The 57,671-nt window shown below is 39.2% G+C and carries 47 protein-coding genes (2 of these 47 running past the window's edge); 7 read left to right on the forward strand and 40 right to left on the reverse strand.

The features are described from left to right. From JOD18_RS03490 to JOD18_RS03560, 15 genes are all read right to left on the reverse strand, one after another. Positions 1-703: the 5' portion of a carbohydrate ABC transporter permease gene (locus tag JOD18_RS03490; RefSeq protein WP_204667553.1), read on the reverse strand. 185 nt of this gene lie to the left of the window's left edge; 703 of the gene's 888 nt are visible here — the first part of the coding sequence; the start codon lies at positions 701-703; the stop codon falls past the left edge of the window. A gap of 131 nt (positions 704-834) precedes the next feature. Continuing rightward, a complete protein-coding gene (locus JOD18_RS03495; protein ID WP_204667554.1) occupies positions 835-2,121 on the reverse strand; it encodes an ABC transporter substrate-binding protein in 1,287 nt (428 codons plus the stop codon). 128 nt (positions 2,122-2,249) lie between these two features. After that, positions 2,250-3,080 carry a carbohydrate ABC transporter permease gene (locus JOD18_RS03500; RefSeq protein WP_204667555.1) on the reverse strand — a complete coding sequence of 277 codons (831 nt, stop codon included), beginning with the start codon at positions 3,078-3,080 and terminating at the stop codon, positions 2,250-2,252. 26 nt (positions 3,081-3,106) lie between these two features. Beyond that, positions 3,107-4,012 carry a carbohydrate ABC transporter permease gene (locus tag JOD18_RS03505; RefSeq protein WP_204667556.1) on the reverse strand — a complete coding sequence of 302 codons (906 nt, stop codon included), beginning with the start codon at positions 4,010-4,012 and terminating at the stop codon, positions 3,107-3,109. A gap of 65 nt (positions 4,013-4,077) precedes the next feature. Then, positions 4,078-5,424 (reverse strand): extracellular solute-binding protein, encoded by a 1,347-nt coding sequence (locus tag JOD18_RS03510; protein ID WP_204667557.1) that lies wholly within the window; start codon positions 5,422-5,424, stop codon positions 4,078-4,080. 201 nt (positions 5,425-5,625) lie between these two features. Continuing rightward, positions 5,626-6,708, reverse strand: coding sequence for a glycoside hydrolase family 172 protein (locus JOD18_RS03515; protein WP_204667558.1), 1,083 nt, complete (start codon positions 6,706-6,708; stop codon positions 5,626-5,628). A 107-nt stretch (positions 6,709-6,815) separates the two neighbouring features. Then, positions 6,816-7,913, reverse strand: coding sequence for a glycoside hydrolase family 172 protein (locus JOD18_RS03520; RefSeq protein WP_204667559.1), 1,098 nt, complete (start codon positions 7,911-7,913; stop codon positions 6,816-6,818). A gap of 14 nt (positions 7,914-7,927) precedes the next feature. Next, complete coding sequence (locus JOD18_RS03525) at positions 7,928-8,518, reverse strand: KpsF/GutQ family sugar-phosphate isomerase (RefSeq protein ID WP_204667560.1); 591 nt, start codon at positions 8,516-8,518, stop codon at positions 7,928-7,930. 26 nt (positions 8,519-8,544) lie between these two features. Continuing rightward, on the reverse strand, positions 8,545-9,540 hold the full coding sequence (locus JOD18_RS03530; RefSeq protein ID WP_204667561.1) for a LacI family DNA-binding transcriptional regulator: 996 nt from the start codon (positions 9,538-9,540) through the stop codon (positions 8,545-8,547). Between the two features lie 135 nt (positions 9,541-9,675). Continuing rightward, positions 9,676-10,596: a ribokinase gene (gene rbsK, locus JOD18_RS03535; RefSeq protein ID WP_204667562.1), complete on the reverse strand. Its 921-nt coding sequence runs from the start codon at positions 10,594-10,596 to the stop codon at positions 9,676-9,678. 652 nt (positions 10,597-11,248) lie between these two features. Further along, the gene (locus tag JOD18_RS03540) at positions 11,249-12,628 is read right to left on the reverse strand and encodes a sodium/glutamate symporter (RefSeq protein WP_204667563.1); all 1,380 of its coding nucleotides are present in this window, start codon (positions 12,626-12,628) and stop codon (positions 11,249-11,251) included. Positions 12,629-12,764: 136 nt separating this feature from the next. Continuing rightward, positions 12,765-13,928, reverse strand: coding sequence for an alanine dehydrogenase (locus tag JOD18_RS03545; protein ID WP_204667564.1), 1,164 nt, complete (start codon positions 13,926-13,928; stop codon positions 12,765-12,767). A 342-nt stretch (positions 13,929-14,270) separates the two neighbouring features. Further along, the gene (locus JOD18_RS03550) at positions 14,271-14,843 is read right to left on the reverse strand and encodes an LOG family protein (RefSeq protein WP_239587897.1); all 573 of its coding nucleotides are present in this window, start codon (positions 14,841-14,843) and stop codon (positions 14,271-14,273) included. Continuing rightward, positions 14,840-15,169 carry a MazG nucleotide pyrophosphohydrolase domain-containing protein gene (locus tag JOD18_RS03555; protein WP_204667565.1) on the reverse strand — a complete coding sequence of 110 codons (330 nt, stop codon included), beginning with the start codon at positions 15,167-15,169 and terminating at the stop codon, positions 14,840-14,842. Before JOD18_RS03555 ends, JOD18_RS03550 begins: the two co-directional genes overlap by 4 nt. Positions 15,170-15,433: 264 nt before the next feature. After that, a complete protein-coding gene (locus tag JOD18_RS03560; RefSeq protein WP_204667566.1) occupies positions 15,434-16,798 on the reverse strand; it encodes an MFS transporter in 1,365 nt (454 codons plus the stop codon). A 594-nt stretch (positions 16,799-17,392) separates the two neighbouring features. On the opposite strand from JOD18_RS03560, the gene JOD18_RS03565 reads away from it, so the two are divergent. Both JOD18_RS03565 and JOD18_RS03570 read left to right on the forward strand, forming a co-directional pair. Then, positions 17,393-17,725 (forward strand): HIT domain-containing protein, encoded by a 333-nt coding sequence (locus JOD18_RS03565; RefSeq protein WP_204667567.1) that lies wholly within the window; start codon positions 17,393-17,395, stop codon positions 17,723-17,725. 479 nt (positions 17,726-18,204) lie between these two features. Next, entirely contained in the window at positions 18,205-18,402 is a 198-nt protein-coding gene (locus JOD18_RS03570) for a hypothetical protein (RefSeq protein ID WP_204667568.1), read from the forward strand. 50 nt (positions 18,403-18,452) lie between these two features. Here the strand turns inward: JOD18_RS03570 and JOD18_RS03575 are convergent, their stop codons facing one another. The 19 genes from JOD18_RS03575 to JOD18_RS03665 all read right to left on the reverse strand — a co-directional run bounded on the left by JOD18_RS03575 (position 18,453) and on the right by JOD18_RS03665 (position 49,965). Then, positions 18,453-18,755: a hypothetical protein gene (locus tag JOD18_RS03575; protein ID WP_204667569.1), complete on the reverse strand. Its 303-nt coding sequence runs from the start codon at positions 18,753-18,755 to the stop codon at positions 18,453-18,455. Positions 18,756-18,951: 196 nt separating this feature from the next. Next, positions 18,952-20,025, reverse strand: coding sequence for a glycoside hydrolase family 43 protein (locus tag JOD18_RS03580; RefSeq protein ID WP_204667570.1), 1,074 nt, complete (start codon positions 20,023-20,025; stop codon positions 18,952-18,954). 25 nt (positions 20,026-20,050) lie between these two features. Then, positions 20,051-21,826 (reverse strand): glycoside hydrolase family 43 protein, encoded by a 1,776-nt coding sequence (locus tag JOD18_RS03585; RefSeq protein WP_204667571.1) that lies wholly within the window; start codon positions 21,824-21,826, stop codon positions 20,051-20,053. A gap of 73 nt (positions 21,827-21,899) precedes the next feature. Then, positions 21,900-24,224, reverse strand: a complete 2,325-nt coding sequence (locus JOD18_RS03590) for an alpha-L-arabinofuranosidase C-terminal domain-containing protein (protein ID WP_204667572.1) — start codon at positions 24,222-24,224, stop codon at positions 21,900-21,902. 154 nt (positions 24,225-24,378) lie between these two features. Then, positions 24,379-26,286 carry a glycoside hydrolase family 127 protein gene (locus JOD18_RS03595; RefSeq protein ID WP_204667573.1) on the reverse strand — a complete coding sequence of 636 codons (1,908 nt, stop codon included), beginning with the start codon at positions 26,284-26,286 and terminating at the stop codon, positions 24,379-24,381. 129 nt (positions 26,287-26,415) lie between these two features. Further along, positions 26,416-27,243: a helix-turn-helix domain-containing protein gene (locus tag JOD18_RS03600; protein ID WP_204667574.1), complete on the reverse strand. Its 828-nt coding sequence runs from the start codon at positions 27,241-27,243 to the stop codon at positions 26,416-26,418. Positions 27,244-27,398: 155 nt separating this feature from the next. Next, on the reverse strand, positions 27,399-29,180 hold the full coding sequence (locus JOD18_RS03605; RefSeq protein ID WP_239587898.1) for a heparinase II/III family protein: 1,782 nt from the start codon (positions 29,178-29,180) through the stop codon (positions 27,399-27,401). A 325-nt stretch (positions 29,181-29,505) separates the two neighbouring features. After that, positions 29,506-31,863, reverse strand: coding sequence for a glycoside hydrolase family 2 protein (locus tag JOD18_RS03610; RefSeq protein WP_204667575.1), 2,358 nt, complete (start codon positions 31,861-31,863; stop codon positions 29,506-29,508). 187 nt (positions 31,864-32,050) lie between these two features. Then, the gene (locus tag JOD18_RS03615; RefSeq protein ID WP_204667576.1) at positions 32,051-34,447 is read right to left on the reverse strand and encodes a glycoside hydrolase family 2 TIM barrel-domain containing protein; all 2,397 of its coding nucleotides are present in this window, start codon (positions 34,445-34,447) and stop codon (positions 32,051-32,053) included. 405 nt (positions 34,448-34,852) lie between these two features. After that, positions 34,853-35,884 carry a LacI family DNA-binding transcriptional regulator gene (locus JOD18_RS03620; RefSeq protein ID WP_204667577.1) on the reverse strand — a complete coding sequence of 344 codons (1,032 nt, stop codon included), beginning with the start codon at positions 35,882-35,884 and terminating at the stop codon, positions 34,853-34,855. Positions 35,885-36,187: 303 nt separating this feature from the next. Next, on the reverse strand, positions 36,188-37,183 hold the full coding sequence (locus tag JOD18_RS03625) for a glycoside hydrolase family 43 protein (protein ID WP_204667578.1): 996 nt from the start codon (positions 37,181-37,183) through the stop codon (positions 36,188-36,190). A gap of 250 nt (positions 37,184-37,433) precedes the next feature. After that, a complete protein-coding gene (locus tag JOD18_RS03630) occupies positions 37,434-38,873 on the reverse strand; it encodes an ABC transporter substrate-binding protein (RefSeq protein WP_204667579.1) in 1,440 nt (479 codons plus the stop codon). Positions 38,874-38,920: 47 nt separating this feature from the next. After that, positions 38,921-39,922: a carbohydrate ABC transporter permease gene (locus JOD18_RS03635; protein WP_239587899.1), complete on the reverse strand. Its 1,002-nt coding sequence runs from the start codon at positions 39,920-39,922 to the stop codon at positions 38,921-38,923. 27 nt (positions 39,923-39,949) lie between these two features. Then, entirely contained in the window at positions 39,950-40,804 is an 855-nt protein-coding gene (locus JOD18_RS03640; RefSeq protein WP_204667580.1) for a carbohydrate ABC transporter permease, read from the reverse strand. Further along, complete coding sequence (locus JOD18_RS03645; RefSeq protein ID WP_204667581.1) at positions 40,801-43,176, reverse strand: DUF5696 domain-containing protein; 2,376 nt, start codon at positions 43,174-43,176, stop codon at positions 40,801-40,803. Before JOD18_RS03645 ends, JOD18_RS03640 begins: the two co-directional genes overlap by 4 nt. Then, complete coding sequence (locus tag JOD18_RS03650; protein ID WP_204667582.1) at positions 43,163-45,205, reverse strand: YIP1 family protein; 2,043 nt, start codon at positions 45,203-45,205, stop codon at positions 43,163-43,165. The genes JOD18_RS03645 and JOD18_RS03650 overlap by 14 nt, the downstream gene beginning before the upstream one ends. Before the next feature lie 8 nt (positions 45,206-45,213). Continuing rightward, positions 45,214-46,083: a carbohydrate ABC transporter permease gene (locus JOD18_RS03655; RefSeq protein WP_204667583.1), complete on the reverse strand. Its 870-nt coding sequence runs from the start codon at positions 46,081-46,083 to the stop codon at positions 45,214-45,216. Positions 46,084-46,251: 168 nt separating this feature from the next. Beyond that, a complete protein-coding gene (locus JOD18_RS03660; RefSeq protein ID WP_204667584.1) occupies positions 46,252-47,133 on the reverse strand; it encodes a carbohydrate ABC transporter permease in 882 nt (293 codons plus the stop codon). A gap of 15 nt (positions 47,134-47,148) precedes the next feature. Next, positions 47,149-49,965, reverse strand: a complete 2,817-nt coding sequence (locus tag JOD18_RS03665) for an extracellular solute-binding protein (protein WP_204667585.1) — start codon at positions 49,963-49,965, stop codon at positions 47,149-47,151. A 944-nt stretch (positions 49,966-50,909) separates the two neighbouring features. On the opposite strand from JOD18_RS03665, the gene JOD18_RS03670 reads away from it, so the two are divergent. Then, positions 50,910-51,671 (forward strand): polyphosphate polymerase domain-containing protein, encoded by a 762-nt coding sequence (locus JOD18_RS03670; protein WP_204667586.1) that lies wholly within the window; start codon positions 50,910-50,912, stop codon positions 51,669-51,671. 1 nt (position 51,672) lies between these two features. Then, the gene (locus JOD18_RS03675) at positions 51,673-52,356 is read left to right on the forward strand and encodes a DUF4956 domain-containing protein (RefSeq protein WP_204667587.1); all 684 of its coding nucleotides are present in this window, start codon (positions 51,673-51,675) and stop codon (positions 52,354-52,356) included. Positions 52,357-52,532: 176 nt separating this feature from the next. On the opposite strand, the gene JOD18_RS03680 is transcribed toward JOD18_RS03675, so the two are convergent. Beyond that, the gene (locus JOD18_RS03680) at positions 52,533-53,417 is read right to left on the reverse strand and encodes a LysR family transcriptional regulator (protein WP_204667588.1); all 885 of its coding nucleotides are present in this window, start codon (positions 53,415-53,417) and stop codon (positions 52,533-52,535) included. 141 nt (positions 53,418-53,558) lie between these two features. Here JOD18_RS03680 and JOD18_RS03685 point away from each other — a divergent pair, with 141 nt between their 5' ends. Next, positions 53,559-54,326 carry a class I SAM-dependent methyltransferase gene (locus tag JOD18_RS03685; RefSeq protein WP_204667589.1) on the forward strand — a complete coding sequence of 256 codons (768 nt, stop codon included), beginning with the start codon at positions 53,559-53,561 and terminating at the stop codon, positions 54,324-54,326. Between the two features lie 98 nt (positions 54,327-54,424). Here the strand turns inward: JOD18_RS03685 and JOD18_RS03690 are convergent, their stop codons facing one another. Further along, a complete protein-coding gene (locus tag JOD18_RS03690) occupies positions 54,425-54,814 on the reverse strand; it encodes a tautomerase family protein (protein WP_204667590.1) in 390 nt (129 codons plus the stop codon). Positions 54,815-54,983: 169 nt separating this feature from the next. On the opposite strand from JOD18_RS03690, the gene JOD18_RS03695 reads away from it, so the two are divergent. Together JOD18_RS03695 and JOD18_RS03700 are read left to right on the forward strand one after the other, a co-directional pair. After that, positions 54,984-55,226 (forward strand): DNA alkylation repair protein, encoded by a 243-nt coding sequence (locus JOD18_RS03695; RefSeq protein ID WP_204667591.1) that lies wholly within the window; start codon positions 54,984-54,986, stop codon positions 55,224-55,226. A 111-nt stretch (positions 55,227-55,337) separates the two neighbouring features. Next, positions 55,338-55,490, forward strand: coding sequence for a small acid-soluble spore protein P (locus JOD18_RS03700; protein WP_204667592.1), 153 nt, complete (start codon positions 55,338-55,340; stop codon positions 55,488-55,490). Between the two features lie 143 nt (positions 55,491-55,633). Here JOD18_RS03700 and JOD18_RS03705 read toward each other — a convergent pair whose 3' ends face one another. From JOD18_RS03705 to JOD18_RS03720, 4 genes are all read right to left on the reverse strand, one after another. Beyond that, a complete protein-coding gene (locus JOD18_RS03705) occupies positions 55,634-56,098 on the reverse strand; it encodes a DUF3995 domain-containing protein (protein ID WP_204667593.1) in 465 nt (154 codons plus the stop codon). Positions 56,099-56,151: 53 nt separating this feature from the next. Next, the gene (locus JOD18_RS03710) at positions 56,152-56,625 is read right to left on the reverse strand and encodes a GNAT family N-acetyltransferase (protein WP_204667594.1); all 474 of its coding nucleotides are present in this window, start codon (positions 56,623-56,625) and stop codon (positions 56,152-56,154) included. Positions 56,626-56,880: 255 nt separating this feature from the next. After that, positions 56,881-57,345, reverse strand: a complete 465-nt coding sequence (locus JOD18_RS03715; protein ID WP_204667595.1) for a VOC family protein — start codon at positions 57,343-57,345, stop codon at positions 56,881-56,883. 222 nt (positions 57,346-57,567) lie between these two features. Beyond that, a protein-coding gene (locus JOD18_RS03720; RefSeq protein ID WP_204667673.1) for an ABC transporter permease crosses the window boundary here: on the reverse strand, positions 57,568-57,671 show its 3' end. 616 nt of this gene lie beyond the right edge of the window; the window shows 104 of its 720 coding nt (coding positions 617-720); its start codon lies beyond the right edge, outside the window; it ends in the stop codon at positions 57,568-57,570.

A 57,671-nucleotide genomic window follows, 5' to 3' on the forward strand; every position in this document is an offset into this window, starting at 1 on the left:
AAATAGGAATAAAAATCTTTAAGGCATCCATCGTTGTAATAATAATGACAAAAGCCATTACCTTCTTTAACAAAGGGAGGGTAATGGAAAAAAAACGTTTAATCGGCCCGGCACCATCTATTTGAGCGGCTTCATATAAATCATTCGGGATATTGTTTAAACCTGCTAAGAATACAATCATAAAGAAGCCCATTGACTTCCATGTTCCAAGAATAACAATACCGATCATAGCTATGTCAGGGTTAGATAAAAAAGGAAGTACAGGTAAACCAATTCCGTCTAGAATGACATTAAATAACCCTGCTTCTTTGTTATACATCATGCGAAATATAGAAGAAGCTACACCCATAGATATAATAAACGGAATAAAATAAATCGTTCTAAACACACCCACACCAGGAAATGACCGCTTCACCAATAAAGCTAACGTTAAAGCAAGTGCCGTTTGTATAGGGATAACGAGGATAGCAAAATAAAAGGAATTACCTAAGCTTTGATAAAAACTGGCATCATTCAATAAATGCTGATAATTCTCCATTCCCAAAAAAGACCGCTGATCACTGATCAGATTGACATCATAAAAACTAGTGATTAATGATTGTGCCATTGGGTTTAATATAAACAGCAGCAATAAACCAAATGCCGGCAGTATAAATAAGTAGGCAGCTACTGCTTCCCTATTGCGTTGTGAGAATATTTTCATGTATATTCATCTCCAATCTATCAAATAAAACGGTTAACGTGGAGTTATTTCGGACAGTTGTGCTGGTATAAGCTAAATGAAGAAAGAAACTGCTTCTCTCTTCATTTAGCAAAGATAACCTGACGTGATGACTACTCTGCCAAGACATTATTTATATCCTCAACCGCTCCCTCTACAGCCGTACCCACATCTGAATTATTAATAACGACCGATTCAAACAAATCGCCAAATGTTTGACTGATCACAATATAGTCTGGAGTTACTGGTCTTGGCTTTGCATATTCACGTGCTTGATCTACAAAAATTTTCATAGGATGACTGTTCAAATCTTCAAATGCCTCCATTGTTGATTCTCTAGCAGGCAGGTTTCTTGTTTTTTCATACCATACTTTTGCCCCTTCTTCACCAGTGACCCAATCAATAAACAGCCAAGCTTCATCTGGAAAATCCGACTGTGACGTAATAGCCATATTCCAACTGCCATTCGGTGTTACTTGTTCACTGTCTCTCCACAATGGTGCAATATCCCAATCTTCTCCAAATACAAAGTCAGGAAACTCATTTTCGAGATAGGCAATCTCCCACGGCCCCACAACACTAATTCCTAACACACCATTTGGAAAAGGGTCTTCTTGTTGTTCAATTGGTGCCACCCCCTCCTCATGGTACAGCGACCGGATAAAATCCAGCGCTCTGATAGATTCATCTGAATCAAGGTAACCGCTTGCTGTTGTAATATCTTCGTCTACAATATCACCACCAGCTTGCCATAGATAAGGCAATAAGGAGAATACCTGTGCCTCTCCTGGCTGCACGCCGCCCATCGATGGCTGCCAGCCATATATTCCATTTTCTGCATCGGTAATTTGTTTAGCTGCTTCCAAGACTTCCTCCCATGTCCATGCCTCTTCTGCCTCTGTTGGTGGGAGTTCCACACCATTTTCTTCAAATAGTTTTTTATTATAGAACATGGCTACACTGGCATCATTTAGTGGCGCTGCATACATTTGATCTTCATAAGTTAAACTTTCCACAACAGAGTCTAACAGGTCGTCCTTTCCACCATCTCTCTCGTAGTACTCATCCAACGGAAGAATAGCTCCATTCTCTGCATAAGAGGCAAGTGTTGGACCATCTATTTGCATGATATCCGGCGCCGTTCCCCCTGAAAGTGCCGTTCTGATTGCTGTTTCATAATCGGTTTGGATTTCCATATTTACTTTGATATTCGGATGCTCTTCCTCAAAAGATTCAATTAAATTCCGTAAGGCAGCCTCTTCCTCTGGGTGTTCATGTCTCCAAAATGAAAGTTCCACTACACCATCTTCAGAACCTCCATCTGTCGCCGAGTCATTATTACAAGCAATAAATAACACACTCATTAATACAATGGAAATCACCACTAGTATTTTTTTCATTGATTTTCACTCCTTGCTTTGATTTGTATTCCGGTTGAAAAATCACTATAACAGCAAGCTGGTTCGCCCTTTTAAATTAAATTGCTTTCATAAAGATTCGCAGACACTACACCATTCACCTCTTCGCATTATTTGATACCGGTCAGAGCCATCCCTTCGATAAAGTAGCGCTGTGCTACAAAAAAAAGGATGATGATAGGTAAGGTGGCTATCGTTGCTGCTGCCATAACTAACGGCCAGCTCTGTACATATAAACCCGAAGACAATGATGAAATTAATAAAGGTAACGTCTTATAACTTTCATCGGTAATGATCACTAAAGGCAGGAAATAGTTATTCCATGAAAACATAAAGGTAAAGATACCTAAGGCAGCCAAAGGTGCCTTCATAATGGGGAGAACAATTTGAAAAAATATCCTCATCTCGCCAGAACCATCAATTCGTGCTGCTGCCATTAGCTCACTTGGGATACCTTTCATAAACTGCCTCATTAGAAAGATACCAAAGGCAGTTGCTATATTAGGCGCAATCAACCCTGTATAAGAGTTGAGCAGCTCAAACTCTCTAAATAACATATAAATAGGGATCATCGTAATTTGAAATGGAATCATCATCGTAGCAAGCAGCAAAATAAAAATAACATCTCTGCCCCAAAAATTAAATTTGGCAAAGGCATAGCCAGCCATACTGTTCAATAACAGACCCAATATCGTTGTTACGATCGCTACATAAAAACTGTTAAAGAATATACGGCCAAAATTGGCAACATTAAAGGCCTTTTCATAATTTGCCCATTGCAAGATTTCTGGTATCCATGTCGGTGGAAACGTAAATACTTCACTGTCCGCTTTCAAAGAAGTAGAAATCATCCAAATAAAAGGTACTAACATCGTAAATGCCCCGATGACCACGATGATTATCAAACATATCCGCCCAATCCATTCTGCGTTCTTCACCATTTTTGCAGTACACTCCCTCTCTAAAGTTAACGTTCAAGTCTTGCATTGATGCGATGGTAAGCAAGCGTTAGCACCAATATCACGATAAACAGCATCACCGCCAATACAGAGGCATAACCGAAGTTGGTTTCGCTAAATCCTTTCTGATAAATATAGAAAACAATGGCATAAGTGGAACGGGCCGGCCCGCCGCCAGTCATAATATTAATTTGGTCAAAGACTTGAAAGCCGTTGATAATTAACATGGCTACCACAAAAAAAGTCACTGGTGTAAGCATCGGCCATGTAATAAAACGAAAGGATTGCAGCGGGGAGGCACCATCAATTCGGGCCGCTTCATATAAACTATTGTCAATTCCCTGCAAACCGGCCAAATAAATGACTAGATTAAAACCAATACTCTTCCATATATTGATCAAAATTAGAATGGCTAATGCTTGACTGGAGTCACCTAAGAATTGCTGTGCCGAAATTCCGAATGCTGAGAGTAATGGGTTAATCGGACCAAGCTGTGGATTAAATAACCATAACCATACAAAAGAGACAGCAACCATGGACACTACAGTCGGTAAAAAGTAAACGGCTCTAAAGAGATTGACAAACGGAAACCATTTTTGATTCAACAGTACGGCTAGCACTAAGGAGATAAACACCGTAGGGAGTAATGAACCAAATGCAAACAAAAAGGTTATCCACATCGATTTATAAAATAATTGATCCTGGAACACTAACTTATAGTTTTGCAATCCAATAAATTCAACTGGACTGATCGCATCATATCTAAGAAAACTGATCACAACACCTGCTATCGTTGGCAAAATCACAAAAATCATAATGATTAACAAAGCAGGGGAAAGAAATATCCATGGGGTCAGTGTTGCTTTGGACCATCTTTTCCTTCTAGTAAAAGGTATTGCTTTTGCATCATGCATATCGCCAACTCCTCTATTTGAAATCCGGAGTACATATAAGACTGAACTCCGGATTTGCATTTTTTCTAGTTCTGGCCAATGGAGGCATTAATACTCTCTGCTGCCTCTACTAAGGCTTCTTCTGGGTCTGCACCTTCTGTTAAGACAGATTGAATCGCATTTTCAATGTGATCTGCATAAAAATTTTGATAAGGACTAATCCATGTTTGATCTAACCATTCATTATCAAATAGATCTTTTAGATAGCCTAGCTTTTCATCAAATTCTTCTTCTGAATCGATACCTGGAACATCTGCTTCAGGCACTCCGGTTACATTCCGGAACGATTCCTCATCTTCTAGTGAACTTAACGTGGCTGGAGCTGCAACCCATAGAGACTGCCAATACACATCGAGCTGTTCCTTTTCCGTTAAAAATTGAATTAACTTCCATGCCTCATCCGGATGATCGGAATCTTTAGAGATACCAAAGGAAGAAGACATAGAACGTGATACTTTCTCTTTCCCTTTTGGAAAACTAGTCGCCTTATAATGGAAATCTGGTGCTGCATTCTTTATCGATGGCGCCATCCAGGTTCCATCGATATACATCGCTGCCTGCCCTGCCTGAAAATAGGCATCAGGTCCCATCTGTGCCTGATCACTAGTAGATGTCGTCAATTGAAAATCAACTACTAGATCCCGCCAGTATTCCAAAGCTTCAATCGCCTCTGGACTATCTACTGTCGACACCGTGCCATCTTCATTCCATATGTTCCCTCCATTAGCCATTACGAAATTCGCAAAGTTATCTGCGTTCCATCCCATGACAAAACCGTAGCGTTCGATATTGCCATTACTGCCTTTTATCGTTAGTTTCTCTGCATCTTCTAACATTTGCTCCAGCGTATAATCATGATTTGGTTCATCTAATCCTGCTTCGGCAAAGGCTTCCGGGTCATAATACAACACGGTTGAATTGGCATCTTGCGGAATCGCAAAAGTTTGATCATCTTTCTGCATCGATACCCATGAGGCTTCTGGATAATTGTCCATATCTAAATTCTCACTTTCGATATAACCATCTAAAGGGATAAACATGCCTCTGCTGATAAATTCCTGTACGTTGACACCTGGCGATCTCATCACATCAGGCAAGTCATTAGCAGCACCCAATGTAAGGTATCTGTCCCTTAACTCGTCATAATGCAAAAATTCTACTTCTATATCTGGATTCTGCTCTTCAAATTCCGGTATATAAATATCTGTATATAGCGCATTCTCAAACGGCATTCCCCAGACAGACAAACTTATTTTTACCTTGTCTCCACTGCCGCCACTATCTTCTGAACTGCAGGCATAAAGAAAAGTCGTTAACAGCAATAATAAAGACAGAAAAATCATTGTGTTATGTTTTAAAAGCCCCTTGCACACCTTGAATCTCCTCTTTTCCTTTTTAAAATTTGTATACATGTTTACGAAACCTTTTTCGATTCTTCGTTTACCTTGTTTCTGCATTCATCCTAGCTAGCCACAAAACACCAACAAGTAATCGTTTACACATTTACTGACAGCGAATAATGCTCGTTATCATCATTGATAGAATAGACGAGCCATTCGCTATACCTGCTGTTTCTAGATAATCTCCAAGCCATCCTTATCTGGCAGGGAAGGAAATGGTTGGTGTGGGGCGGTTTGATACCAATAAGCCACAGACGAAATATCATCTTGCAGTGGCAAATATCTACCTCCTGAGCGCCAGCCAAGCGCCTGAATGGTAACCTTTAATTCTTCTTCAAAACGAATCGGGTCCATAATATGCCACCTGTACATACCAAAACGCTGATTCGCCTGATAAAGCCCGTCAGGTTTAATGACTTGCGGCATTCCTAAATAAGCGGTTGAAAATGTACCATATTCCCCCTTAGGCTGCTCAAAGTTCCAAGCACCACCAAAATAATCCTCTGTACCGGTACCACAGATAGTAGGGTAATCTACATCTCCATCCATATAGAATTTTATTTCACCTTCTCCCCACCAGCCGTTATTATTTACTTGCCATGCCATATATGTTCCAACATAGTGACCTTTTCCTTTGATCCCATCTACAATCGTATGCACTTCTTTATATGGCAATGGATTGCTTCTGCGCCACTGTGCATGAAAATAAGCCACATCATTCGGAATAGTCGTTAAGCTGTAATCTATTTGATAATACAACGGGAAAGTTTCCTTACTTATATTCTCCACCGCAATCTTGGCTGATTTCCTAAAAGGCATCTCCCAGTAAGAGTTCATGCCGCCCGCTGGATTCACAGCAATAGGCAGGGAATTCACATTACATCGTTCATTCCAGCCATTACAAAAGAAATCCCCGAATGGTACTTCTACCGATGGATGTTCTTCCCCATCCCAATACATCCTGATAATCAACGATCGCCAATGAGCAGGAAAACATGTCATCCACATATGCTGAATAACGCCTGGTCCTTTAATCTCTGCAATAACATAGGTTTTGTTAGCTTCGATATCAATTGACGGAGATACTTTCCATCCCTGCCCCAAATCACGGGCACAGTTAGCACCAGTTCCTTCTGTTGCCATACCGCCTTTTCCTTTGGCTCCATCAACATTTTCAGCACTAATAGACCTTGTTTGGGCATTTGATAATCGGGACAGATTCCCCAACCCCATCCCTAAACCATTAAACTCACTCATATTACCTGTCCTTTCTGTTTTAAGTTTTATTCATCATTATCAGTTAAGTAAACCCTTACATTTCCTTATAACAAAAACATGATCATATAAACTCATCTATATTGTTGTTAATAATCAAAACACTTCTTTAAGTCTTCTTGATTAAATGGCAGGATATCAGGCAGCGGCAGACGTTGTTTTACCGGCAAAATAGGTTCGACGCTGCGATGCGGTTCTGTTTGATACCAATAAGCCGTACTGGAATAGTCATCACTTCGGTTATTATTATGGCCATGTTCAATCGTTACTTTGATAGATTGATCAAACATAATCGGATCTTGTATATGATATCGATAGGCTGAGATTTTGCCAGACCAGTTAGGCCCACCGCCTAAAATAATCCCGTGATAAGGAGTATTTTGCTCTTGCTGCGGACACCAGGCCGTATTAAAATAGTCTTCCATCCCTGTTCCATGCAAAGACGGCGGCCATGGTTCTCCATCAATAAAAATCATATCATCTCCTTCCCCATACCAATTCCATTCTTGTGTAAAGCGGAGGTTATGGATATTTAAGTTACAACCGACATAATGGCCTTTTCCTACCGTATCCAATAAGATATAATTCTGATCACCCGTTGTATTTTTACCGCCAAAACTGTACAATGCATTCGATGTGTTCTCATCTATTCCCTGTGTTAGTTCACGGCGCCAAATAGCATGGAATCTTAACTCACTATCAATCTCCTCCTTATACTGCTCATAATCAATATAAAAATAAAATTTGATCGGTGCCTCTGCATTGCTTTCGATTTCGATCTTTGCACTATTTGCAAAAGGCATTGGGAAAAAGCAGTTTAACGAACGCCCATCTTCCGGACTCATCTGTAAGGGGGCCGACCAATAATTTTTTGTTATACCATGGCCCATCCCAAAGAAATCACCAATTGGCGCCTGTACACTCGGATTTGTTTCCCCATCCCAATACATTCTGATAACGATCTTGCGATGCAGATATGCTTCGATGTCATCATTCAAGGGGGCCATTGTCATCCAGATATGTGTAATACATCCTGAACCTGCTAATTCACAAATATCCACCTTTTCATCAGGGTAAATCTCAAAATAATCGCGGTTACCGCCAGTTATATCATAACTGGATGCCCTCTTTCGTTTCGCATTACGTTCACGGTACAAATCTCTCATCGATGTTCCAATGAATGTCATCTAATTGTCCTCTCCTATTGCTGTGATAATTGTCTGCCCAGACTTCCGCCAGGATGATATAAATGAAAATCTTCTTTTGTAAAGCGTCTCATTTCACAAAGCGCTACCGCAAGGGCGTCACCAATTACTAATACAATAGTGGAACTTGTGGTAGGTGCTACTCCAATATGATCAGCTTCTTGCTCATAATGATAAGTTAAAGAAAAATCACAGGCAGTGGCTAAGGTCGATTTTCCATTAGAAGTAATAGCTATTTTTTTGGCGCCTATTTTTTTTAAAGATGGCAATAAACTTAATACTTCTGCAGTCTCTCCACTATTGGAGATCATCAGTACCACATCATGCTCTTCAATCATGCCAAGATCACCATGCACCCCTTCTGTACTATGCATGAAAAATGCTGGTGTTCCTGTACTTGCAAATGAAGCGGCCATCTTTTTACCAATATGGCCAGACTTGCCTACCCCTGTGATGACAACCTTGCCCTTACAATTATTTAATACGTCAATAACCGGTTCATAATCCGGCCCTACTTGCTCCAGCAGGATACTGATAGCATGGGCTTCTATAGCGATGGCCTTTCTGATAAATTCTAAACTAGACATACAATCCTCCTTTCAAATATATATCTTTATTTCTCAAGCTGCGGATTAAATACTTCCTGTGTCGGACCAGTTACATGCAGCACTAGCCGATCCAAGATGATTTCCCCTACTTTTACCCCCATCTTATAAGGAGACTGTTTCACACTAATTTTCCCCTTTGGATTGATCAATTGTGCTACTTCTGTCTCACCATAGGACGCTAAAAACATATCATCAGGTATGGTCAAACCTAGTTTATCCAGCTGCAGAATAACTCCGGTAGACATGGTGTTATTGAAAGACAAGACAGCGGTTGGTCGTTGATCCAAGCCCATAAAGTAATCTATCGCCTTTCTGCCGTCTTCTACACTAAAGTCTCCGTTAAAAATCAATTCATCACGTTGTACAATAGCATAATCCTCCATTGCTTTCTTATATCCTGAAAAACGTTCCACACCTGTGCTTACATTCAATGAACCATTTACTACTCCGATCAGCTTATGTTTCTGCCGGATTAGATAACTCGTTAATTGATAAGCTCCCTCGAAGTTATTTTCTACGACAAAATCCATCTTTTCATTACCGGCTTCTAATTTTCTATCTATCAAAATAACGGGGGTATCATTTTCGTGTATACTGCTGATTAACTCGTCATTCTTACCAGAAGTGGCTATGATGATGGCGTCCACACGATGTTCTAATAACAGCTTGAGCTGTTTTTCTTCTTTGTGGGGATTCTCATCACCACTCATAAATAAAAGATTATAACCTTTTTCTTGTACGACATCTTCAATTCCTTTGGATATTTTCATAAAATAAGGGTTTGAGATATCTGGTATAATTACACCAATAAGATTTGTTTTGTGCATCTTAAGGCTTTTGGCAATACTGTTTTGTCGATAGTTCAATTGTTTGGCTACAGCTAGAACTTTTTTCCGGATATCATCACTGGCATATCCTTTGTTACTTAGTACTCTGGATACGGTTGCAGTGGAAACGCCTGCTTCTCTTGCAATATCTTTGATAGTTATGTTTTTTTTCATGATAGACCGCCTTTTCTGTAATCGATTACAGTAATGATAATATAAACAGCGGTTTTTTTCAATATTGTTTCTACGTTCTCATCTTTATTTTTATCAAAAGATCCCGTCTATTTTTGTGGATATCACCTCCTTCGATTAAACTTCTTTTTGAGTTATAAATGCTTCTACTACCTGTTTATATGGCAGGGAAGGTATGGCTCCAGGTCTTGTAACAGTTAATGCTCCTACCGCATTAGCATATCGAACAACTTTTTCCAATGGTTCTCGATTAGCCAGCCCCACTCCTAACGCTCCGTTAAAGGCATCACCGGCTGCTACTGAATCTAATGGCTCTACATAAAAGGCAGGCACATGGGCAGTTCCCTCGTCATTGACAATAATAGCTCCTTTATCCGCCAATGTGATAATTACATTAGCCACACCTTTATTCAACAGGATACGTCCTGCCTGCTCAGCCTCATTCAAACTGTTAACAGATATACCTGTTAAAATCTCTGCCTCAGACTCATTTGGTGTCAGATAGGTGATCTTGCTTAACAAATCATCACTCAGCTTGGCAGCGGGAGCAGGGTTTAAAATAACAGGTGTTTGATATAAACAAGCCAAATCCACCGCTTTTTCGACTAAGTCGAGATTTGTTTCTAATTGTAAAATAATAATTTCTGCTTCACGAATTAAGTCGGTTACCTGCTCCAATTCGTCGGGATGATAAGCGGCATTAGCACCGGGAACAACAATGATACGATTGTCTCCATTTTTATCCAACGTAACTGAGCCTACCCCTGTTGGATGAAGAGGATCTCGCAACATATAATCCGTGTTCACCCCTTCTTTGTTGAGAGTGTTAATTGCTTCATTGCCAAATTCATCTATACCTAATTTGCCAATCATTGTTACCTTTTTGCCTAAACGCGCGGCTGTTACCGCTTGATTCGCCCCTTTTCCACCTGGGTACCTGGCAAAGCTGTCACCGATAATGGTTTCCCCATTTTCCGGTACCCGAGGAGCCCTGACAACTAAGTCCATCATAAAACTGCCAATCACTAAAATACTCACTATATCTACTTCCTTTACATTGGAATTAAGCACTTATCACGATGTGTAATCGTTATCACATTTTCATTAAAAAATATCTATTTATACGTGGTATTAGCTTATTAATACATAATAAATAGAAAATCAGCTAGGAAATTAAGGTTTCGGTAAACGATTACAGATATCATACTATATATTTTTTATAATATCAATACCTTTTTTATCACTTTTTTCTTTATGGTCGATTGATTCCTGCTTCAACCATTGCAAACTCTCCATTTGCCACGACTTTTTTTGACCCTGTTATACTTATGTTGACTAATCAGGGACAGCACTCTAATGGAGGCAAGTTCGCCGGTAAGCCTTATTTTCCTGCTAAAATGGAATAGCCACGCAGCTTAATATGATATTCCTATACTCTATCATATAAAAAGCCTGTGTTCATCAATTACTGACAACACAGGCTTTCATCGTGGTCTAGGAAATTATAAAATACTCGCTTGAGGATAATTATTTACAAACGAATAGCCACGTCTAGCTCCGAGCGCCCAGCAACTAGCGCAAATTCACTCAGCTTCGTACGTTGCTGTGACGAGCAGGACGTGCTAATGCAGGTGTTGTTGCGGCACATTGTCACGATTTTAGCCTGTAAGGGTGCTCTGAGCTTTTGTTCTTAATGATCCTTATCTAGCGGTACCGGCGGTCGATCTCCTAATGGCACCTTCCAATGCCACCACTTAAATATTCTCGCTAAGATAAAACAGCCAATCGAAATGGCCAAATAGATACCAACAAAGGTCCAATGCTGGCCGGCTAACAACATCACGGGACCGGCTGACCAAGCAAATAATTCTAATGGTGTATTCAACGGCCCCACCACGGCTGTATCTGTAAGAGTTTTCGATTTATTATTCGGATCAATAATTCTTAATAAGGTAAGGCCGATAGCAAATACTCCGGTGGAATACCCATACACAAAAATAGAACGCTCAAACCAGCTTTCATAGTTCATTACCGGACCGATGATGACAAGCATTACCACTACGACAATAATACCGGAGAGCATTAATAAAGTAAGCGGAATCGCATATTCCATAATAACCGGCAGCTGGATGGAAGCTACTCCAAAGAAGACAAGATAATCGGTAGCTGAACTGCCGATACGATCTACCACTTTACTGTCCACATATTTATAGACGCCTTTTTTGCCTCTGCCTAACACGACATACATTAATATGGCGATTAGGAAAGCAATCGTAAAGGTAGGAAACTCCAACCCCCATGTTTCTGCAATATAATTGTTTACTAAATAACCTAAACCAGCCGGAACAATTAATAAAGCCAAATGAAATGCTAATGGGTCAAGCGCAATTGGCGATACCGTATCCTCCCCCATTGATGTCCTATTTTCCCGCTTTACCAAGCCTGTTTTCAAATCATCTGATATGTCAGAGAAATTGACATAATGGGTATAACCTTTTCGAGTGGCCCATTTGATAAAAATAAGTCCGCCAAAAATACCAGCTAAGATACCGCCAGTCGCAGCGGTCATCCCCAAATCTGTCGCATTGGCCCACCCCATATTCTCAAAGGTGGTTCCTATAGCCGCTGCAGTCCCATGACCTCCATAGAATCCAGCCGCTAGTAACAAACCAAAACCATAATTAATCTCTGGCATAAGCTGTGAAATCACCAATATCGAAAAAATAATCGGAACAGCCACTTGCAAAGCAATACCGAGTACCTTATAAACGGCGTATGCCCCCATTCGATTAATATCTCGTTTCATATTACCCGGTGAAAAGGAGAAACCATTGATCCCTACTGCAGCAAAAACTAATATCGTGATGACACCCGCATAAGAACTGATATTTTCCGACAAAGGCAATATATCAAGAAAACTAGGCCCTAACAGCAAGCCCATAAACCCTGCTAGCAAACTGGCAGGGATAAAACTTCTTTGAATAAACTTGAGTTTTGCCCGCAGGAACATTCCCAATAAAATAAGAAGGCTGGCACAAGCAAAATCCATTAAAAATGTATATATGGTCATCTTTCTTCTCCTTCAATTACATAAAATGTATAATTTTTACTCTTTCTCAATGCAAGATAAAAGGTTCACCTTACGTTTTGACAGCATCGATTAGAAAAACTTGGCTTATTGCCAAGTTATCCTATAATCTATAATCCTATAGTATAAAATTAGTTGATGTTATACTTGTCGCTGGTGGTGCAGGATTAAGCTTTTCTTCCTCCATATCTAATAAACGCTCTGGCTGGATCCAAGGTCTGTCTTGAATAGCACTTGTCTCTTCATGAGTAAGATATCCTTTATAAGCAGTCAAGCTTCTTCGCAAAAATCCATCATGTATACACGCCTCTTTAACACCTGTATTTAAAATCGAGCGGATATGCGGCAGAACAGAAGCGGCATAAGCAAGTGATGTAGAATGAGCAATTGCACCAGGGATATTACTTACACAGTAATGCACAACGCCATTTTCAACATAGGTTGGATTGTCATGTGTCGTTTCACGGAATGACTCAATAGCACCATTTGCATCATTACTGATATCGACAAGGACAGAACCTTTCTCCATAAGATGTAACATATCACGATCAATTAGATAATCTGTATTTTCCTTCGGCCATTTGACACAGTTCATCACCATATCAGTTTCTGGAAGCAGCTTTCTAATATTTTCTTTTGTTGATAATTGCGTATTTACCTTTTCATTATACGTCTTTCCAACTTCTCGAAGCAATCCATAATTAATATCCATTATCGTACACCATGCACCTAGAGAGTGGAGAACTTGTAAAGCTGAACGGCCTACTAATCCAGCACCTAAGATCAATACTTTCATACCAGGCGCCCCTGCTAACCCGCTGACAAATTTGCCTTTTCCACCATTAATAGTTTGCATGGCTTGCAGCCCCATCAATGCACCTTGTTTACCTGCCGCCTCACAGTTAACAGAACCAAATCGATGAGAATCTTCTGCTGTAAATGCAATACATTTACTATCCAAGATAGCTTGTACCTGTTCAGGGTGTGCAGCAGGATGGATACAGGTATACACAATTTGGTTCTCTCTTAATAAATCATATTCATCTTCTTCGATCTCTTTTACTTTTGCCAGGAAATCACAACGCTCATACATTTCTGCTGCAGTTGCAACGATTTCGGCACCTTCTTGCTTATACTGGTCATCGGTAAAACCTGCTGCCAGGCCTGCGTCTTTTTCAACTAGAACGGTATGGCCGTCTCCTTTTATCGTCGCAATTTCTACAGGGGTTAAAACAACACGATACTCACCGATTTTTTTATCTTTTAAAACTCCAAAAATCATGTTTATTCCTCCAATATTTGTGTAAGGACTGTTTAACTGCCAAGTATTTCTTCTTTCCTATTATCTCAACAACGAGATATTTGTTTGGCAGAAGCGCCCTGCAATATATATTTAACAAGTGTTATTTACATTCATTTCACTAAACACCGATCTTACTATTATATCAATTTTTTTAGTTGGTTTCTAATTATTTTTATAGCTTTTCACACTGTACAAACAGGGGCAGTGTATGTCAAGATGAAAAATAACGGTTTTATTCCTGACAGTCACACTTTCTATTATACTAATCAGAAAAACCTGTGTTGCGAATAGGCGACAACACAGGTTTTTCTGCTCCTCTGACTACTCCCATTTTGCTGTCAAAGAATATGTATAGGCATCCATCTGTTTCAATAACTCTGCTGGTTCAGAAGCAACCACAATTAAATCTTTATACATGTCCTTCATAAAACCTTCCGCAATAGTGTGGTCTAACATGGCAATTAACGGGTCATAAAAGCCATCGACATTTAATAGCCCGCAAGGTTTTTGGTGATAACCTAACTGCGCCCAAGTAAACACTTCAAACCACTCTTCTAATGTTCCTGCTCCGCCAGGCAGTGCAATAAAACCTTCTGCTAAGGAGGCCATTTTTGCCTTTCTTTCATGCATATCCTTAACAATAAATAATTCTGTCAGGCTGTTATGAGCTATTTCTACATCCTTTAACTTTTGTGGAATAACACCAATTACCTCCCCTTGATGATGCAGGGCAGCATCTGCCAAGGCACCCATACAGCCAACTTGGGAGCCGCCGTATATTAGTGTTCGGCTCTTCTCTGCCAGTTCTCTGCCCATCTCTTGTGCTGCCTCCGTATATGTATGCTTGCTGCCGGGACTAGATCCACAGAATACAGCTATTTTATCTATTTTCATTTAGAATCACCTGCTTGATATCTATTCAATAATTTATCTTTATGTGCGGTAAAAATATCTTCTAGCTCAATATTATATTGATTGGCAATAACGACTACATTCCCTAACACATCTCCCAGCTCTTCCGTAAGTGCTTGTTTATTCTCCTCGTCATTACCCGTTGTCTCATCTGGGCGGTCCCTGCCGATCTCAAGTGCACGAATAGCTCTTGCTACTTCTCCAGTCTCCTCGGCTAAAAAGCCGATTCGAACAAAAATATCAAAATCATGCCATCCTCTATTTCGATAGTACGCTTCGATCCACTCTTGAAATTCTCTCATATCCATTTCCTTGCACACCTTTCTATGATCAAACAATAGGCAGATTTTATCACAGTGTCAACTGTTCACAAGTCTCTGCCTATTTTTTATTATCTATTATTTTAGCTTTCCAATAAAGGATAAGCAAAGGTATAACACAACAGCTGACTAGTACACCTCTCAAAATATGAAGTTACCCGCATTTTTGTCTGCTGATTGGTTTTCCAAGACAGATCATTTAAGTAATCATTCTTAATCATGGTTGCTCACTATAAGCTGGTATTGCTTTTTCTAACTCTTAAGAACCTTCTCTTTTCTCTTTATTTTACCAGGCAGCTTTAATGCCAAAGCAAACACAGCTACACAGAAAACAAAACAAATCATCGCGACCAGATGCAAATGCTGATCATCCAAATGACGATTAAACGTCAAACCAAGTAAACTGGAAGATAAAATCGCTCCCAAATACCTGCTTGTCTGAAAAAGACCAGAGGCTGAACCTGTTTCTTCTGGTTTCACATGTTCATAAAGTGCTGTTTGCATCGATACATTAGTAAAGCCGTTGCTCATTCCCAGAACAGCCATAATGATAAGCAGCCAGAACAATGGTGATGTTTCATGATACGTTAACAACAGCCCTGTCCCAGCCAAAAGCAAGGCAGCCCCGATAACCAGTGGCAGCTTGGAACCATATTTGTCAATGATACGACCTGCCAGCGGAGAAACAATCACACCAAAGCCTGCCAATGATAGCATAATCAAGCCCGTATGCTGTTCACTGTAATGACGAACTTGTTGCAGAAACGTCGGAAATCCAAAAAAATAACAATAATAAATGAGGTTAATACTCATAAATTGCAGATAAATAAATGACACGTTATGGTTTTTCGTTAATCCTTTCATATCAATAAATGGCTCCGTTTGTTTTATTTCATAAACATAAAAACCTATTCCTGCAGCTAAAAATAGCAGCAATGCCCACCAACGGATAGTCTGATCCAGTGAGAGCAAAAATAATATGATGCCCACCATTGCTGTAATAAATAAACTTATCCCCACAAAATCGATTCGCTTTATCTCAAACTTCCCTTGCTCCGTATTTGGTAAGATAAATAAAGCCAATACAAAGGACAATATAATAAACGGAAAGTTAATCAGAAAAATGGATTGCCAATCCCATGCTGCAATCAGGAAACCACCAATGGAAGGTCCAAAAGCAGCTGATGTGGAAGCAAAAACAGATAGTATAGCTAGTGCCTTCCCCTGCCCTTTTGTTATATGCTTTCGAACCATGCTCATTCCACTAGGGAATAATGTCGAACTGCCAAGCGCCTGCAAAGCACGACAGCCTAAAAGAAAAGGGAAATTCGGCGAAAGCGGTGCCAGCATAGAAGCTGCTGCTACAAGAATTAACCCTGCTATAAACAACCTTTTGGGACCGAACATATCACTTAATTTTCCCATTACAGGCTGTCCAGCCGCACTCGCAAGATAGAAGATAGAAATAAGCCAGCTAGCATCAGCAAATGTTAGCGCAAATTCATGCTGCATTCTGGTCAATGCCACCGAAATCATCGAGGAATTCAGTGGATTAAGCAATGTTCCAAGCCCAATAGTTACAATAAGCAACCAACGTTTTCGTATTTTTTCAGTCATTATCATCACCTAGAATAGTATGTAGTCAATTTAAAACAATATACCTAGCATAGGGGAATTTAGGCAAACTGAAAAGTTTTTTAAAAAAATATGTGATTCCGAACATGGATAAACTATTTAGACACTTGAAGTATGCTGGAGAAAGAAAAATAAATATGCTAATAAAGAAAAAATATATTGCCATAACATCCGATTTAAGAAAATGTTAAGAAACGCTTTATTCTTGTTTTTGCAGGTATCAGCTATGCATTATTCACTATCCTATTAAATGGCATCTCGTCACCCATATTACTTGGTCAACTACAAGGTCCGCTAACGAATCCATTTGCTACTATGATTAGCATCTTTGTGACTAATATTATTTTGGGTTTTATAATAGGTGCCATTGCAGCTGCCATACTTTACAGCAGAAAGACAGAAAAAAATAATACCTGATCAAAAGCGACAGAGATAAAACAAGTGAGTTAACATGAGAATTATCCTTGCCGCATTTCATCTATCCATAAGAAAAACAGCTATTTATTAAATTTCCATTATTCTTCCAAAATGTTATCGTTAAGAAAGGAATAAATCAATTTCCAGGAGGGATTATGTATGACAAATGATTTTTATTGCGATGAAGTGCTCAGCGGTAATACTCCAGTTGATAAAGTGTTGGAAACAGACAATGTATTGGCCTATTATCATACCAAACCTTCTTATCCAGTACATATCGTGGCCATACCTAAGCACCATATCTCCTCTTTGATTACTTTGGAAGAAAACGATAATCAACTGCTGCTAGAACTATTTGATGTTATCAAAAAAGTGGCGGCTATGGTTACAGAGGCAAAAGGCGCTTGCAAAGTAATTACCAATCTAGGGGACTACCAAGACTCCAAACACCTTCACTGGCATATTATTTCCGGCAAAGCATTGAAATCATAAACAAAAGACTTGTTCACATTATTTTGGATTAACTATGTAAAAATGCTGGATTCCACCGATTCAACTACCGAATCCAGCACTTGCTGTTATCCCAGTTCTATTAGCTGAGACAAAACCAACAGCCCCACCTTCTACGCACTGAGAAACTCGTCTTCTTTCCGTATGTCTGGCTTTTCATATTTTTTGCGGTCATAAGTAAGGATTGTCTGCCTCCATGTTTTTCCTTATTGTCAGTCAAACTAGTTGATAAAATATACTGGGATATTTCGCTCTCCGTTCACCTCTAACACTTTAAGTAAATAATGGATTATGTTTCATAATAACAAGCCAGGGTATATAGTTAACAATCTTATCGTAAAAGAAATTCGAGGCTGGTACTCAAACTTAAATGCCCAGTTCATTCAAATTCTAATAGCAACTTTCTCTGTAATTTAAATTTTTTGATTTATTTTTCAATCCACCGTATTGGAGGTTCAGTTATGAGCAGTAAGGCTATATTATTTTTGATACTTTTCCTGCCTATTTCGATAATAAGTTTAACTGTTCTGTATATTTCAGGCTATCTATCTTTAGGAACAGGCATATCAAGTATTATCATGTCTGCCTTAGTTGGGTGGGGAACTACTAAATTAAATGAACTGGAAGGAAAGGCGAAAAGAAAACAAAATAATAGTTGATTCAAGATAGGATTCCCATCAATGAATAGTCATTCTTTAATGATTCTGACTTAACTCATGAGTTCCTTTTCGCAAGGGTTATTCATTTTTCCGTAATAGCTCACACCGAAATGATCATCTGCAGCAAAAGGATAGATATAAGCTAGTTTTTCTGCTAAAGAGGCTTCACTTCCTCTATTCATAAAGGCTGTCCAACAACGAACACTGTCAGATATATGCTGAGAGAACCTTTGGATCACTTCTCCCTGTGTTTGCTCATCTTTCTGATGAATAGCTTGATACAGCAATTCACCAGTCAAGCGAATCGCCTTCATACCAGACTCCGCCTTCTGTTTTTGCATGATGGTAGTCATCGTTTCTACACTTCGGTATAAGCCCAAAGAAATATTGCAGTAGATAGGAGCGATTAGACTCATACTGCCATACAGCTTTTATCTAATCGCTCTTTCTTTTCATTTGATCATCATAAGGTTTCTCAAAAGAAAAACGCCAACCAATCATTTCCTTCCGTCTCTACTACCTTTACAACAAAAGACTTAGGGTAACATTCTATCCATACGCTTCTACAATCCGCTCATACTCTGTCTCTGTAATAGAGATAATTGATCCATGTCGTGGTTTGCCGCCATCTGCATTTTTCGGGAGTCCAAGACGCAGTTTATCAGCTACACTAACCCAGCTGTTGGGAACTGTCAGATCATTGCTTGCAAAACCGATATAATGATTCGGTCCTCCATGATAGTTTGGCTGATCGATAAATAAATACCAGCGATAACCATGGAGATCACCAGGATTCGCTGGGAAAATACATGGCCCTTCACCGCCAGTAAACAGTTTGCCTTCTCCATTTGGCAGTCCATTGGCAACTTTTTCGCCCAAAGTCACCCATTGATCAAGCGGACCTTTATCAGAGGCATAGCTGCCCCCGCTTACTGTTGCGAGTAGATCAGCGGAACGATCCAAACGAATGGTCATTGTCTCCTCTTCCTTCATAAAGCGATAATACACACCGTCCTCTTTCGCTATCACCGCATCAATTGTTCCTTTTCCTTGCCCTCGATCTACATCGACCCAAACTTTGGGCTCTGAAAAGGTTAGAAAATCCTCTGTTGTAACATATATCATTCGATTGTAGGTGATATCTGAACGCATCTGAATATCATCTGTTGAATAGAGGTTCGAAGCCCAGAAGACGACATACTGTTTGATTTCCTCACACCAGAAGGCTTTTGGCGCCCAAGTGTTCCCTGCAAATTCACCAGACACCTCGACATGGCGCTGTTTGGACCAATGGACAAGATCATCCGAGACGAAAATTTCAATATGACGCGAACCATCAATTTGTGCCGTATGGAATCCATGGCCATGCCTGTTGGCAATTTTCAAATCTGTGGCAATCAAGTAAAATCGGCTGCCGTCATGTGCTCGAATCAGAAACGGATCCCTTAATCCGTATTCTCCAGCTTCGGAGGAAAACAACGGCTTTCCCTGATTCAAAGTTTGCCAGGCCAAGGCATCATTTCCTTTGGATATAGCGAGACTAATACACTCTGCGCCATCTCCTTCACCGGTAAAAAAAGCCCAAAGGTAGGCGGAACTCTCTTGTTCTCTCTTATCATTCACTATACTTGTCCCCCTTTTTTATCTATTAATCAACAATCACAGGACGCATCAGACCATCTTGATTAAAATCAAGCGGCGAAATACAGGTTTCCCGGTGATAACCTTTTCCTTCTGGAAACTGCTCCAATGGCGTACCAAAGCGGTGATAAGCAATATAAAAGCTGTCCGTACCTGGTATTTGTAAGATGCTATGATGCCCTGTGCCTAGAATATGCTTGGCACTGTTTTTCGTTAGAATAGGATACTTATACTCTATCGGGCCATATAAAGAAGTGGATACCCCATAATTTACATGATAGTTTTCACTTCCCGTATCATCACAAGACCATGTGAAATGATAGAGATTATCTCGCTTCAATACCGTAACCGCTTCGCGAAAGTTTTCCAAACCTCTTAAATTCTTGATTGTTTCTTCATGAATCCCTGCCATATCTTCTGTTAATTTTGCAATAGCACCTGTCTCCCCATTTCCAAACAGTATATAGTATTCTCCAGCTTCTTCATAAATGGCGGGATCAATCATCTGAGCCATGTCTAAGCCGTATTGATCGATCATTTCTGGTGTCAAGATAGGTTCTGCTTCGGCAGTGAATGGTCCTGTTGGCGAACTGCTTTGGGCCATACCGATACAAGAAAGACCATCAGGTCGTTTTCCACAAAAATAGTAGTAATAGTATCCGTTACGTGATGTGATACATGGCGCCCAAGCACTGCCAACCGCCCATGGCACCTGATCAGATGTCAGTTGGACAATTTCCACAGCATCTTCAAACTGGTCTAAATCTTTGGATTGAAATACCTTGAAACTAGTGCCAGACCAGCCTGTAAAACCGTCTGTTGTCGGATATAAATAAAACATGCCGTTAAAGGACACAAGATCAGGGTCAGCATGTAATCCAGGCAGCACAGGATTCTTTTGATCGTAATAGCGAAGGAGACGTTGATATTCATCTGTGGTAATCGGCAGCACGCCACCATGGCGCTTCTGATGTTGACCAAAATCGTACGCCTCCTCGTCTAATACTGTAAAATGACCGCTAGACAGATGATTCGATTGTAAAATCATGTAACCTTTTCCTTCCATAAAGCGATCCACAATTAAACACCAGGTATTACCGTCAGGTAGCTGATAAATTTCCGGCCCTTCCACGCCCGCTAACTCTTCCAGAACAGGTGATGATACGTTCTCATATATTCCGGTCAGGTTTTTGGCCCGTTCCATGATAATTCGGCTGGTTGTCTCATCTTTGGTAAATCGATAGTAATACCCATTTTCATAGGCAACCGTACTATCGATCACATCTCTATCTTTCTCCATATAGACAAATGGGTCACTAAATCCCTTAAAATCAGCTGTATAGGAAGCATACATTCGATGTTTTCCATCTACTTTAGAAGCCCAAAAGACTAAAAAGGATTCCTTCTCCTCATCATAAATGGCTTCAGGTGCCCAGACATTGCCAGCTTCCGGTACACCTACTGACACAGCTCGAGGTCCTTCCCAGTAAACAAGATCAGTAGATTCCCAAATGATAATGTCACGGCTCCCCTTTTCCTGCGCATATTCCCAGCCCAGTCCTTTTTCGATACGTAAGTCTGTCGCAATGATATAAAACTTCCCATGCTTAGCATCGCGGATTAGAAACGGATCACGAACCCCTTCCTCACCAATAGTAGACTGCAAAACCGGCTGACCTGTATTCAGATCGTGAAAATGCAAGCCATCCTGACTGACACTAAAATAAACTTGCTCCCCATTTTTCTCTTCTCCAATAAAATGAACCAATACATATGCTGACATCCACTTTAATTCCTTTCTACTCACTCTAGATAATAAGTTTTATTTATTGAACATGTTCTTAAAATACGATCCCTCAAACTATCACAAATGTGACACTATACCTCGGCAACTCCACAACTAAGCCACTTGTATCGCTTGTAACCGAAACAGATTCCTTTGTCAGATTCTCTGGTTGTTCAAGCGAATTAACCGCTGTTTTATCAGCCGCCAAGGTGTTTATCTGTGCAGAAGTCACATCTGCCAGTTCTACACATCTATCTGTTTCGGTAACATTGACTAATTTCAGAATTTGTTTGTCAGATTCTGCATCATAGACCGCATTAATATATAGAGGTTCTTTCACTGGCAGTTTCGCTTCGACTTCATTAAATGTGACACCATCAATAACCGCAGTTACATGACGGTTCCTCACAGTCAACTCACAATGATAGGTTTTCCCAGTCTTCACACCCCAGATCGTTTGTGTCAAATCACTGACACGCTGATTTTTCGTTGCACGAATAATCGAATCTTGGTTTTGCCAGCCGCCTAATAACCAAGCGAAATGGTTCGCCTCATCCTCCATCCCGAATTTCAATTGGAAGCCTCGGTCCCACTGACCGCCAGTCTTTTCAAAATCAAAGCGAATCGTGTAATGATTACTGTCTATTTCCGTCAGAACCTTCAAATCTCGGTCTGAAATCGTATCGTCAGCTACTTCTTTTATTTCGTTATTCACATGATCAATCACAGTAAAATGACGGTAGGAAATAGTGGCCATATCTCCAGCAACACCGATCTTCCCGCGAATAATTGGCTCACCCATTACTTCTGGTTCCGGAAAATATTCTGCTTTCCAAGCAATATTGTGGGTGCCTTGATAATGCATGAACAGTTGTTGGACATAGTAATTCATACTGCCATATACATTGGCTTGATCAAACCAAATTAGATCAGGGCGCCAATTAACATAATCTACATTGGCAAGCATTGGTGCATAACAAGCCAATGCTACCTTATCCGCATTTCGTTCCAGCCCAATCATATAACTTGCTTCGACAACAGCGTTATACCACTCATTGCCCCATGAGGCATATTCGCCAAGAAACACTTTAGGACCATTTGAATCATACGCATCATAACGATAATGATTTGCTAACAGCCAATCTGTTGTTTGATAGTAATGCTCATCAACAAGATCAGATCCCCATTCTTTCGCACTTTGCCAGCCTCGCTCATATTCACTCCCTGCCGCAAATGGGCCAGCTGAGTTAATCAATTTTATTTCCGGATAACGTTCTTTAATTGCTTGATGAAAAAAGGGATAGCGGTCAAAGAAGGGCTGGCCTACTTCCTCATTGCCAATTGCTAAATATTCTAAGTAAAACGGCTCAGGATGACCCATTTCCGCCCGTATTTGCCCCCATGTGCTGTCAACTGGACCATTCGCAAATTCAATTAAATCTAAGGCATCTTGCACCCACTCATCAAGTTTATCTAAAGGAACCATCCGTTGATGATGCGGGTCAACACCTCCTGGCAAGACGGGAATTGGTTTGGCACCTAGATCCTCACAAAGCTGAAAGTACTCAAAAAAACCTAACCCAAGGCTTTGATTATAGCCCCAAGAATTGCGACGACTTGGACGTTGTTCGACAGAACCAATCGTGTTTTTCCAACGATACATCGAATCTCGGTCGGATGCATTTAGGCTACCATCATGAACAAGGCAGCCGCCGGGAAACCGCATAAACTTAGGCTTCATTGCTGCTAATTTTTCTGCAATATCTTTACGGCAGCCGTTTTTTCTCCCCATAAACGTGTCTTCAGGAAACAACGAAATCATATCCAGTGCTACATTCGCTTCGGGTAAAAAGGAAATGGCCAAGCGACCTTTGGCCGTTGTTAGCGTTGCAGTCAATTCCACGTCATAAGCCTTCCATTCCTCAGCAGTGATGATCAGGTTGTCTTGTGCAACGATCTGACCATCATTTGTTTTCAACGTAACTGTTAGCGTTGTTGGCTGCATCGAGTTTCGTGCAAATAACGAAAAGCGGAAGTGTTTCCCTTTTTCAAAATACATCCCTTCGTTAAAGCCCGCATTCTGAATGGTAAATGCCTCTGTCGCATCAATTTTTAAATAGTTGGGATTATTCGCATGAAGTGGTGCATCGCTTAATACTCGTAAGGTGAGCTTTTCTTGAACAAGGGGCTCTCCATACTCATTTTCCCAGCCGTACAAGGAATGGTAACTAGGGTGGTCTATTGCCTCAAATTCAAAGGACCGATTTTGCACCATTTCAGCATATAGCCCTCCATCTGCCGCATGGTTCAGGTCTTCAAAAAATAGGCCATATAAATCTTCCAACGGGGCAGCTTTTTTTTCAGGCAACATCGTAATTTTAGGTATTGGCTTCATTATGTACACCTCTATTGATTGGGATTGTCTTTCATAACATTTATCTAAGCCGACCATTTTTCATCAAGAAGCCCGCTCATTTCTTTATAGGATAAGGGGCTTCTTGACGTAATTATCTATGAAGTACGCAAACTAGTTAATCGCTTATATGCTGCTAAATCGCAGCATTTAACCAAACTCTTATCTCTCCATATTCACGATTTCCCCACATAAAATAAGGGATCAAGGTGATATCTGTTGATTCAAAAGTTGGTTTTTGATAAGAATAGGTTTGATTTTCTGATGATACGAGACGTTTGGCTTCTCCAGTCAGGTAAACCGCATTTGGTAATAAATCATCACAAACCTTCTCTTTTAACGGTGCTTCTGTTAACCAGAGTGTACCTAAGTCACCTCCATTATCCACTTCTTCTGCAACATATACTAACGGTCCTCTGACCACTGCTGCCTTGCCTATGTCCTCGGTAACGTTTGTATGGGCAAAGACTTGGTGCAAAGACATATCTAAGTCTAAAATGATTTGATCATTATTTTCCCATGTACGGTCTATGACTAGGTAACCATTCTGCAAATTAGCAGTCCTTTCTTTTCCATTGATCGTCAATGTATAGTTATCTGCCCATGCTGGAATACGCAATGCTATTTTGCCTGCAACAGAACGTGCACTGTTAAACGTAATGGCAATATTTCCTTCCCAAGGGTAATTGGTTTCTTGGGTGACTGTCACTGCTTCATCATGCCAAGTTAAATTGGTCTCACTGTCTCCATATAAATTAATAAAGATATCATCTGCCACATTTAATACAAAATAATCACCAATCGAGCCGATCAACCTCGCCAAGTTCGGCGGACAGCAAGCACAAGTAAACCATTTTTGCCGCTCTGGTGTCACATGTTTATGATCGTGACGTTTGCAGGCATGTGCTCCATCAATTTGTAATGGATTGACATATAAGAATCGCTTTCCTTGCAGATCCATGCCACATAGGGAGCCATTATAGACAGCGTTTTCTAAAACATCAGCATAAGCTCCATTCGGCTCTAACGCCAACATCCGTTTTGCCCAAAAAGCGAGCCCAACCGAGGCACATGTTTCATTGTACGGCGTGTCATTGGGAAGATCATAATTCTCAGCAAAGGCTTCACCCCATGGACTCGCACCAATCCCTCCATTAATAGACATTTTTTTGTTAACTACATTTTCCCACAGCGTTTTTACAGCTGTTTTTAAGGTCTCATCCTGGTTCAAACGGGCTAAATCTGCTACAGCACTATAAAAGTAAACGGCGCGAACGGCATGCCCTACTGCTTCTTTTTGTTCTCGGATCGGCAGATGGGCTTGAGAATATTCATGATCACCATGCCACCAGCTTTGGGGTTCTCGTCCTTGCGCCTCTGCTTCTACATTAAAATAATTAGGCTTCTTTCCTCGTTCTTCTACAAAAAATGTAGCTAAATCCAAATATGTTTTATCATTTGTTACTAAATAGAGACGCACTAATGCTAATTCTATTTCTTCGTGTCCGGGATATCCTTTGATTTGTCCGTCATTCGGCCCAAACACCTCGGCAATGTAGTCAGCAAATTTCTTAGCAATCTCTAAAAAAGGTGTCTTTTTTGTAGTATCATAATAAGCTACAGCCGCTTCTATCATATGCCCCGCGCAGTAAAGCTCATGATTATCTCTTACATTCGTCCACCGTTTATCCAGTCCTTCTTTTACTTGATAGTATGTATTCACATAACCATCAGCTAACTGTGCGCTCCCAATTAAATCAATCACCTCATCTGCACACGCTTCCAATTCCTCATCAGGATAATTCCGCAAGCTGTATGCCACACTTTCTAACCATTTGTATACATCACTGTCTTGGAATACCATTCCATAGTACTCACCATCTTCTACACCTGCCGCAATCCGAAAATTCCTCAAGGCCCGGCTAGGTTCTATATCCTCCAATTGATCATTTAACACCTTCCATTGGTAAGGTATGACGTTATCATTGACAACCTTTTGATAGGTCTCCCAAAATCCGCTTGTTATCTTTGTTTCAGCCTTCATTTTGCGTTCCCCATTTCTTTATAAGATGTATCTCTATCTTAATCGTTATGGAAACAAAAGTAATTAGAGAAAAAATAGAAAAGGTGGACAAAAGCTAGTTGTTTTAATAATTTCATTCCAACCTGCTCTTTACATTTTTTCAATTCGGCCATAACATTTTCGATAAAAACGTGGGGATTGTTGATATTTCTTGGAAAACAATCTGCTAAAGTACTTTTCATCTTCAAAACCATGTTGATTGGCTATTTCGCGAATACTGTCGCTTGTCGTTAATAAAGCTTGTCTGGCTGCTTCTAAACGTAAGGTATTCAAATATTGCGTGATCGTTTCACCAACTTCACGCGAAAACAAATTAGAGATATAGGCCTTGTTGTAACCAAAATAATGAGCAATTTCTTCTACAGTAACAGTCCGCTGGTAGTTTCGCTGTAGAAATTGTTTCATATAATCAACTAAATAATGCTTATTTTTTTTAGCATTCAATGGCTGTTTATATTTCTCGCTAATGCTCAGCAACAATGTATGCAGATAGGCATCAATCAGGGTTGAATCAGGAAAATCCATTTGTTTAATCGTCTGCATTTGCTGGATGAGGAGCAGTTCATTATCGAGCATTATTTCCTGCGAAAAAAATGGCAGCTGCCATCCTTTCCCTGAACCATCTGTCTCTGTTGCCGCTTCAAAATGAACCCAGTAAAAACAGACGTCTGCCACATCACCGAAGCCTGCAAAATCAATCTGAGGAGGAATAAGTAACATATTTCCCGGATGAACCTCCATTTGTTTCCCTTCAATAACTAGTTTAAGTACACCTTCTGTAACAATCATCAGTTCAAAGTCTGGATTAATCCGATGATCATGATTCCAAGGTTCATTCGTCTGAAAAAAACCACACCAGTGAAAACGAGTGTTTGCTTGTTCTATAACTAACACTTTAGAAAAGTCTATTTCTATCACTCCTTGGTTTGCTATGAGCAACTTCAATCGCTTCGAAGCTGACAACACAAACTTTTTGTTAAGGCTACCTATATAAATGCGTGTAACACTGCCCAGGTGTGTCATCCTATTGGCGGGATTTTGACAGATTTGTATAATGCATCAGTGGATCTGATTTAGGAATGACACGAACAAAATTCAAACACAATAGTTGTCTCCATTTCGATGTTGATTTTTTGTAATGTTATTTGAAGCTGAAGAAAAGCTTCTTCTTCCCCTTGATGATTGATAAACGTTTTACGCGTTATTCTTGGTTTGATGCTGGAGCCAAAAGATATTTTCAGGGACTGCTCTTCACCTTTTAATACAATATGATTGTTGCCTATATCATAAGCCATATCTTGCAGAATAAAGTTTTCTATTACGGAGGAGGGCTTGGTGGTAAAATGAAATCGATCTGTTAAAGTTAAAACTGGAAGCTGGCTTTTTTCCAAGACGAACAACCTGTCAAAGTGGATTAAAGTTGAATCTGAATAAGCCTTTGTCATATTCAACTGAAATATCTCTTTATCACTAAAACCTTCTGCCTGTTGGATAATTGCTTGATACCTTTCCCCATGAAGCTGAGTCTGACCGTTAATTATTGGAATAGAATGGCCTTTGCCGCTGTTACAGATGAAATTATAGCGCTTATCGCTGAAATATGCCTTATTATACTGTCCTGCCCCTAAATCCTTTAAGAATACTTCCCCTCCGCCAAATAACACAAAATGCCCTATATCATTATGATTATGAGGTTCATTGTTATGTCCGCCTTTAGCAGCGAAGGCATACGTATGACCATTATGTGTGATTCGCGAAGTAAAAACGGAGGATTGTTCAAATAAAGCGCTTGTGTCCGGCCAACCTGTGCCTTGCCATTCCGATTCATACCATTGCAGCTCACGAAAGGCTGGTGCCCACCTGCCACAATGATCGACTATTTCTCTCTGCCCTGCTTCCTTCATGGGTATATGTATCTCAGGGAATTTTTTGTGAAGATAGTGCGTAAATCCAAGCATTGGCTTGGCAAAAGGGGCCGCATCCGAGAAATTTATCACATGGTTGCCAGCTAAAAAGATATGCTGCTGAAACTGAGCTATCTTACGTACCTTGTCAGAGTCGAAAAATTCATGAATGTCACCAGTTGCCCTTTCTAATAAGTCGAAAAAATAAATAAAATACCCGAAACCGTATTGCCAATAACTATACCCCTCTGTACACGCACCGTCTGCTGCAAAGCCATTCAAATAATGTTCCATACTACATACTACACGTTCCAATACCATATCCAGCTGATTCTGATCCTCTAACATATAAATAGCGGCAGCACCCACTGACCCAGCACAGACGGAAGCCCAGTTATGATCGGCACGTTCCCAATGGAACGGTCCATTGTTGATAAAATTCCTTAAGACACGCCGATCTATTTCGATTTTTGTTTGATCTATTAAAAATGAATCTAATCGTTCCTCCAATAAATAGATGATTTCTGCTAATGAAAATGCTGTTTCAGCTGCAAATAAATCAATCGTATACTTCAATGTGTTTGATTGTTGATATGCTTCATAGCTTTGTCCTTCCATCTGCTGATCCAAATGGGCAGGAAGACACCAAGTAAACTCCTGACAAACTTGCCATATTTCATTTTCTAGCGGCGTCAAAAACAGTGCATTATCTGGATCGATATAACTTAACAACCCAAAAGTCGTTAATCGCTTTCTTCGTTCAAAATAAAGTTGTTCAAACGTGCTGCGTTCTCCCGTTGTTTGAAACTGCCGAAAAGTTTGAAAAGATGTCTGGCTAGAAGAGTGGGAAAGGAAATACGCTGCCTGTTTCTTTAAATGGTCGATCATTTCCTTCTGTTGGTCCTTTTTCATTGCTTCCCATAGATTATTTACATGATCTGTTTGTCTCATTATGGTTGCTCCTTTTTGTTAAAGATGATTCCTTATAACAGCCGTTGAACTTTTTGATATACGGATTATTTCGTACTTACATTTAAACACAATCATCAGATAAAGGACACCATCCCTGCCTTCCACATATGCTAGACTATGGCAGGGATAGCAATGAAAAAATAAGTTTTAATCTTATAAAAAACAGACAACCATTTGTTTAATGATTACTTTGATCTAACCATTGATTCGCTAAGTTTTCTAGCTCAGATTTCGCTTGACTACATGTTAAGTAGCTAGGTTTCTGATAAATCTCCAAACAAGACTGAAAAAAGTACTAACAACATTATTCTGACAAAATACGAGATAATTTGACATCCTTGACCGTGATCGTTTGCTCATCTTCTTCGCTGTCTGCTTTAATGGCAAATTGGGCAGATGAGATTCCATTATGGGATAAATGAAATGGTACTTTAAAACGCCCATCTTGATCAACTGCTACAACAAATGGTTCCTCAACGTTTTTAGCGTCCACTTCTAACCTTACATGAGTGCTTTCTGTTATCCCTTCTAAGATAGCAGTAAATTCATAATCCCCTTGGAGTAAATCTGTTGTTTTTTGCGAAATTTCAAAAGATTGCGCGTTATCTAATCTAACGGTTAAGCCATCTCCAGAATCGACTATTGCATCTTCATTTGAGGACAAGACAGACCATTCCTCTGTACCTGATGCAAAATTCGGATTTAAGACCCGATTGGCACCATCAGTAGTTGCATGTTGAAAGTATTCATAAACTACTTTAGGACCCAAGTCATACCAATCTACCATTCCCATAGTTGACAGACGAGAAGGATCTTCTTCTGTGTACTGCTCTTTACTGCGATAATCCTTAAAGTTCCAGAAAGTATATCCTATGGTATATGGCTTACTCACCGTAACATCCCAATGAGCAGCAAAGTTAGCTGCTTGCCAATCCTCTGTACCGCCTTCTGTAGCTTTCCCCCGATTCCCATACATCGACCAAGTTCCGTTTTCTGTAATGATGATTGGTTTGTCAGGATATGTCTTATGCAGGATCTCTAACCTCTCATCAAAGTCACCTGCACCAAAGTCCTCTGCATTTCCTCCATGAAAACCATAATACTGGTTGATAGTGAGCAGATCCGGCTCTGCTCGAGTGATGTCGTCTGGATGATGCTGTGTATTGGAAGCATAAGTGACCGGCCGCTCCTTCCGATCAATCTGCAGCACCGCATCACGAAGCATATTATAAAAATCGACATGTTCTTGATTATTGGACGTATTTTCGTTACCTACTCCCCACATGATGATCGAAGGGTGGTTTACCTGATTCCAAGCCATAGCAATCGCCAATTCTTCAGAGACCGTTCCTTGATTTAATTGATGTCGAATAGATTCGACATCCATCCAGTAGTTTTCAACCTCATCCATCACATACAGACCAATCTCGTCGGCATATTGATAGGCATAAGGATGACGATTATAATGGGCATGCCGAATAAAATTCGCATCTGCATCCTTCATTAAATCTAGCTCTTGTTGATACTCCTCAACAGTTAACGATCGACCAGATAGAGTGGATTCCTCATGCCAATTCGTTCCTTTCAAAAACACTGGCTCTTGATTGATCAGCAGATCTGTATCTGTTACCTCTACATCCACTGCCCCGTATTGAGCGGAAAGGGCATCTTTTTCGGTTATCTCTGCAGTTGCAGTATATAGATAGGGCAAATCTGGCGTCCACGCTTTCAGAGAAGGCGCTTCAAATTCAAATGGAACAACTTTGACTTCGTTTGCCTCCAATTGTACTTGCTTCACTTTAGGATCGATTTCATCTACTCCCGGATCCAACACAACCTCCATTTGATCTGGTTTATCTGTTAAATTGAGTACAACAGCCTGTGCCTCTATTTTTTGATCTAATTTGGAAGCTTGCATATTCACTTTCAAGACTGTTTGCGGGTTGGTTGCCTCTAGAAAAATATCTCGCATGATCCCACTGTAGTCCCACCAATCAAAAGAACCTGGCGGAACACTGTCCCGATCAATATATACGTGCGGCTTGCGATCAATACGGATGGCAATGATATTTTCTTTCCCTGTTTCAAGATAAGAAGACACGTTGATGGCAAATGGCGTAGCACCAAACTTTGAGTCCCCGACGCTTTGACCATTGATAAATACTTCTGCTTTTGGCCCCATACCAAGTGATACCAATTTAATAAATTGACCTTTCCAATCTTTATCCACCTCAATGATTTTTCGATACCAAAAAGAACCAAATTTTCGTTCATACTTACCATCTTCATAAGCAAAGTCTAAGCTTGCCGGTACATTTTCCGTTGACCATGAAGAATCATCAAAGTCATCTCTCGAAGGTTCTGCACTATCCTTGTAGATTCCCTCTTCATCATAATAAAAGCCCCAATCTCCATTAAGAGATTGATAAGAACGTGGCGTTTGCTCTAATTCCCAAGTTGTAAACGCTGGAATGGGAAAACCATTTTGATATGCAACTGGAAATTCCTCATGATCTACCATATGAACACTATTATCCTCTACTAGCCTATCCTTATCCGACACACTATTTCGTTTACCTTCTTCCATTGCATATACTGTCATCCAAATCCCACCAATCAAAAGAATAGATATTATTCCAATCAAAACATATCGTTTTCTCAACTAAATCCCACCTTCTATTTGATATAGCTCCTTGCCGGTTACTATCAACGCATTAAGCGTCTATAAGTTTTTCCAGTTGCATAATCAGTAGAAGTAGGTATATCCTGGATAACTACAGGCACTATATCGTTCAAGAATTTTGAAGTACTCCTTTGAACGAAGTCTCGCTTTATCGCAACATTAACTGTTAGGTATTGCTTTCTATCTTTGTTTGTTGAGATGTCGCAACTGCTATCTTCACTTCAGCCATGGAAACATTTGGTGATTCTGCGCGGATGGTCATATCTCCACTCTCTTTTGTACTCCTAACATAGGCAAGCAATTTACCATGATGCACCTTTCTCACTAAGGAATTGTATGGCTGTAGATCTTGTGCATCGCCATTTTCCAAGCCAAGGATTTCCCCTGAACCATCGATCGATAACTGAATTTGATTGTCTGCTGTATATACAAGATTTCCATCGTCATCGGCTACGTAGATTTCGATATGAGCCACATCTTGACCGCTCGCTGTTAACCATTGTGAATCTGCACTGATCTCTAATTTTTTTGGTTGCTGTACCGTCTCTAGTTCATAGGAATAAGATTGACCATCCATTCCTTTAGCCACAGCTTTTAATGTTCCTGCCTGAAAGCTAACTTCCCAAGTCACATAGGCTTTATCATCATCCACTTTTTTGCTTCCTAGTGATGTGTCATTTAGGTAGAGTTCCACTTCTTCACAGTTGGTAAAACACTTAACTTGCATCTCCTCTTCATCTTGCCAATTCCAGTGAGGTTCACCATAGCCTTCAGCTGCTGCCAGTGGGAGTGCACTTAAAAAAGCCATCGGTTCACTACTCCATAACGCTTGACGATAATAATAGCTTGGTTTCTTAAATCCAGCCAGATCCAAAAAGCCTGCTTGAGAAGCTCTAATCGGCCAGCCTTGTGCCTCGCCTAAAAAGTCAACACCTGTCCAAATAAATTGTCCGCAAATATAATCGTTATGTTTTACAATCAGCCAATCTTCTAAACTACTGCTGTTTTCACTGCCGTAGGTCACTCTGTCTGGATATTTTTTGTGGTCTTCTTCATATAAATGTTCCTTGTAATTGTAGCCAACTACATCCAATGTATCCGTATATCCTGTCCTATTCGATAACTCTGGAAAGGCAATCGCTGCCGTAACGGGTCTTGTTGTATCGCATTCTTTCACATAGCGAACCAGTCGTTCGGCTATTGTTGCAAGCCTTTCTGCATTTGGTTTATTAGGATCATATTGTCTTTCAGCGGCCGGCTTATTCGCATCATTATTACCTGTCATCGTCTTGAAGTAAGGATGACAATAAGGATCATTCGGATAATCTACTTCATTCCCGATACTCCACAGAATAATAGACGGATGATTTCGGTCTCTTAAAACCATCTCCTTGATATCTGTCTCTCCCCACTGCGGGAAATCCTCGTAATAACCAAAATGCTTCGGCGGATAAACGTTGTGGCCGGTTGACCACTTGTTTTTCACACCTTCCCATTCATCAAAGGCTTCGTCCATTACTAAAAAGCCCATTTGATCACATAGATCAAGGAGATATGGTACTGGCGGGTTATGGCTCATTCGGATGGCATTACAGCCCATTTCTTTTAATGCTTCGAGCCTTCTTACCCATACCTTCTCAGGAACCGCTGCACCAAGCGCACCCGCATCATGGTGGACACAGACACCCTTTATTTTCATATTTACATCATTCAAGAAAAAACCTTCATTTGAATCGAATGAGAAATAACGGATACCTGTTGAAGTAAGTGAATGATCAATTACTACTCCGTCCTTTATTATCTCTGTTTTTACGGAATACAAATAGGGAGTATCCGGTGACCAAAGCTGTGGGTGGTGAATTTTCATTTGCTGGTCTATACAGAAAGATGATTCTGCAGCTATCATTTCTGTATGTATGACAGAGTCAAGAGATTCCCCTGCTTGATCAAGTAGTGTATTTTTAATAACAACCTGTTCATCATTCGTCGTCTCGTTTGATAATTGTACATTTACTGAAACAGTCGCCTCTTCTTCGGAAACCTCTGGAGTGGTGACAAATACACCATATTGGTCAATATGGATTTGATCTGTAATAGTTAGATAGACATCACGATAAATACCAGAACCAGTAAACCAACGGGAATCTGCAATATCTTTATGATTTACTTTAACAGATATAACATTACTGCTCTCACCAAAAGAAACAAAATCTGTTATGTCATAAGTAAAGGAACTATACCCGTAAGGACGCTTTCCGATATAATAGCTATTACACCATACTTGAGAATTATTGTAGACCCCTTCAAAAGTAATGTAGACCCGTTTCCCTGTTAAATCCTCTGGTAAATGAAAATGTTTTCTATACCAGCCAATCCCGCCTGGTAGATAGCCTGTTCCGCTTGAATGTTCCTTGGAAAAAGGCTCTTCCACAGACCAATCATGAGGCAATGTGACATGCCGCCAATTAGAATCATCAAAACCCTTGTACCAAGCATCGATGACATCATCTCTGGTAAACTTCCAATCAAGATTCATATTTTTATTTATTCTTACAGTTTCCACATTCCACTCCCCCATTCTATAACTCCGCTTATTAATACCTATAATCCTGCCTCTTCAACTTCTGAAACAACATTAACCATTATCCAAAGCAGTACTTATCTGTATTTTCTTAATTTTATTAAAGAGTTGAGAAACCATATATATCGTTACTAACTTCAAAACACTCCCTTAAAAAAATAAAATAAATCCAAGTAAGAATCAATATATGAAATGGGTTTCAAAATAGGATAGGTTGACTGATCTATATTCTATTATTTCATTTTATGCATGTAATAATTAGGATATTGAAAAACAACCCATAAAACACCATTTAAAACTGACCTTTATCCCCGAAATAAAACTACCCTTATACGAAACCCTTTTCATAAAAACTTAATAAATTAGGTCTTATTTGTCAATACTTTTTTATGCATTCAATACTTGACATGAATCTCGTACGATTAATTTTGTTGGGATAATCCACTCTTTTGCAGGATTCTCTCCATTTATTAATTCAACTAACAATTCGACTGCTTTTTCACCTAAGAAATCATAATTTTGGGTAACAGACGTGATACCCGGAGGAAAATATTGTGCTAAATAGCTGTCATCAAAACCTACTACGGAAACATCTTCTGGTACACGAATCCCAAATTTATTAAGGATTCTAATCACACCTATCGCAATAAAATCATTCACACAAATGATTGCCGTAGGACGCTCTTCTAATGAAAGTAAACTTTTAGCCAGTTCCTCACCAGATTCAATATCAAAACCTTCATCCATTACCCAATCCATATTTATATCTAGCTGATGTTTATTCATTGCGTTGTAAAAAGCATCGAGCTTTATCTCCGTCGAAGTAACCCCTTTTATCCCACCAATAAACGCTATTTTTCGATGATTAAAATTCCAGAGTAAATCGATCGCCTTATGAATACCATCACTTTCATCTGTTCTCACTACATGTGCATCCACATTCTCCATTGAACCGTTAACAAAAACAACCGGCACTTGTTCCATGATTTTATTCATTTCTTCCACATAAGATTTATTTGATTTTACGTCGTTAATCCGTCCGCCTAAAAATAGAATACCGTCCACCCTCTTATCGATTAAGGTTTGTAAATAAGTAGACTCATTTTCATAATCATTCATGGTATTGCATAAAAAAGTGGTATAACCTAACGCTAACGCTTTGGTCTCCATTTTTTGTACCAAAGTAGAAAAAAAGGGGTGATTAATATCAGGAAGTATGATCCCTATTGTCTTGGACCTTTTGTATAATAGGCTTCTCGCCAAACTGTTAGGCCTAAAATTATGCTTCTCAATTACAGCCAATACTCTTCTTTTTGTTTCCGGCTTAACACGTTCATTCCCTGTCAATACTCGTGACACAGTAGATGGTGAGACTTTAGCTTCATTGGCAATGTCATAGATTGTTGTATTTTTTTTCATATCTTCATCCTATCTCCCTATATGTTAATAAAGAAAATCAAATATATCATACAATGTATGATAGCAACAGTCAAAATTTTAATGTTTCGTTATTTGCCCGTTTATACACACGGGATATAAGAACTATTACTAAAGCCTTTTGCAAACTAGTCATCCCATCCTGTAGGTTTAAATGTTTTAAATGACAGGATTTCTGGATATCTTTTCATCACTCACTTATGAAACATGATACTTATTGAAAGTGACGGATGGTTGCTAGATATTTATTAACTTCCTTTATGTTTAATCATATCTGATTCAGTTCTAAGCATAATCTAAGTCACTTCTCGATCGAACAACTGTAAAACTCTCTTCCGTTTCTACCATTTCATAGATTTTCGCACGTGAGTATGGGGGTGCAAAAGGTTGATGCAGGATAAGTAGCCATACTCCTTCAAACGTTTGAAACATCATTCCATGACCACTATCATCTTGAACGAGCGGATCCAATTGTTCCCAAGGTCCATATAATTTTCCGGATTTTGAACGTGCGATCGTTTGTACATACCCCTCATTGTTATAACTAGACCACAACATCACTAGACTTCCACTTTTGGTTTTATACAATTGACAGCCATCAGATACATAAACCGTTCGCTTATTGCTTGGTATTTTCTCCTGATAAATCCAAGGGGCATCAGATGCTTTAAATAAATGGATAGGCTCACCAACCGCTGCGGTCAAATCAGACTTTAGCGGGATAGCTTCAAATGTACCATCAATGATCTGTATCCATTCATGACAATACACCATCCATGGTTTTCCATCTTCTAGGTAAAGCGTACCATCTAGTGTCATGAAGTTTTCAGGAGGTATAGGCCCATCCTTTTTTATCAATGTAAACGGCTCTTCCAAAGAATCAGCAACAGCAATAGCTGTTCCCCTAGCATGTTGCTGACCAAACGCCTCAAAATCAGCTTCAATTAGAGATTCCTTATTATGTAGCGTTACGAAAAGAAAGTATTTCTCTTGGTAAAGATGAACCTCTGGCGTCCATATACCATGAGTAGGATTGGCCCACGTTCCATCAGGAACCTCGAATACAACAAATGGTCCCTCCCAATCAATTAAATTTTCGCTTATATACATTAAAACGCCATCACGATTTAAATCCGTAAACCTCGGACTTCCTGAAGTATATAAATAATACGTTTTTGTATCATTGCAAGCAAACACAAATGGATCATGCACCAAAATTTCTGAAAGTTTTAGTTCTTTTTGAGGGTTTGAAGTATTTGAGGCCCAATTATAAATGGTCATCATACTTGCTCCTTTCTTTTGCTATTAAAAACTACAAGGGGTTTTATACACATCTGTAGCAACAACATAATAGAAGAAAATGATCTGTTAAAATACATTTAAAATCTTCAGAGTTAGCCCATTCCTAAGCAGGATAACTAAACAAATTCAACGTTTGTATTCACGATAAATAAAAGGCAGGGCAATCATCTATTACTAACTGTGATTGCCTCACCTTTATGACGCTAGGCTTTATCCTTATTTTTATGGATTAATAGTTTAACTCTTCTAATGCCGCCTCATAATATTCATTAGCTTTTTCAGTTAAATCTGGGGCAATATCATGAGCATTTACCTCTCCATTAGTAATGGCGGTTTCAACATCACCATATTCTCCGCCAAAATATACCTCACCTAAGAATGTTTCAAATCCAGGAAGTGCTCGGCCACCTAAGGAAACAGGGTTTTTTGCCCTTTCTAAGAAATCGTCGTGATAATGCGAATCAGGCAATAAAGTACGTAATTCATCCCAAATTTCCTGGTCTTTGATTAATGGTAATCCATCAGGGTGTTTAAATACTAAATTGCCATTACCATCCTCCATGGTTTTAAACGCCTCTAATTTCGCTTCCCAGCCATCTTTACTCCAGCCAAAGAATTTCATCAATTCATACGCCTCACGTGGATGTTCCGTTGCTGGAGAGATAGTGCCAAAATCAATATAGGCCGGTTTATTCTCTGTCTCGGCGTTATCTCCTTTTGGTACTACATATGGAACCCATTTCATTCCTTTATCTGTAAATTCAGGTTCTGAGAATGCCCCTACCGTCCACCAGGCATCTATTTGGATTGCGACTTTCCCTGTACTTGCTGGCCATATTTCCCTATCACCAAAGGCAGCCTCTGCTTCATCGGTATCAAACAATGGGGCGTGTACACCACTGCGGATAAACTCCGCACGAAGATTTGCTGCTTCTGCCCAATCGGTTGTTAAATCATACTTTTCTCCATCCCAGCCGAATTCACCTACTGCATCTTGATTGACTATAGGAGCTATCGTTAACAATTTACCGCCAGTATTATATCCGAATATACCTTGTTCTGGCACAGTCATCTCTTGTATTAAATCGATCATTTCATTATACGTCCAGTCAGGCGAAGGCATATCTACGTTCATTCGCTCAAATAAATTCTCATCTAAGAATACCGCATATGGAAAATAGTCTGTAGCTGCAGCCATTTTACGCTCCCCATCAAAATATCCTGGATCTACCATCGTATCTAACAAGTCCTCCGTCTCTGGATCTGCCTCAAAATACTCAGTAAAATCGCCTAACCAACCATTCCGAATCGCAATATCTACATTGCCATTATACCAGAAGACATCAGGTAACTCACCAGTGCTTGCCAAGTTGGTTAGATTATCGTTCCAACCCTCTGTGTCTAACGGGACAACTTCAACCGTAATATTCGGATATTTTTCCATGAATTTATCTGCCAAAAACTCATTTAATTCATGATTTTTCCACGATGCATACGTCAATGTAATTTCATCATCCGTCATTTCCGGCAAGGTGCCGCTTTCTGCACCGTCATTCACACCGTTGTCACTCTCTGTATTACTCCCTGTATCATCGGACGAACACCCCACTGCAATAACCAGTAGTACAAATAACATAACTAATAACTTTCCTAATGCTTTTCTTGTCATTTTTTTCCCCCATTTCTTGTAATCAAAAGTTTATTATATTACGGTGATTATTCACCGGTAATACCAGTCCGATCCACACTTTCTACAAAGTGTTTCTGTAAGAAAAAGTAAATAATCAATAATGGTAAAACACTAATTACCGTACCCGCCATCTTTATCCCTTCATTAATTCTGCTGGCATTATTTTCTGCTGCAGGGTAGAGTGTTTCATAATTTTGTTCAAATTGCTGCAGCTGTAATAGTATCGTCGTAATGTCTGTTGACTGACTTGTTAAATATAACGTCGTCAAATAGGTCTCATTCCAATACCAAACAAAGGAGAATAAAAAGGATACCAGAAATGCCGGGACAGCCATTGGAATCGCGATGCGGAAGAAACTGATAAACGGACCGGCTCCATCGACTTCGGCGGCTTCATATAATGATTTAGGTGTTTGCTTGAAAAATTGATAAAAAATTAAGATGAAAATAGTACTGTTTATCCCTTGGCCCAATGCTGCCGGTATCCAGAATGCATTTAAAGAGCCAGTCAGTCCTAACTCACTAAATAAACGATAGGTAGGCATCATCAGAATTTGAGGCGGGATAATAAAACTAAATAACATCAAACCAAACAATAGCCTCTTCAGAGGAAAGTCAAATCGTGCAAACCCATACCCGACAAGAGAAGCAACCACCACTTGAAATAGAGTAGGGACAAAGGCTATCACAACACTTCCAAACAAGGAGTTACGTATATTCATAACCGAAAATGCCTGCTGGTAGTTTTCTGTATATAGATTGGATGGAATCCAACGCACGGCTGAATCCAGCAAATCGGATAAAGGCATCATACTTGTAATAAACATATATAACATGGGGTACAAGTAAACAAAGCCGATACATAAAAGCAATGTGTAGATGACAACCTTCAGTAAAAAGCCTTTACGATCATTAAAACCGAATAGGAATCTAGCTAGTTTTGCCTTGATAATCCGCCATTTTTCTTTCCATGACACCGACTGGCTGCGCATCACTCCGGTTAGGCTTGCCTTATGTTTTACTGTCATTTCATCGCCTCCTGTTCCTGCCATATGTTAAAAGGCACGTTTAGTTTTTCTTTCGCGAAAGGCTAAGGCCATAATAATCAGCATGATCCCAATAATAATCGCATACATCCAAGCCATTGCTGAGGCAAAGCCATAACCTCGTGTGGCATCAAACATGTTGGCATAAATTAGTTCAATAATCGGATTTTGGCCACTGTTTGCTAGAGAAACAAGGGTATATACCATATTGATTAAAACAATCGGCTTAATCGTCGGTAAGGTAATCTTCCAAAAACATTCCCAGCTTGATCCGCCGTCAATTTTGGCTGCTTCATATAAGCTGGGATCAATCTTTTGTAATACGGCCAGGAAAATAAGGATTTGTACTCCAGAATACCAAAGAATGACAATAATCTGACTGAATAAATCAGCCACCACACTGGCGATAAACAGCGGAAAGATTTGGGCTAAGAGCCCGATAATAATATCTTGATTTACTAAAGGAATTGAGGTGGCCCCTTGGTCAATTAATTGGTTAATCACGGGGCCGCTTGCCACAATAACCGGCAGGAAAAAGATCGTTCGAAACGTTCCTTTAAATTTAATCTGTTGATTAAGCAGTACCGCTATAATCAAGGCAAATACAACAATGACCGGCACGCGCAGTAAGGTGTTTAAGGCAAAGCCAAGTAACTCCTGCAAGAAAAACATATCTTTCAGCCACACATCGAGATAATTGTTTAATCCAACATATCGAAACTGTAATCCAACCGGTGTGATACGCATACTGTTTAAACTGTAGTAGAAGGATTGTGCCATCGGCCACATCACTAATAATAGGAAACCTATCAACCAAGGCAGAATAAACAAGTAGCCGTAAATCGTATGTCGTTTTATTTTCATTCGCTGTGCACCACCTTATAAGACAAGCCATCAATACGCTGGTCATCTATCTCTTGTTCCGTATCGCTGTAGTTGACATAGATGTCTACTTCATTATCATACGTAACCTTGGTTACACTGCCAAAGCGCTCATGTCCAATAATCCGGGCACCTTCGATGTATTGATGGATGGCTTGCAGTTCTTGGTAATAGGAAGGAATGATCTCTCGATATCTTTCATATTGCGAACTGTAAATCTCCGACGAGTTGGTATTTTTCAAGGCTGCCGGATCTTCTTCCGTAATATAGAAGGAAGGGGATAGTCCTTGTTCTACCAGTTGTAAGAAAAATTCCTCCTGATTGGCTTGGAAATTCGTATATTCCGCATACATGGGAACCAATCCTTTTAAGGTCAGTGCGATAAAGGGAATATCCTCATCGGTAAAGACATAATCAGATGACTTGGTTGGTAAATCGATAATGGCATTGGTTTCATTCCATAAGTATGCAAAAGGCTGTTCTAACACTAAATCGAATTCTTGATGATAGGTCTCGATGATGTCTTGATATTGATTTTTGGTTGCCATTCGATCAAACTCTTGGTTACCTTCACTATAAGAAAATAAATGATTAGAAATACCGCTTAAGGCGATTTGTGAGACACCTTCGTTCTGATACTCCTGCTTCATGTTGTTTAGCAGTGCAACAGAAGAGGCTGGATTCAAATAGTTAAAGGACTGATAGACATTGCCATAGACATTATCTGAATGTGTACGTTTATTGAATTTTTTCATCAGTTTATATCTCGTTTGCGTTAACTCCTCCATATTGATACGCAAGGCATCTTGATAAAGAAACAGATTAATATTCTCCGTTTGAGACCAATCTAATAACTCATGTAAGGCTAATTCCTTCTCTAAACCAGACTCTGGGCGATATGACCGCACTGGCAAGCCGCCATAGAGTCCTTTATGCTGCCAGCCTTTATAGATTGATAACATATTAGCTACACCATCATTTTGTAAGTGCTGCAGTATTTGCTGTGCCTCGTCAAAGGTGGTCATCACAACATCCTTTTTCATCAGTAATCCATCTTCTACTTCCGCACCTAAGAAATCCACCCTTGCCTTAAACTCTTCTGTTTTTTGATTAATCAGTTTATTATCTAATAAATAATCTCGATAGGTAGAAGCGAGTCCCATATAATTCGCATGATTTTTTGAAACAAATTGATAATGAATTTTAATATCAAAGTCATTTCTATTCTTCTGACGAACTGGCATGATACCTCCGTCTTGGCTGGTCGGTTGGTTATAAACTTGACGATAAATAAATTTAGCGGTAATCCAATTATAAGGAAGGATGGCTCCGCTAGGGTAAGCTTCTATCTGTGCACTAAACTCCCCTTCTTCGATAATACCTAAGTAACCGATTTCTGCGTCTGTCTGTACCATACCAAACACAGGTGCTAAAATATTTTCAGGATCATTGAATGGATCCTTATCATTAAACAAGGACAAGACATAAGGGTCATCAATACCAACATTTCTGCCATACACCATTTCTGAGTATGGTTGTCTGTATCGGCCATCATTATCTTTTAAATGTATTAACGCCCCTGATCCGTCTGGGATAAACATGTAACCATCACGTTCCCCTAACTGGGAATAGCCGAGAAATGGATAAATGTAAAAGCCGGAAATCTTATAACGATCAGAGTTTTCTTCTATAGATTCTTGAGGAATGTCAACAGTTACTCCTTCATTTGTTAAAGATACTTGGACCTCAAAGCCGATTTCTAATTCAGGGTAATAGATATTCGCTATAAATCCAGTATCCGTTTTGGCAATTTCTTTAGTTGGATTTTCAGAATACATATCTGCCCGATGAACAACAATATTGGTATCAACCAAATATTCCATCACAACTCCCGATGTAGTAAAGTTTTTCCATGATTCATTACTGTCAATCGGATCCTTGACCGTCGAATACATGACAGCACCGGTCTGTTTGTCTCGCAAAATAACCGATAGATTCTCTTCTTTTAAATAAAGCTCATATGTTTCATTGTCGATCCAGAAGACATGATCATCAATTTCATCTCGTTTTTCTGTTATGATTTGAGCCCTTGCCTCTATTGCTACTTCTTCTTCAATTTGCTCTGGAACGATATCTTCTGCCTGTTCTTCACCTTGTTCCACTTCTTCATTCTCTGCACCTTCACTATCTTGTTCTTCTGTGTTTTCTGCAACTGGTACATCAGGTGTAACTGGCCCATCAATCGCCTGTTCGCCATCATCATTTTGTATAACCAAGTAGATAAAGGCACTGGTGATCAAGAGGAAGGTTATCCATTTTATAATCGTTGTTAATTTAGGTTTAGCGATTTTCAAAACGATACACCCCCTCATTAATAATCGAAATAATAAACTGTATCATCTGCAAAATCAGTATATATACGATAAATAATAATAATAATAGGATCAAAATCATAAACAGAGTTAATAAAATGATTTTAATGGTCTCTTTATTTGTATAACCATTTATTTCCTTTATCATGATATAAAGCAATACCGCAACCCACGCATAAATAATGAAATTTGCGAGGTAGAGAAGATAGGCCTCATTATAAGTAAGTACATTGCTAATCAAAATAAGGAATGGTTTAAAAACAAAATAGGGTGCAAAGGCATAGACAAAACCGCTGAATATATGTTGAAACTTTCCCTCTCCATCATTAATCGTACATATTAAATAGAGAGATGAGATTACTAATAAGAACGCCCCCAAAAACATCCCTGTATCTAATCCAAGTGTATATTCTCCATCCCTTACATAGCGGAAGATAAATCCGGAGAAGTATTTCTCAGCAATAAAAAGCATAAAGAAAATCAATATCCATATCACGGTCGATAGCATGCCCGTTTTATTTTCGTGCTGAATGCTGTAATAACTATTTAACGGATGACGGATCATGTTTTTCATAAACACGATATCGTCCCACCATTTCAAGCGGAATCGCGCACGCACTTTGTTGCGTATCCGATGAGTCCATTGATATTTCTTATTAAGGAAGGAGAATAGCTTGCGTAAGATCACAAGTCCTATGAGTATATAAACGAGATATATAATATGTTCTCTCATCCATGTATTGCGAACTTCCCAGAAGGCATCCGAATATCCCTCTTTATATTTGGCTTGCCGGAAGGCTTCAGAGGCTTCTTGGTAATTCTCCTCTTTGAAATAAGCTTCCCCAAGCCCTAAATAGGCAAAGTCAAACAACCCATTTAACCGAATGACCTCCTGCCAAGGCTCTTTACTCATGGCGTAATCTCCGTTTTGATAAAGTTCCAAGCTGGTATGAACAAGATCGGCAAACTCAGTTGGTCGAAAGATTTGTATTTGATTCTTTTCAGGGTCTAAGGCATAAATTTGATCATGTTCATCAAGAGCAATGGCCGATATTTTGTTAAACAAACCGACCCGCTGACGCCCATCATCTTGTCCACCAAAGACAAATAATAAGTTTCCTTCGCTTGTATATTCATAGATAAACCCATTTTCGCCAGCGACAAAGATGTTATCTAATGATCCTAACCCGACAGAGATAGGGAAGTCATCATATACAGTGGTCTCTAAGATATTTTGCCCAGCAACATTTAATTTGCGTATCCCTTCGACATTTTCTCCTTGTGAAACGGCATATACTAATCCCTTTTCATCCATATTAATATTCGTAGCAGTTGCCGGAATGATATCGAGCATTCGGCTTAATTGCTCTTCTGTAAAGATTGCTTTACGGAAGGCGGTGAGAGGTGTTACCACTGTCTGGTTGGGAGCAAAGTAACCAATAAACTCTCCTGTGTTGGCATTCATTTGAATAATTCCGTTCGGATTACCGCTGGAAATGATGTAAATATTGTCACGGCGGTCTACAGCTACCTTTTGAGGAATAAAGTTAGCCGTCTCCCCGAATAAGACACTATCCGGCCGCTCAAATTCTTGTAACAGCTTTCCATCTAATTGAAAAACAAATATTTTTGCTGCGACCTCATCTGCTACATATAACTTGTCATCATGGGAAAGGAAAATTCCCGTCGGCCTTTGTAGTATATCCTCTCCAATTACTTGGACCAGTTCTCCTGTGGAAGTACCGACCAAAATACGCTGGTTGCCTGTATCAGCAATGTAAATCAAGCCATCCTTGCCAATTTTCATATCCTGTGCTTGGATAAATAGTTCATCATCCAATTGCACAATCGTTTCTCGTACTGTATAGGCAGTTTGTGTTTCTACATATTGTCCATAGCCATCTTCGGTGAAGGTTTTGTACGCTGTATTAGCAAGCACACTTTCGGATGTCAGTGTAAAGGTTAATACAACGAATAACATCACCTGTATTAAATTTTTTATCTTCGTCATTATTACACCTACTTCAATCCGGAGTGTGACATCGTGTTCATGACCTTACTTTGTAAGATAATAAAGAGAATGAGATTTGGTATAAACATAATTAGTGCTGCTGCTGCTGCCATTCCTTGGCCAACTACCACGTTGGTATCTGCTGCTAATGTGTTCATGAAGAATGCGAGTGTTCGCATACTTTCACTTGTTGTAAATAAGGTAGATGTCTCCAAGTCATTCCATACCAATTGGAAGGCCAAAATCGAAGCAGTTGCAATGGCTGGTTTAATTAAAGGTAAAATAATCTTCCAATAAATCTTGAAATTACTCGCACCGTCAATAACTGCTGCTTCGATAAGGGAATTCGGTATCTGATCAATAAACTGCTTGATCAGAAATAAGCCAACAGGCATAGCAATCAAGGGTAATATATGTGCAAAATACGTGTCTTCAATCCCTAAATAGGAGACGGTTAAAAAGCGAGGAATTGTAACCGCAATAGGGACAAACATCAAGGCTGCATTATTAATTTCAAAGATCGTATGTTTACCACGAAAATGTTTTTTGGATAAAACATATCCTGCTAAAGACGAGATAAAAACGGATAAAAAAACGACAGCAACAGTAACTAACAGACTATTAAATATATACCTACTTAATGGAATACCTGATGTATTAGCCAAATCAAATAGATTCCGAAAATTATCCAATATGGGTTTATCTACAAAGAATCTTGGCGGAAAGGCATACAGTTCGTCTAACGGTTTCAAAGCATGATTAATAATAAAGAGGATGGGTAGTAACATGAAAATGGCAAATGGAATTAAAAACAGATAAAATTTAAGCTGATCTTTATGAAATTTCTTGGGATTAATCCCGTTACCTTTAAAAGCCATCTCAACCTTCCTTTCTTAAGTGGGTGTTCAAGAAGTTCAAAGCGGCGCAGTCTTTGAGCAAACGGTCTTGCACGCCGGAAAAGTGATCTTCTTTTCCAAGGAGCGGAAAAGCAAGCCAACGCAGAAATTCGCCGTGTCATTTTTACTGGACTTTTTGAACAACCTTTCTTAGGACTCACTAAAGAGCTTTTTCGAAACATAGGAAAACAGATAAATAATCAACAGCAGTACAACAGATAGGGCAGCTGCATACCCCATTTCAAAACGGATAAATCCATAATCCTCAATGTGATTCACAATTAGCTGGCCGGCATAACCAGGTGTAGGATTGGCGCCAGTTAATTCGACTCCTATTGCACCGGTTGAGAAGGTGCCCACGATAGCCATTACGGCACCAAATAACATCTGTGGTTTCATGGAAGGAATCGTAATATAAATCAATTCTTGCAATCTATTTTTGATTCCATCAATTGCCCCAGCTTCATATAAAGATTCATCTACATTTAACACTCCAGCCAGCATAGCCAAAAAGCCAACACCCATACTGCTCCAGAGGGCCACAATAATCATAATTAATAAGATAAAGCGTGTGTCCTGCAGCCAAATTAATGGTTCTGTAATAACTCCCCATTGCATTAACAAGCTGTTGGCATAACCGGCTTGATTACCGCTAAAAATAACTTTCCATACCACTGCCATGGCTACCCCTTGTGTCATAGAAGGGGAATAAAAGATTAATGCTAAGACCATCCGCGGCAGCGGTGTAAGCTGGGCTAAAGACCAAGCAAGTAAAAAGGAAAGCACATATCCACCCGGACCTACAATCATGGCAAACAGTACGGTATTCGGCAGCACATATTGCATAAAGATCTCATCTTGTGTTAACAGATTGATATAATTGAGAATCCCAATAAACTCAGGTATCTCCACTGTATTAAAGTTAGTGAAAGATAAGATAATGGCCATTGCCACTGGAACAATAATAAACAGGGAAAATACGGCAATGTATGGGAGTAAAAAGAGATAAGGACTTTTATTATCTTTGTACATAGTGTTGTCCCTCCATTACTCGTTTTGATGTTCAGGATTGTCATAAGGCTCAATCCGTTCATCGTTTTTGATAAACCCAAACTCTTCTAGCTTTCGGGCAGTTTCACGATTAATTCGCTTGCTGGCAAGGTCAATGGCTGTACGTAAGTTTTCGCCATCCAATACAATAGAGTTATAGGCATTACTTAGTTCTCTTTCCAACATGTAACTTCCAGGCACACGCGGCACCTCTGTTATCCAATCTGCCTGAGAGAGAATGACCTCTTTATGACTGGTTATCCATGGCAGCCCATTGTATGCTTCGATATTTGCCGTATTCCACATATATTCTTTGCCGTACGTGGTTTGCAGGATGTTTCCAAAGGCGATTTGCACTTCGGTGCTGGCCCACCACTTCATAAACTCCCATGATGCCTCTTTTTTATCTGTATCTTTAAACATGATATTGCTTTCTGCTCCGCCGGCAGACCATCTCTCCACGCCCCCTTGCCCATTTTCAATCCCTGGCATTAAAGCGATCTCCCAGTTATTCGCTATTTCAGGCGCTGCATTGAGAATCAGGTTATACATGTGGAAATCAGAGATACCAATGGGTAGGGAACCATCGCGGAACTGCTGATAAAAACTTGGCACATCATACGGAATGTTATAGATCGTAAATAGCTCTGTTAGTTCACGCATGCCTTCAATTGTTTCGTTCTCATTTAACAAGGTACGATCGATCGTTTCACCGTAAAATCGACCCTGGTTTTGATAAATAATTGGCATCGTACCTGCAAACGTCTTCAAACCAGGCATGCCTGCCGTTGGATAGAAGAAGTTCATCCCTTTGCGCTGTAGTTCTGGCAAGTAAGTTCGCACTTCATCCAATGTATTTGGCACAGGCATGCCTAAGCGGTCAAGGATGTCTTTACGGTAAAACATCACCCAAAAATTCAAGGTATCAGGTAAGGCGTAAATACCATCTTGAACGGTTGCAGGAACATGCATGCCTTCTGGGAACAGCTGACTTGTTTCATCAAAACCATCTAGCTCACTCAAGTCTTGTAGGGCACCACGCAACGCAATTTCAAATGGCATTGCATAATTCACACCTAAAGCCACATCAGGAGCTTCATCTGCCGCATTAGCTAAAATCAGCTTATTTTCATCCGGCATAATGGATAAATCCACCTCGATGCCGGTTTCTGCTGTAAATTGTTCATCGATCATTTGCTGCATGATTTCAATATATTGTCTGGGACGGTTTACCCAGACTTGCAAGTGCTCCTGGTTCACATTATTCACGGCATAATCTTGTTTGGTAAACGATGTGAAAAGCCTTGAGATACTTGCCCATTGCTTTTCAAAGAATCCAGGCCCAGTGCTGATATCGCTTTCATTTTGATAAAAATATAGTTTGTCAATGGATACACCATTATTATTAATGTCTTGTAGCAAGGTACCCAAATCTGCTGTAATAGAAGATAACTCATTTTTTCTGCTGGCCAGCTTATCAACTTCATCCGCCAAACTTCTGAGTTGCACCTCGGCTATGGACAAGGCGGAGAAGGTACCAATTTCATTAACACCAGGATTGAATGGTTGGATCTCTTCATAAAGTGCAGCCAATTGATCAGCCCAATCCAGCAATTGTTGTTTAGTATCTGGAATGTATGATTCCACATCAATATCCCGGTTGCGGTCTACATTTGGTCCAACTAAATTGGTTAATTCAAGTGAAAGAGTCTGTATTTCAGAACTTAATCGTTCTACTTCTTCAATTGTCTGTTTCAACGGTGCGATACTTAATTGAAAACTTAACGTATGTTCTCCTTCTTCTATGTAAATCGGAATCTTATTCTGTTCCATATCAACAAAGGTCATTTGTTGATATCCTGTGGTATAAGAGACAGGATAATGCTGGAATGACTGAAATGGTATTTGACCATCTATTTTTACATCCATAAATACAGGGAAATCAGGCTTAGCATTTTGATTATAGTGCATACCCAGATAGTAGTATCCACTTTTATCAGCGGTAAATGTATACGTGATTTCATGTCCGGAACTAGAAAAGGAATCTCCGTCAATATGATTTAACAGGATATTATCCACACTGTACGGAGTAAGGTTGGCATTATAGGAACCTGCCGCCCTGATTGAAGAATCATTTTTGTATGTATACTCTTCCGCTTCTAGTTCAATATATTGATCGCCTGTTACATCTGCTTGTTCATGTTCTGGTAATGCTTCTACTCCTTTGAGGAAAACAGTTCTAACCATCAAATTGCCTTCTGTCACTCTTAGTTGCAGACGATTTTCCCCTTTATTTAATTTAATAAGAAACGGTTCACTATCACGATAACTAGCGTCAACAAGGTATTTCTCTTGCCATTCCTTCACATTAATTGGCTGTGGAGTAATTTCATTGTTGTATTTATCGCTCTGCACTTCACTGGGATTTTCCCATTTGCTTTCAAAAACAATATTTTGTAATTCATAAAATGGAAATTCCCCATTTATTTTCACTTCTAGTTGGGAAGGTAATACTTGCTCTCCTTCAATAAGATAGTCAAAACCTATTTGATAATAAGCTTCCTCAGGTGCTTCAATCGTTAATTCTACCTCATCTAATCGACTGATTTGTACAATGTCTTCTTCATCATATTTGGTGATGAAGGTTGAATCGTTCACTAACTCGCTTACATTATCAAACGTAATTAAGTCATTCTGATAAACGTTAACATCTTCATTTGATAGATAATTGCTGTATTTTTCATCTAATACATTCACATCACTGTCCGCCTCGTTTGTTGTTTGCTGATCATTTTCTTCAGCTTGCAATGTCATGTTAGTCCATGCAAAAGTCATGTATATAATACAGCAATAAAAAATGATAATGAGTAAACGAAAACCCTTCAAAGCTCCCACCCCCATACTTTTTGGTATAGATTAAAAACAATTTTATTTTCTAAAAGCATTAAATATATAGACAATCACACACTTTAAACATGCATTTAAAAATTACGTTCATGATTTCATTTTTATCTCAGATGAAATAGGTCAAAATACTAGTACTAAAATTAAATAAAAATGTTTATGAAAGAACTTTTCAAGTGTAGTCTCAAATTAATGAAATGGGTTTCATAAAAACAAAAGAAAATCCTATTGTATGTTTATACCCTCCTTTAACCATATTCAAATAATAAAACAAGTCTCATATAAAACCTATTAATGTCCTTCGACTCTTCAAAAGATATCTCACTTTATTAATATGATTAAATCAAAAAAATTATGAAACCCTTTTCAAAAAATATATTAAGCTACTGCTATGCATTTGTCAATACTTTTTTTGGTGCTAATTTGTTACAAAAATCACATACTATTAACCTTCCTGGAGAATCTAGCCTTCAGCAAAGCCTTCTCTATTTATTAACTCCGTCTAAATTTATCTATATTTTATCTAATCATTCGTCTGATATAATACCGAAGTCTCCATTACATATCCCTTTATCATGAGCATTTAAATGATAACCCATCTACAGGCAATCCTCTTATTCTCCAGTTGTGTTTTGGTATTCCAAAAATCACCCAACGATAAAGCACGAATGACATGGAAGCTTGCGACTACAGACGATTCACAACGTGATACATTTTGAAAGTGATTATACTAAAAAAGCCGAAATCTTGTATTCTTATAGCGTTCTAACTAGATTCTCATAGAATTCTCATCAAATCTTTACAGATATCTTATTTGTCCCCTTTAAGATATTTACAGAAGGGAGGAGAAAAAATTGGCAATAGAGATTTTCAGAAGAAAAGAGCAAAAGTATCTAATTACATTGGACCAATACGCGCTCTTATTGGAACAACTCATACCATACATGCGTCCAGATAAATTTGGTATAGAAGGAAGATACACTGTCAGCAGTTTATACTTTGATAGTGATGATCACAAGATTTATTTTGAAACCAAGAACAAACTATCTTTTCGGCAAAAACTCCGTTTGCGCACTTATGGTGAAACGGACATCGATGGAACTGCTTTTTTTGAAGTGAAACAAAAACATAAACGCGTTGTCAACAAACGAAGGATGATGCTGCCATTAAGAGAAGCATATCTCTACCTAAACGCATCAAGCAACAGACAGTTAACTGACTTCCACACATCTAACCAGCAGGTACTTCGTGAAATCGAACATTTTCGCAGATTGTACAAATTGAGGCCAGAAATGATCGTCAGCTATGACAGGCATGCACTCCACGGCATAAATGATTCGGATTTACGAATTACATTCGACTTCAATTTACGATGCCGTAATAATAATTTGCTTCTGGAGCACGGGGCCGATGGGGAACTCTTTATCGACCATAACCTGGTTGTACTAGAAGTGAAGGTAAATGATAGTGTGCCGCTATGGTTAACTCGTATTTTACAAGCACTACAATGTGAGCAGCGAAGCGCTTCGAAATATTGTACTAGTATGGAATTGCTGCAGAAAAACCAATTACAGAACGACTTAGAAAGAGAACATGTATTAGCAGGAGGAAGATAAAATGGACGTTATTAATCAAATATTTGGTTTACAAGTTGGTGAAACATCCAACATTTATATGATATTACTTGCATTGGTCATGGCAACCTTATTGAGCTTGATCATTACGAAGGTATACATTATCACATATACAGGTGAACGTTATAGCCAATCATTCGTACATACCATTATTATTCTGAGTATCATTGTCTCGGTAGTCATGAATGTAGTTAGTGACAATGCCGGTGTAGCATTTGGGTTATTTGCTATTTTTTCACTGATCCGATTCAGAAGTGCTGTTACCAATGTGAAAGATATTGCATATATTTTTTTCGGGCTTTGTGCAGGTATGACATGCGGACTTTTTCGATTTGACTTAGCGCTCGTACTCACCATATTTGCGTGCTTAGTACTTTACTTACTTTACAAATTTGAATACGGAAAAGGAAAAGATACACAAATCTTAAAAGTAACTGTACCGGAAAACTTGAATTATGAAAACTTATTGCAAGATGTGTTTACCGAGTATACACTAAGCTCTTCCTTGCGTCAGGTTGAAACTACCAACCTTGGAACAATGATTTTATACACGTATGCTATTCGGATGAAAAATGAAGCGAGTGATAAAGATTTATTAGACCGCATCCGCGAAAAGAATGCCAATTTAAAAGTATCAATAACTTATACAGAAAACAGCAATGGTTAGAAGGACAGATTTTACTGTTCCTTCTTTTCCGTCTAAATAACCACTTTCATATTCCATTTTTATATTTTTAAACAAAACTTTCCTTACTCATCCATTTACGCTCACGTGAGGCCATGCATGTACATCTCGCAAAATCCTATTCTTTCTTTCGTTTTAACGCAAGAGGCACCTGACATTCAATGCCAAGAAACGGAAACAAGCTCGTTTAAAGCTGGCTTCAAAAAATCAATAAATTCATTCACTTCTTGTGTTTCTACTTTTGTCAGCACATAGGTTGCCGAGGAGGGTGTGAAAATCTTTTCGGGTGGTATAACGGACAAGCTGTGATTTGCTATTTCCTCCCTAACCATCGAAACAGGCAAATAAGACACCCCCAGTCCATGTTCTATAAATTTCTTGGTCACCTCTGCTTGATTAACTGCCATTGTCCGAACAGTTGGATAATGTTTCTTCACTTCATTTAACAAGGCATCCCAATAATCCGGATGGTTATGAGTGATCAACCTATTATTAGATAACACTTCACTTTCTATCCTATTTTTTTGCATACTTGCTCCAACTAAAATAACAGGTTCTTCATGTATCTTTTCTATCTGCAAGCCGGTTTGCAAGGGCTGGACCCTTGACAGACCTAAATCGGCTCTCCCAGCACTAACCTCAGCGCCTATTTCAAAAGACTTCATCACATTGATAAATACTTCTATCTCATTATTTTCGTCGATAAATGCCCGCAACAAGGCTGGTAAAAAGGAAGAGGCAATTTGTGGTGCTGCGGCAATAATTAATTTGCGTTGATAGCCTTGCTTCCATGATTCAAAACCTTCCATCCCTTGCTGGTACGTTGATACTAATTCATTGGCATAAGAAAGAAACTGATATCCAGCTGGAGTTAACCGAACGGCTTTTCCTTTTCGTTCAAACAGTTGAATATTCAAATGCTCTTCTAAACGCTGAATATGTTTAGTAATTGCCGGCTGAGTAAGAAATAGTTCCTCAGAAGCCTTTCTGAAATTCTCGAATTTTGCAGCAATAATAAAGGTTTTTAGCCATTTTATATCCATAATCCACTTCCCCTCCACACTAATAACGAATCGTTATTAAAAATAACCGTTTTATTTAATTTTAATTATATAAGTTATCCACTATAATGCAATTAACACCTACAGATTTAGCAAAGATTATACTGGAGGAGGAATAGATGGATGAAACAACAGCCAAAAGATATGTGGAATGCCGATTTATATGATGGAAATCACTCTTTTGTATCCGAATTTGGGCACAGTTTAATTGAACTATTAGCACCTGTAAAAGGGGAACAGATTCTTGATGTTGGGTGTGGTACAGGAGATTTGGCTCAGCAAATATGCCAATATGGGGTGTATGTACAAGGAATCGATCAGTCGGAAAATATGATACAACAAGCACAGAATAAATACCCTGATATCATGTTTAAGGTCCAAGACATTTTGAAGTTGGAATATAATAGTGAATTTGACGCTGTTTTCTCCAATGCTACGCTGCACTGGATCAAACAGCCAAAACAAGCTCTTCATTGTATATATAACAGTCTTAAGCCTGGCGGGAGATTTGTAGCAGAGTTTGGCGGTAAAGGTAATGTCCAGATTATTACAAATGAAATCATCCATCAATTAGAAAGCTTAGAGGTACCCTATACACCAGAACAATTTCCATGGTATTTTCCCAGCATCGGCGAATATACCTCACTTATGGAGGAGATCGGCTTTAACGTCATCTTTGCCCACCATTTCGATCGGCCTACTCCTTTAGAAGGGGACGATGGTTTGAAAAATTGGATAGAAATGTTTGCCGGCAACCTCTTTAAAGATTATTCAGAATCTGTAAAAGAGCAAGTGATTAGCAATACAGAACACAGCTCACGAGATATTTTATATAAAAACAATCAATGGGTTGCGGACTATAAAAGACTTCGTGTTATTGGGATAAAATAAGACTTTTCCTCTGGAGCAAGAAGCTTATCAGATATATAGTTTATAAGCTTCTTAGCTTTTAGAGCATGCCAGAAAAACCTGCCTGTTCTTTTTCGCCCTTACACATCTATTTTATATTGTAATGATAACTCATCTGCAGGCACTCCCCTTATTCCCCAGTTGTGCTTTGGTGTTTCAAAAATGGTAATTTCTATATCTTGAGGAGATATGCCTAATTCACGATCGATTCGCTCAAACAATAGCTTAAATAGATGTTTCTTAGCTTGCACTGTTCTGCCCTCAAACATACTAATTTCAATGATGGTGTATGCTTCTGTTCTCCCATCTGCAAAATAAAAATCTTCTTTAACCATAGGAAAAAAGCGATGAAATTTCTTTTCTGGTGGAAATGCCAGGGCATCGACCATACAAGTATGAATAACCTTTGATAATGTTTCCTTGATTGGATTCAATCGATCCCTTACTCCATAAATTTTTATTTGTCCCATTCTTCCTCACCCTTCTCAGCTAATATTAGAGTACAGTATACAGACAATCCAAGAAAAAAGGCAATGTTCAGGCAATTAAAACCTTCGTATAATTTAACAAGAATTAGAGAAAATAAAAGGTAAGTATCATTCAAAGCAGTAAACAACACATTAATTGGAGGTGCTTGACTTGAACCAGCCTTACCAATGCCCTAAATGTAAAACAAACCGTTCACGCTTTAATGTGATTGAACAGGTTGCAAAACCAGTAAAATTAGATGCCTCTACTGGAGAAGTGATTAATAATTATGCACAGGAGCTCTTAGAGGCTTTTCATGTTGCCTACAATGGACCAGACCGAAGAATACAGTGTGGCGTATGCGGCTTAATTGAAGATGAAAACACCTTTATTAAGTATGCCCAAACGCCATAAAGCGAAACTTCTTGGGTTGTTACCCCACGCAGACTTCGTTGACATCCCACAAAACCTTGAAACGGGGAATTACGGACAGTTGGATAAATTTATAAGGGAGGATAGATAACGATGACCAAAAATCGAAAAGGACCCAAACAACAAGAACAACCCGATTTGCCGAAAAGTGTTAAACAACCCCATGGTGAACCATTAGCAGGTTCACATAAGGTAAAAAATAAAAATCATTCCCGGCAAAAACATGGCGCATCACATGATATGTAAAAGCAGTATTCAAACATCTAGCATGCAATCCTAGAATACAGCCTGTCGTATTGCTTTATTTTGTAAAATGACTGAGCAGAGCAATTGACACTCAGTCATTTTTCGTAAGCTCCCCTTTGACACAGTCATCCTATACACGCAGGTCACCTTTTAACAGCAAAAAAGTAGCATACTCCGCCAAGCATCCAGAACGGCTCCCAGAAGACTAATCTCCAAAATGTTGCATAAGCATCTAAATCAAACTGTAAAAGGTTAATAGCACTCATAGAAATCGTTATAAAATTCAATAAACCATACAAAAATAATAAAACACCTGCCGCTTTTGCTATATAGTAAAGTATCTTCTTTATGACAGCATTACTCCACTGAACAAAAAGCAATAACAATAATATAGCACCAAGTAATTTTATCAATCCAGTAAGCCACACAATCATGATAAATGAAGGTTCAGGATTGAGGGACATCTCATATACAGCCCCACCAAGAGATCTAACCCCAAGCATACCACCAATTGCCCAATAAAAACTCATCCCTGCAAAAATAATAGTCCAAGCTATTCCTAAAACAACGAACCAATGATTACGTCTAAAAGAGAAACTTTGTTCCATTTTCTCCCTCCCTATTGGGATTCAAACAAATAAAGAGCTAAAATCGTGAGTACTTATATAAGTTCCTTTACAAATAATACCCTATCTCGACCTGACCCATCATAGTCTGTACTCACAGGAATACCGTCGATTGACTTATCACCAGATTCAATCGCAAAGCCCATTCTTTGATGATATGCTATCGATACTTTGTTAACCGGCGAAGTAACACAACGAATTTTGGTGCAATTCTCAAGCTGAGCCTTAGCGAAAAACTGCTGATAAAGTACTCTGCCAATCTTTTGTTTACGATGATGGGGATGAACGCCAACAAAATGGATGTATGCTTCTTTTGGGTAAGTCTGAGATAGAAAGCCAATTAGAAAACCGACCACCTCTTCATCCACTTCGGCAATAAAACTAGTATCATTAAAATGATCAAAAAACAGCCTTGGAAGCATATCCGACATCTGACGACCTCCCCACCAATCATTAATTAATGGTGATACCGTATTATAATCTGCACTTCGCACTGTTCGTATCTGCATGTTTTCCTCCTTATCGATAAGTGTTACAGTTATTCTAACATAGTTTTTTAACTAAGTTGGTTATCTCTATCCATAAACTAGGTTAGAGAAGCTAGTATCCTTTAACTTTTCTATAGGTTTTCGTTGATAATGTAGACACGTTGATTGAACTTACTTACCTCACATTTTTTTCACGAAGTTAAGACCTATGGTTCAACCGATGCCATATAACCTTAATTAATGCACCTCTTGATCCAAAGTAATTGATTCCTATGCTTAGTCAGCTTCCATTTGAGTATTGAACTCATTTTTTTCTTCGACTGCACGAATATAGTGCCCGTCCGGATCATAAAAAGTGAAATAACCAAAATCATTAGTAAATACAGGTTCATTATCAATATGAGCTCCAGCTTGTTTAATCCGTTCATGCAAAGCAAGCAAATCGTTCGTTAATATCTCAATCACTGTCACGTGCCCTGTACTGCTTGTGATAAAGAATGAACGAGGAAATACAAACTTCAATTGTGTGACATCTTCCGGTTTGGTTTCCATCAAAAAAATGCCCGGCCCGTTTCCATTTTTCAGTGAAACATGTGCCTCCCCAAATGAATAGTCTGCTGAAATCAATTTGAAGCCTAATATATCACAATAAAAATCGACTGATTTTTTCAAATTTGTTACTGGAAACCTCATGCAGCAGTAACCGATTACATCTGCACCATTCTCCTTTTTGTTCAACATATTCTACATCTCCTTTTTAGATCTATTTTAGTTGTGAATTACTAGATTATCACTTGCTTTTTCAGCGCACCCCATTTTGCTTCTTTGCCTGTGCCTATAGCGAGAGTTATTTCATACCGTCCAAAGGTCTTAACTATATGTTCCTCATGTTGGAATACAACACACTCTTGTACTCCGCTTTTCCTCCCTAAAATTCGAAGTAATACCATCTGCTCGTTCCTTTCAATCCACATCTGCTTTCTGAAAATAAACCACCATGACGACAAAGCCTAACAAGGCCGTAAAGGCAATAATGATATAAGAATATTCCGGCGGATAGGTTGGCG

Origin of the sequence: Gracilibacillus alcaliphilus (assembly GCF_016909015.1) — a bacterium.
GTDB lineage: Bacteria > Bacillota > Bacilli > Bacillales > Amphibacillaceae > Gracilibacillus > Gracilibacillus alcaliphilus.

Coding starts and splice junctions, on each gene's coding strand:
- JOD18_RS03495 (WP_204667554.1), bottom strand. CDS start 2,121: ATGAAAAAAATACTAGTGGTGATTTCCATTGTATTAATGAGTGTGTTA.
- JOD18_RS03500 (WP_204667555.1), bottom strand. CDS start 3,080: ATGGTGAAGAACGCAGAATGGATTGGGCGGATATGTTTGATAATCATC.
- JOD18_RS03505 (WP_204667556.1), bottom strand. CDS start 4,012: ATGCATGATGCAAAAGCAATACCTTTTACTAGAAGGAAAAGATGGTCC.
- JOD18_RS03515 (WP_204667558.1), bottom strand. CDS start 6,708: ATGAGTGAGTTTAATGGTTTAGGGATGGGGTTGGGGAATCTGTCCCGA.
- JOD18_RS03520 (WP_204667559.1), bottom strand. CDS start 7,913: ATGACATTCATTGGAACATCGATGAGAGATTTGTACCGTGAACGTAAT.
- JOD18_RS03525 (WP_204667560.1), bottom strand. CDS start 8,518: ATGTCTAGTTTAGAATTTATCAGAAAGGCCATCGCTATAGAAGCCCAT.
- JOD18_RS03530 (WP_204667561.1), bottom strand. CDS start 9,540: ATGAAAAAAAACATAACTATCAAAGATATTGCAAGAGAAGCAGGCGTT.
- JOD18_RS03540 (WP_204667563.1), bottom strand. CDS start 12,628: ATGACCATATATACATTTTTAATGGATTTTGCTTGTGCCAGCCTTCTT.
- JOD18_RS03545 (WP_204667564.1), bottom strand. CDS start 13,928: ATGATTTTTGGAGTTTTAAAAGATAAAAAAATCGGTGAGTATCGTGTT.
- JOD18_RS03550 (WP_239587897.1), bottom strand. CDS start 14,843: ATGAAAATAGATAAAATAGCTGTATTCTGTGGATCTAGTCCCGGCAGC.
- JOD18_RS03555 (WP_204667565.1), bottom strand. CDS start 15,169: ATGGATATGAGAGAATTTCAAGAGTGGATCGAAGCGTACTATCGAAAT.
- JOD18_RS03560 (WP_204667566.1), bottom strand. CDS start 16,798: ATGACTGAAAAAATACGAAAACGTTGGTTGCTTATTGTAACTATTGGG.
- JOD18_RS03565 (WP_204667567.1), top strand. CDS start 17,393: ATGACAAATGATTTTTATTGCGATGAAGTGCTCAGCGGTAATACTCCA.
- JOD18_RS03570 (WP_204667568.1), top strand. CDS start 18,205: ATGAGCAGTAAGGCTATATTATTTTTGATACTTTTCCTGCCTATTTCG.
- JOD18_RS03575 (WP_204667569.1), bottom strand. CDS start 18,755: ATGACTACCATCATGCAAAAACAGAAGGCGGAGTCTGGTATGAAGGCG.
- JOD18_RS03585 (WP_204667571.1), bottom strand. CDS start 21,826: ATGTCAGCATATGTATTGGTTCATTTTATTGGAGAAGAGAAAAATGGG.
- JOD18_RS03590 (WP_204667572.1), bottom strand. CDS start 24,224: ATGAAGCCAATACCTAAAATTACGATGTTGCCTGAAAAAAAAGCTGCC.
- JOD18_RS03595 (WP_204667573.1), bottom strand. CDS start 26,286: ATGAAGGCTGAAACAAAGATAACAAGCGGATTTTGGGAGACCTATCAA.
- JOD18_RS03605 (WP_239587898.1), bottom strand. CDS start 29,180: ATGAGACAAACAGATCATGTAAATAATCTATGGGAAGCAATGAAAAAG.
- JOD18_RS03620 (WP_204667577.1), bottom strand. CDS start 35,884: ATGAAAAAAAATACAACAATCTATGACATTGCCAATGAAGCTAAAGTC.
- JOD18_RS03625 (WP_204667578.1), bottom strand. CDS start 37,183: ATGACCATTTATAATTGGGCCTCAAATACTTCAAACCCTCAAAAAGAA.
- JOD18_RS03630 (WP_204667579.1), bottom strand. CDS start 38,873: ATGACAAGAAAAGCATTAGGAAAGTTATTAGTTATGTTATTTGTACTA.
- JOD18_RS03635 (WP_239587899.1), bottom strand. CDS start 39,922: ATGACAGTAAAACATAAGGCAAGCCTAACCGGAGTGATGCGCAGCCAG.
- JOD18_RS03640 (WP_204667580.1), bottom strand. CDS start 40,804: ATGAAAATAAAACGACATACGATTTACGGCTACTTGTTTATTCTGCCT.
- JOD18_RS03650 (WP_204667582.1), bottom strand. CDS start 45,205: ATGACGAAGATAAAAAATTTAATACAGGTGATGTTATTCGTTGTATTA.
- JOD18_RS03655 (WP_204667583.1), bottom strand. CDS start 46,083: ATGGCTTTTAAAGGTAACGGGATTAATCCCAAGAAATTTCATAAAGAT.
- JOD18_RS03660 (WP_204667584.1), bottom strand. CDS start 47,133: ATGTACAAAGATAATAAAAGTCCTTATCTCTTTTTACTCCCATACATT.
- JOD18_RS03665 (WP_204667585.1), bottom strand. CDS start 49,965: ATGACATTGCAAGCTGAAGAAAATGATCAGCAAACAACAAACGAGGCG.
- JOD18_RS03675 (WP_204667587.1), top strand. CDS start 51,673: ATGGACGTTATTAATCAAATATTTGGTTTACAAGTTGGTGAAACATCC.
- JOD18_RS03680 (WP_204667588.1), bottom strand. CDS start 53,417: ATGGATATAAAATGGCTAAAAACCTTTATTATTGCTGCAAAATTCGAG.
- JOD18_RS03685 (WP_204667589.1), top strand. CDS start 53,559: ATGAAACAACAGCCAAAAGATATGTGGAATGCCGATTTATATGATGGA.
- JOD18_RS03690 (WP_204667590.1), bottom strand. CDS start 54,814: ATGGGACAAATAAAAATTTATGGAGTAAGGGATCGATTGAATCCAATC.
- JOD18_RS03700 (WP_204667592.1), top strand. CDS start 55,338: ATGACCAAAAATCGAAAAGGACCCAAACAACAAGAACAACCCGATTTG.
- JOD18_RS03705 (WP_204667593.1), bottom strand. CDS start 56,098: ATGGAACAAAGTTTCTCTTTTAGACGTAATCATTGGTTCGTTGTTTTA.
- JOD18_RS03710 (WP_204667594.1), bottom strand. CDS start 56,625: ATGCAGATACGAACAGTGCGAAGTGCAGATTATAATACGGTATCACCA.
- JOD18_RS03715 (WP_204667595.1), bottom strand. CDS start 57,345: ATGTTGAACAAAAAGGAGAATGGTGCAGATGTAATCGGTTACTGCTGC.